General features: G+C 32.9%; 53 protein-coding genes and 2 tRNA genes (1 of these 55 running past the window's edge). 27 read left to right on the top strand and 28 right to left on the bottom strand.

The annotated features are described in order from the left end of the window. Nucleotides 1-105 precede the first annotated feature (105 nt). Nucleotides 106-1,239, bottom strand: coding sequence for a DegT/DnrJ/EryC1/StrS family aminotransferase (locus PMI10_RS09810; RefSeq protein ID WP_007807244.1), 1,134 nt, complete (start codon nt 1,237-1,239; stop codon nt 106-108). A gap of 136 nt (nt 1,240-1,375) precedes the next feature. Here PMI10_RS09810 and PMI10_RS09815 point away from each other — a divergent pair, with 136 nt between their 5' ends. Both PMI10_RS09815 and PMI10_RS09820 read left to right on the top strand, forming a co-directional pair. Continuing rightward, complete coding sequence (locus PMI10_RS09815) at nt 1,376-2,605, top strand: 3-deoxy-D-manno-octulosonic acid transferase (protein ID WP_007807246.1); 1,230 nt, start codon at nt 1,376-1,378, stop codon at nt 2,603-2,605. 350 nt (nt 2,606-2,955) lie between these two features. Beyond that, a complete protein-coding gene (locus PMI10_RS09820) occupies nt 2,956-3,180 on the top strand; it encodes a PG1828 family lipoprotein (RefSeq protein ID WP_007807248.1) in 225 nt (74 codons plus the stop codon). A gap of 124 nt (nt 3,181-3,304) precedes the next feature. Here PMI10_RS09820 and PMI10_RS09825 read toward each other — a convergent pair whose 3' ends face one another. The 4 genes from PMI10_RS09825 to mutS all read right to left on the bottom strand — a co-directional run bounded on the left by PMI10_RS09825 (nt 3,305) and on the right by mutS (nt 6,791). Then, nucleotides 3,305-3,679, bottom strand: coding sequence for a hypothetical protein (locus tag PMI10_RS09825; protein ID WP_007807249.1), 375 nt, complete (start codon nt 3,677-3,679; stop codon nt 3,305-3,307). A gap of 117 nt (nt 3,680-3,796) precedes the next feature. Continuing rightward, nucleotides 3,797-3,882, bottom strand: a tRNA-Leu gene (locus PMI10_RS09830). A 79-nt stretch (nt 3,883-3,961) separates the two neighbouring features. Then, a tRNA-Gly gene (locus PMI10_RS09835) sits at nt 3,962-4,034 on the bottom strand. A 150-nt stretch (nt 4,035-4,184) separates the two neighbouring features. Next, complete coding sequence (gene mutS / locus PMI10_RS09840; RefSeq protein WP_007807251.1) at nt 4,185-6,791, bottom strand: DNA mismatch repair protein MutS; 2,607 nt, start codon at nt 6,789-6,791, stop codon at nt 4,185-4,187. A 158-nt stretch (nt 6,792-6,949) separates the two neighbouring features. Here mutS and PMI10_RS09845 point away from each other — a divergent pair, with 158 nt between their 5' ends. The 3 genes from PMI10_RS09845 to PMI10_RS09860 all read left to right on the top strand — a co-directional run bounded on the left by PMI10_RS09845 (nt 6,950) and on the right by PMI10_RS09860 (nt 11,399). Further along, on the top strand, nt 6,950-7,381 hold the full coding sequence (locus PMI10_RS09845; RefSeq protein ID WP_035631672.1) for a DUF1573 domain-containing protein: 432 nt from the start codon (nt 6,950-6,952) through the stop codon (nt 7,379-7,381). A 76-nt stretch (nt 7,382-7,457) separates the two neighbouring features. Continuing rightward, nucleotides 7,458-7,994: an RNA methyltransferase gene (locus PMI10_RS09850; protein ID WP_007807255.1), complete on the top strand. Its 537-nt coding sequence runs from the start codon at nt 7,458-7,460 to the stop codon at nt 7,992-7,994. A 105-nt stretch (nt 7,995-8,099) separates the two neighbouring features. Continuing rightward, the gene (locus tag PMI10_RS09860; protein ID WP_007807257.1) at nt 8,100-11,399 is read left to right on the top strand and encodes an Ig-like domain-containing protein; all 3,300 of its coding nucleotides are present in this window, start codon (nt 8,100-8,102) and stop codon (nt 11,397-11,399) included. 98 nt (nt 11,400-11,497) lie between these two features. Here the strand turns inward: PMI10_RS09860 and folK are convergent, their stop codons facing one another. After that, nucleotides 11,498-12,631 (bottom strand): 2-amino-4-hydroxy-6-hydroxymethyldihydropteridine diphosphokinase, encoded by a 1,134-nt coding sequence (gene folK, locus PMI10_RS09865; protein WP_007807259.1) that lies wholly within the window; start codon nt 12,629-12,631, stop codon nt 11,498-11,500. A gap of 135 nt (nt 12,632-12,766) precedes the next feature. Between folK and sppA the strand changes: the two genes are divergently transcribed. The 3 genes from sppA to PMI10_RS09880 all read left to right on the top strand — a co-directional run bounded on the left by sppA (nt 12,767) and on the right by PMI10_RS09880 (nt 18,235). Next, a complete protein-coding gene (sppA, locus tag PMI10_RS09870; RefSeq protein WP_007807261.1) occupies nt 12,767-14,524 on the top strand; it encodes a signal peptide peptidase SppA in 1,758 nt (585 codons plus the stop codon). A 12-nt stretch (nt 14,525-14,536) separates the two neighbouring features. Beyond that, nucleotides 14,537-15,484 (top strand): alpha/beta hydrolase family protein, encoded by a 948-nt coding sequence (locus PMI10_RS09875; protein WP_007807262.1) that lies wholly within the window; start codon nt 14,537-14,539, stop codon nt 15,482-15,484. Between the two features lie 159 nt (nt 15,485-15,643). After that, nucleotides 15,644-18,235, top strand: coding sequence for an AsmA-like C-terminal region-containing protein (locus PMI10_RS09880; RefSeq protein ID WP_007807263.1), 2,592 nt, complete (start codon nt 15,644-15,646; stop codon nt 18,233-18,235). A 48-nt stretch (nt 18,236-18,283) separates the two neighbouring features. Here PMI10_RS09880 and PMI10_RS09885 read toward each other — a convergent pair whose 3' ends face one another. Both PMI10_RS09885 and PMI10_RS09890 read right to left on the bottom strand, forming a co-directional pair. Next, entirely contained in the window at nt 18,284-19,363 is a 1,080-nt protein-coding gene (locus PMI10_RS09885) for a glycosyltransferase family 9 protein (protein WP_007807265.1), read from the bottom strand. Nucleotides 19,364-19,599: 236 nt separating this feature from the next. Next, nucleotides 19,600-20,394, bottom strand: coding sequence for a DUF2797 domain-containing protein (locus PMI10_RS09890; RefSeq protein WP_007807267.1), 795 nt, complete (start codon nt 20,392-20,394; stop codon nt 19,600-19,602). Nucleotides 20,395-20,639: 245 nt separating this feature from the next. On the opposite strand from PMI10_RS09890, the gene PMI10_RS09895 reads away from it, so the two are divergent. Then, nucleotides 20,640-22,148 (top strand): GH3 auxin-responsive promoter family protein, encoded by a 1,509-nt coding sequence (locus PMI10_RS09895; RefSeq protein WP_007807269.1) that lies wholly within the window; start codon nt 20,640-20,642, stop codon nt 22,146-22,148. 90 nt (nt 22,149-22,238) lie between these two features. Further along, a complete protein-coding gene (locus PMI10_RS21660; protein WP_007807270.1) occupies nt 22,239-22,868 on the top strand; it encodes a class I SAM-dependent methyltransferase in 630 nt (209 codons plus the stop codon). A 700-nt stretch (nt 22,869-23,568) separates the two neighbouring features. Here the strand turns inward: PMI10_RS21660 and serB are convergent. From serB to PMI10_RS09930, 6 genes are all read right to left on the bottom strand, one after another. Next, nucleotides 23,569-24,798, bottom strand: a complete 1,230-nt coding sequence (gene serB, locus PMI10_RS09905) for a phosphoserine phosphatase SerB (RefSeq protein WP_007807272.1) — start codon at nt 24,796-24,798, stop codon at nt 23,569-23,571. Nucleotides 24,799-24,982: 184 nt separating this feature from the next. After that, nucleotides 24,983-25,426: a VOC family protein gene (locus PMI10_RS09910; RefSeq protein WP_007807274.1), complete on the bottom strand. Its 444-nt coding sequence runs from the start codon at nt 25,424-25,426 to the stop codon at nt 24,983-24,985. Between the two features lie 49 nt (nt 25,427-25,475). Then, the gene (locus PMI10_RS09915; protein ID WP_007807275.1) at nt 25,476-25,919 is read right to left on the bottom strand and encodes an SRPBCC domain-containing protein; all 444 of its coding nucleotides are present in this window, start codon (nt 25,917-25,919) and stop codon (nt 25,476-25,478) included. A gap of 9 nt (nt 25,920-25,928) precedes the next feature. Next, a complete protein-coding gene (locus tag PMI10_RS09920) occupies nt 25,929-26,339 on the bottom strand; it encodes a VOC family protein (RefSeq protein ID WP_007807277.1) in 411 nt (136 codons plus the stop codon). 111 nt (nt 26,340-26,450) lie between these two features. After that, nucleotides 26,451-26,855 (bottom strand): SRPBCC family protein, encoded by a 405-nt coding sequence (locus PMI10_RS09925; RefSeq protein WP_007807278.1) that lies wholly within the window; start codon nt 26,853-26,855, stop codon nt 26,451-26,453. A 21-nt stretch (nt 26,856-26,876) separates the two neighbouring features. Beyond that, nucleotides 26,877-27,287 carry a VOC family protein gene (locus tag PMI10_RS09930; protein ID WP_007807280.1) on the bottom strand — a complete coding sequence of 137 codons (411 nt, stop codon included), beginning with the start codon at nt 27,285-27,287 and terminating at the stop codon, nt 26,877-26,879. A 142-nt stretch (nt 27,288-27,429) separates the two neighbouring features. Here PMI10_RS09930 and PMI10_RS09935 point away from each other — a divergent pair, with 142 nt between their 5' ends. Further along, the gene (locus PMI10_RS09935) at nt 27,430-28,392 is read left to right on the top strand and encodes a GlxA family transcriptional regulator (protein WP_007807281.1); all 963 of its coding nucleotides are present in this window, start codon (nt 27,430-27,432) and stop codon (nt 28,390-28,392) included. A 317-nt stretch (nt 28,393-28,709) separates the two neighbouring features. On the opposite strand, the gene PMI10_RS09940 is transcribed toward PMI10_RS09935, so the two are convergent. The 8 genes from PMI10_RS09940 to PMI10_RS09975 form a co-directional block, all read right to left on the bottom strand. Then, nucleotides 28,710-29,408, bottom strand: a complete 699-nt coding sequence (locus PMI10_RS09940; RefSeq protein WP_007807282.1) for a hypothetical protein — start codon at nt 29,406-29,408, stop codon at nt 28,710-28,712. A 189-nt stretch (nt 29,409-29,597) separates the two neighbouring features. After that, nucleotides 29,598-30,308 carry a hypothetical protein gene (locus PMI10_RS09945; protein WP_007807284.1) on the bottom strand — a complete coding sequence of 237 codons (711 nt, stop codon included), beginning with the start codon at nt 30,306-30,308 and terminating at the stop codon, nt 29,598-29,600. 255 nt (nt 30,309-30,563) lie between these two features. After that, entirely contained in the window at nt 30,564-31,796 is a 1,233-nt protein-coding gene (gene clpX, locus PMI10_RS09950; protein WP_007807285.1) for an ATP-dependent Clp protease ATP-binding subunit ClpX, read from the bottom strand. A 79-nt stretch (nt 31,797-31,875) separates the two neighbouring features. After that, entirely contained in the window at nt 31,876-32,550 is a 675-nt protein-coding gene (gene clpP, locus PMI10_RS09955) for an ATP-dependent Clp endopeptidase proteolytic subunit ClpP (protein WP_007807288.1), read from the bottom strand. Nucleotides 32,551-32,852: 302 nt separating this feature from the next. Continuing rightward, nucleotides 32,853-34,178: a trigger factor gene (locus PMI10_RS09960; protein WP_007807289.1), complete on the bottom strand. Its 1,326-nt coding sequence runs from the start codon at nt 34,176-34,178 to the stop codon at nt 32,853-32,855. A gap of 119 nt (nt 34,179-34,297) precedes the next feature. Further along, entirely contained in the window at nt 34,298-34,642 is a 345-nt protein-coding gene (locus tag PMI10_RS09965) for a phage holin family protein (protein ID WP_007807291.1), read from the bottom strand. Between the two features lie 52 nt (nt 34,643-34,694). Beyond that, nucleotides 34,695-35,459 (bottom strand): alpha/beta fold hydrolase, encoded by a 765-nt coding sequence (locus tag PMI10_RS09970; protein WP_007807293.1) that lies wholly within the window; start codon nt 35,457-35,459, stop codon nt 34,695-34,697. Nucleotide 35,460: 1 nt separating this feature from the next. Beyond that, the gene (locus PMI10_RS09975; RefSeq protein WP_007807296.1) at nt 35,461-36,174 is read right to left on the bottom strand and encodes a pyridoxine 5'-phosphate synthase; all 714 of its coding nucleotides are present in this window, start codon (nt 36,172-36,174) and stop codon (nt 35,461-35,463) included. 115 nt (nt 36,175-36,289) lie between these two features. On the opposite strand from PMI10_RS09975, the gene PMI10_RS09980 reads away from it, so the two are divergent. The 7 genes from PMI10_RS09980 (at nt 36,290) to PMI10_RS10010 (ending at nt 43,772) form a co-directional block, all read left to right on the top strand. Continuing rightward, complete coding sequence (locus PMI10_RS09980; protein ID WP_007807298.1) at nt 36,290-36,949, top strand: CBS domain-containing protein; 660 nt, start codon at nt 36,290-36,292, stop codon at nt 36,947-36,949. An 87-nt stretch (nt 36,950-37,036) separates the two neighbouring features. Next, the gene (locus PMI10_RS09985; RefSeq protein ID WP_007807300.1) at nt 37,037-37,924 is read left to right on the top strand and encodes an NAD kinase; all 888 of its coding nucleotides are present in this window, start codon (nt 37,037-37,039) and stop codon (nt 37,922-37,924) included. 173 nt (nt 37,925-38,097) lie between these two features. Further along, complete coding sequence (locus PMI10_RS09990; protein WP_007807302.1) at nt 38,098-38,784, top strand: type IX secretion system protein PorG; 687 nt, start codon at nt 38,098-38,100, stop codon at nt 38,782-38,784. A gap of 1 nt (nt 38,785) precedes the next feature. After that, on the top strand, nt 38,786-39,526 hold the full coding sequence (locus tag PMI10_RS09995) for an isoprenyl transferase (RefSeq protein ID WP_007807304.1): 741 nt from the start codon (nt 38,786-38,788) through the stop codon (nt 39,524-39,526). Next, entirely contained in the window at nt 39,459-42,194 is a 2,736-nt protein-coding gene (locus tag PMI10_RS10000; protein WP_035631675.1) for a BamA/OMP85 family outer membrane protein, read from the top strand. The genes PMI10_RS09995 and PMI10_RS10000 overlap by 68 nt, the downstream gene beginning before the upstream one ends. A gap of 40 nt (nt 42,195-42,234) precedes the next feature. Next, on the top strand, nt 42,235-43,254 hold the full coding sequence (locus PMI10_RS10005; protein WP_007807309.1) for an OmpH family outer membrane protein: 1,020 nt from the start codon (nt 42,235-42,237) through the stop codon (nt 43,252-43,254). Between the two features lie 14 nt (nt 43,255-43,268). Further along, nucleotides 43,269-43,772, top strand: coding sequence for an OmpH family outer membrane protein (locus tag PMI10_RS10010; protein WP_007807311.1), 504 nt, complete (start codon nt 43,269-43,271; stop codon nt 43,770-43,772). Between the two features lie 63 nt (nt 43,773-43,835). Here PMI10_RS10010 and PMI10_RS10015 read toward each other — a convergent pair whose 3' ends face one another. Both PMI10_RS10015 and PMI10_RS21665 read right to left on the bottom strand, forming a co-directional pair. After that, nucleotides 43,836-46,016, bottom strand: coding sequence for a TonB-dependent receptor (locus tag PMI10_RS10015; RefSeq protein WP_007807313.1), 2,181 nt, complete (start codon nt 46,014-46,016; stop codon nt 43,836-43,838). 71 nt (nt 46,017-46,087) lie between these two features. Continuing rightward, nucleotides 46,088-46,417 carry a DUF6660 family protein gene (locus PMI10_RS21665; RefSeq protein ID WP_050992441.1) on the bottom strand — a complete coding sequence of 110 codons (330 nt, stop codon included), beginning with the start codon at nt 46,415-46,417 and terminating at the stop codon, nt 46,088-46,090. A gap of 137 nt (nt 46,418-46,554) precedes the next feature. Between PMI10_RS21665 and murI the strand changes: the two genes are divergently transcribed. Next, the gene (murI, locus tag PMI10_RS10025) at nt 46,555-47,331 is read left to right on the top strand and encodes a glutamate racemase (RefSeq protein WP_007807315.1); all 777 of its coding nucleotides are present in this window, start codon (nt 46,555-46,557) and stop codon (nt 47,329-47,331) included. Between the two features lie 4 nt (nt 47,332-47,335). On the opposite strand, the gene PMI10_RS10030 is transcribed toward murI, so the two are convergent. Then, nucleotides 47,336-48,571, bottom strand: a complete 1,236-nt coding sequence (locus tag PMI10_RS10030; protein WP_007807317.1) for a hypothetical protein — start codon at nt 48,569-48,571, stop codon at nt 47,336-47,338. Next, nucleotides 48,572-49,891 (bottom strand): DUF4270 family protein, encoded by a 1,320-nt coding sequence (locus PMI10_RS10035; protein WP_157489772.1) that lies wholly within the window; start codon nt 49,889-49,891, stop codon nt 48,572-48,574. A gap of 232 nt (nt 49,892-50,123) precedes the next feature. On the opposite strand from PMI10_RS10035, the gene PMI10_RS10040 reads away from it, so the two are divergent. The 5 genes from PMI10_RS10040 (at nt 50,124) to PMI10_RS10060 (ending at nt 54,259) form a co-directional block, all read left to right on the top strand. Further along, complete coding sequence (locus PMI10_RS10040) at nt 50,124-50,966, top strand: DUF6268 family outer membrane beta-barrel protein (RefSeq protein WP_007807320.1); 843 nt, start codon at nt 50,124-50,126, stop codon at nt 50,964-50,966. Between the two features lie 17 nt (nt 50,967-50,983). Continuing rightward, complete coding sequence (locus PMI10_RS10045; RefSeq protein ID WP_007807321.1) at nt 50,984-51,991, top strand: Kelch repeat-containing protein; 1,008 nt, start codon at nt 50,984-50,986, stop codon at nt 51,989-51,991. After that, entirely contained in the window at nt 51,975-52,316 is a 342-nt protein-coding gene (locus PMI10_RS10050; protein WP_238539463.1) for a DUF4907 domain-containing protein, read from the top strand. The genes PMI10_RS10045 and PMI10_RS10050 overlap by 17 nt, the downstream gene beginning before the upstream one ends. After that, a complete protein-coding gene (locus tag PMI10_RS10055) occupies nt 52,317-53,429 on the top strand; it encodes a sensor histidine kinase (RefSeq protein WP_007807326.1) in 1,113 nt (370 codons plus the stop codon). It abuts the gene before it with no gap. A gap of 116 nt (nt 53,430-53,545) precedes the next feature. Further along, nucleotides 53,546-54,259, top strand: coding sequence for a LytR/AlgR family response regulator transcription factor (locus PMI10_RS10060; protein WP_007807328.1), 714 nt, complete (start codon nt 53,546-53,548; stop codon nt 54,257-54,259). 1 nt (nt 54,260) lies between these two features. Here PMI10_RS10060 and PMI10_RS10065 read toward each other — a convergent pair whose 3' ends face one another. Both PMI10_RS10065 and PMI10_RS10070 read right to left on the bottom strand, forming a co-directional pair. Next, complete coding sequence (locus tag PMI10_RS10065; RefSeq protein ID WP_007807329.1) at nt 54,261-54,779, bottom strand: gamma carbonic anhydrase family protein; 519 nt, start codon at nt 54,777-54,779, stop codon at nt 54,261-54,263. Nucleotides 54,780-54,791: 12 nt separating this feature from the next. Further along, nucleotides 54,792-55,781 carry a PorP/SprF family type IX secretion system membrane protein gene (locus PMI10_RS10070; protein ID WP_007807332.1) on the bottom strand — a complete coding sequence of 330 codons (990 nt, stop codon included), beginning with the start codon at nt 55,779-55,781 and terminating at the stop codon, nt 54,792-54,794. Between the two features lie 143 nt (nt 55,782-55,924). On the opposite strand from PMI10_RS10070, the gene PMI10_RS10075 reads away from it, so the two are divergent. The 3 genes from PMI10_RS10075 to PMI10_RS10085 form a co-directional block, all read left to right on the top strand. Then, a complete protein-coding gene (locus PMI10_RS10075) occupies nt 55,925-56,824 on the top strand; it encodes a NifU family protein (protein ID WP_007807334.1) in 900 nt (299 codons plus the stop codon). 130 nt (nt 56,825-56,954) lie between these two features. Then, entirely contained in the window at nt 56,955-57,335 is a 381-nt protein-coding gene (locus PMI10_RS10080) for a hypothetical protein (RefSeq protein WP_007807336.1), read from the top strand. A 118-nt stretch (nt 57,336-57,453) separates the two neighbouring features. After that, on the top strand, nt 57,454-57,671 hold the start of the coding sequence (locus PMI10_RS10085; protein WP_007807339.1) for a mechanosensitive ion channel family protein. 595 nt of this gene lie beyond the right edge of the window; only the first 218 of its 813 coding nucleotides appear in the window; it begins with the start codon at nt 57,454-57,456; the stop codon falls past the right edge of the window.

The raw sequence follows: 57,671 nt of genomic DNA on the forward strand, positions 1-57,671 counted from the left end.
TTTTTAAAATTATCTTTTGTAAACATTTAAAATCTATGCTTCTATGTGTTAAATTAACTTTTTTGCTAATTACACCCAACGGGTTATTATAGACAATTCTTAAAATTACTTACTTAAAAACTCCAAAACAGAATCAGTAATAAATTTAATCTGCTCATCATCTAATTCTGTATGCATAGGCAAAGCAATTACTTCCTGAACCAATTGATTCGTTACCGGAAATTGTTCTTCTTTATAACGAGAATCTGCGTATGCTTTTTGGGAATGTAACGGAATTGGGTAATAAATTGCGCAAGGTATACCTTTATCAAGCAAATATTGCATTAAACCGTTACGGTCAGCGTCAATAATTCGCAAAACATACTGATGAAAAACATGATCATTTTCGCTGGCATCAAATTTAGGCGTTACAATGTTTTTATGATTTGCAAAAGCCGCATTATATTTAGTTGCCGCTAAACGACGAGCTGTATTGTATTCATCAAGCAAAGGTAATTTCGCATTCAAAACCCCAGCCTGAATACTGTCTAAGCGTGAATTCACACCTACAACATCATGATGGTAACGCTCGTACATTCCGTGATTTACAATCCCACGAATAATATGTGCCAGTTTATCATCATTAGTAAAAATCGCTCCACCATCTCCATAACATCCTAAGTTTTTAGATGGGAAAAATGAAGTTGCGGCAATATGTCCTATAATACCAACTTTGCTTTTTGTCCCCGTTTTAGAAATATAATCAGCACCAATTGCCTGTGCATTATCTTCAATAACATATAAATTATGCTCTGCGGCAATTTCCATAATCGCATCCATATTGGCAGCACGTCCAAACAAATGTACCGGAACAATTGCCTTGGTCTTTGGCGTAATTGCTTTTTTAATGGCATCGATATCTATATTCATATTTACCATATCAACATCAACTAAAACAGGCGTTAATTGCAATAAAGCAATTACCTCTACAGTAGCTGCAAAAGTAAAATCGGCCGTAATAACCTCATCACCCCGTTTCAAACCCAAACCCATCATGGCAACCTGCAAAGCATCTGTACCATTTGCGCACGGGATTACATGTTTTGCCCCTAAATAGTCTTCAAGATTTTTTTGAAATTGATGAACCAACGGCCCGTTTATATAAGTATTTGTATCTAAAACTTCCTGAATCGAAGCATCAACAGTAGTTTTTATTTTTTCGTATTGACTCTTTAAGTCAACCATTTGAATTTTTTTCATTTATCTTTCTTATTTAAAACTAAAGATTTAGATTCAGCACCTAATCTTTAAAACGAAGAACAAAAATAGTTATTTAATACCTTCAAACCAATGAAAATAATCGAAAGAAATGTAATTTAGCAGCAAAATTAAACAGATGCTTTTTTTATACAATTTAGTCATTTCTATTGCCGGTTTTTTTCTAAAAATCATAGCGCTTTTTAGTCCGAAAATTAAACTTTTTACAGAAGGGCGAAAAAATGTTTTTGCTATTCTTGAAGAAAAAATAAAACCTTCAGACAAAACAATTTGGTTTCATTCCGCATCATTGGGCGAATATGAACAAGGCTTACCGGTCATCGAAAAAATCAAAGAAAAATATCCCTCACATAAAATTATTGTTACTTTTTTTTCACCATCAGGCTATGAGGTCCGTAAAAACAATACTGTCGCTGATGTAACTGTATATCTACCTTTAGACACCAAAAAAAATGCAAAACGTTTTCTGAAATTAGTTCATCCGGAGTTGGTTTTCTTCATCAAATATGAATTTTGGCTGAATTATTTAAAAGAACTTAAAACAAATAAAATCCCTGCCTATTTAATTTCAGGGATTTTCAGGGACAGCCAAATGTTTTTTAAATGGTATGGCGGTTTCTACAGAAAAGCACTGGAGACTTTCACCTATTTCTTTGTTCAGAACCAGAGTTCAAAAGAAAAAATTGAAGCAATCGGGTTTCATAATGTAATTGTTTCCGGAGATACACGTTTTGATCGTGTAAACGCCATTTTAGAAAGAGACAATTCATTAGATTTCATTGAAACCTTCAAAAACAATCAAACGACAATTATTATTGGAAGTTCCTGGCCCAAAGATGAAACTTTGCTAATTAATTATATTAATCAGGCATCTGAAAATATAAAATTCATCATTGCTCCTCACAATATAAAAACAGATCAAATCCTGAATCTCAAATCTCAAATTACAAAATCAACATTATTATTCTCCGAAAAAGAAAATAAAAATCCAGCCGATTACAATGTTTTTATCATTGACACTGTTGGTCTGCTGACCAAAATTTACAGCTACGGAACCATTGCTTACGTAGGCGGAGGTTTTGGGAATCCGGGTATCCATAATATTCTGGAACCTGCTGCATTTGGAATTCCAATTGTTATCGGACCTAATTATTCAAATTTTGCAGAAGCAACTGAATTAGTAAATCTTGGCGGCTGTATGGTTATTTCCGGTCAGGAAGAATTAAAACAAACTTTTGACCAACTGATTACTGATCAGATTTTTCTGAAGGAGAAAGGGCAAATTTGTAAATCATATATCCAGAACAACAAAGGTGCTACAAATCGTATTATGAAAGTAATTTCCTAATCGAAAAAACAACAAAAATAATTCTATAGCATTGCTTTATTTAAAAAAAACGAACAACATAAGCTTAATTTCATTTCAAGGTGTTATCGAATAATTAGACAAAAGCAAAATAAATCACAAATCGCAGAACAAAAGTTCCCAATTTATTTAGCGATATTCAACAGAAATTAATTTATACGGAAAATACAACAATATCACCAATTTCTTTCCTTTTGGCATGTTATTTGATAATTAAGCTAACCGAGCGCCAGAGGAAAATATTTTAAAAAAAAAATAAAAAAATATTTTACATATTAAAAAATTTATATCTTTGCCTCGAATTAATAATTAACCTTTTATAATAAAGTAAGATGAAAAAAGTATTTTTAAGTTTAGCTGTTGTTGCTGTTTTAACTGTTGTATCTTGTAAAAAAGCTGATGCTGCTGCTGAGCCAGCTGTAGATTCTACTGCTGTTGCTGTTGATTCTGCTGCTGCTGTAGTTGATTCTGCTGCTGCAACTGTTGACTCTGCTGCAACTAAAGTTGATTCTGCTGCTGCAAAAGTTGAAGAAGCTGCTAAAGAAGTAAAAAAATAATTAGAACCAAGTTCTAAAAATTTTAAAACCATCAATGCGATGGTTTTTTTTTGTGATAAAATCAAACTTTTATCAGTAGTAATAAAAAAGAGCATTTTGAATTGATTCAAAATGCTCTTTTTTATTACTCAACAATCTCTTCATTAACTATTTCATCTTCAAAAATCAAATCACCCGACGAGAAGTCCAAAATCTCCGCTTTTGAAGCATACAATACAATTTCCTTAATTCCTTTCTGTAAAAGCAATTCTGTTGTGTATTTACGGCTTGTTGCAAAATGAACCTCACCCAACATCAATTTAAAAAAATACTTTCCTCCAGAACCTTTAAATTTTAAAAACTTAGCCTGTTCTGTATTAATTTTAAACTTTTCAATATCTTCTTCGCATTCAAATTTTAATTCATAACTCAAACTTGTAAAAATTACTTTCCCCTTCCTGGAAGTAAATACAAATTTATATTCATCATTAAATCTTTTACTAATTACAAAAGCACCCATTTACAATTTTAGATTTTAGATTAACTAAGACTTACTTAAAATTTGCTTTGCAAATATATTCTTTAGACCGAGACTTTACATAATAAAAAAAGCCTCTTCAAAAAGAAGAGGCTTTAGTACTCAGAGCGGGACTTGAACCCGCACGAACATTGCTGTTCACTGGATTTTAAGTCCAGCGTGTCTACCAATTTCACCATCCGAGCATTATATCTTTTAGTATTTTTTAGCTAATTTTTTAAAAAAAATTAATTAAATCAACACCATCCGAGTGTTTTGGTTTTGAGCGAAAAACGGGGCTCGAACCCGCGACCTCGACCTTGGCAAGGTCGCGCTCTACCAACTGAGCTATTTTCGCGTTTCAAATTCTAATAAGAACTGCAACACTTGACTTGTTCTGTATTGCGGATGCAAATTTAGGACATTTATTCAATTAAACAAGCCTTTTTTGAAAAAAAATTATACTTATTTTATAACCTTCTGATAACCTAAACTTTAAAACTGAAAATTATTTCCTATTTAGCATTCTCTTAATCTCATTCAGCTTCATGAGTGCTTCGACAGGCGTTATCGCATTTATATCGAGACTCAAAATCTCTTCTTTTATCTCTTCTAATAAAGGATCATCCAAATTAAAGAAGCTCATCTGCATTTCATCATTTGAAGATTTTACTCCGTTTAATGCATCACTTGAATGATTCTTCTCTAATTTCTTTAATAACTTCTGTGCTTTTAAAATTACGATTTGAGGCATTCCGGCCATTTTTGCTACATGAATTCCAAAACTATGCGCACTTCCCCCTTTTACCAGCTTTCTAATAAAAAGGACCGTATCTTTTAATTCTTTTACCGCAACATTATAATTCTGGATTCTCGGCAGCGATTCTGTCATTTCATTCAATTCATGATAATGCGTCGCAAATAAAGTTTTTGGTTTTGATGGATGTTCGTGCAAAAATTCGGCAATTGCCCAGGCAATCGAAATCCCGTCATAGGTACTGGTCCCTCTTCCAATTTCATCAAGCAATACCAAACTTCGATCTGAAATATTATTCAAAATAGAAGCCGTTTCGTTCATCTCAACCATAAAAGTAGATTCTCCCATCGAAATATTATCCGAAGCTCCTACCCTGGTAAAGATTTTATCGACAATCCCCATTCTGACACTGTCTGCAGGAACAAAACTTCCCATTTGAGCCAATAAAACAATCAAAGCCGTTTGTCTCAAAATAGCCGACTTACCGGACATATTTGGTCCGGTAATCATAATAAGCTGCTGTGTTTCTCTATCTAAAAAAACATCATTGGCAATATAAGGAGTCCCGACAGGCAGTTGTTTTTCGATAACCGGGTGCCTGCCATTTTTGATCTCAAGCTCAAAAGTTTCATCAATTTCAGGACACACATATTGATTTTCGATTGCCAATTGCGTAAACGAGCACAAACAATCCAACTGCGCTACCAAATACGCGTTCATTTGAACCGGTTTGATATAAGTTGCAATCCAGGCAACTAATTGCTCAAAAAGCTCTGTTTCGATTTTATGGATTTTTTCCTCAGCACCTAAAATCTTCGTTTCGTATTCTTTTAACTCTTCGGTAATATAACGTTCCGCATTTACCAAAGTCTGTTTACGAATCCATTCTGCCGGTACTTTATCCTTATGGGTATTTCGAACTTCAATATAATATCCAAAAACATTATTAAATGATATTTTCAAAGAAGAAATCCCCGTATTCTCAGATTCTCTTTTTTCAATTCCTTCCAAGTATTCTTTTCCCGAAGTAGAAATAGCTCTTAAATCATCTAATTCTTCGTTGATCCCTTTTGCAATTGCATTTCCTTTTGCAATCGCAACGGGCGCATCCTGATTTAAAGTTATTTTGATTTTTTCCCTTAATAAATCACAGGCATGCAAACTATCTCCAATAACTTTTACAGCTTCCTGAGGGCTTTCCAGCGCCAGGGTTTTAATCGGAATAATAGCATCAAGGGATTCTTTCAAATAAACAATTTCACGAGGTGAAACTTTTCCGGCAGCAATTTTAGAAATCAAACGTTCTAAGTCTGAAATTTGCTTGATTTGATATTGAATATTATGTAAAACTTCCGAATTTGATTTCAAATACGAAACCACATCATGACGCCCTTTTATTTTATTGCTGTCTTTTAAAGGCAAAGCCAGCCAACGCTTCAATAAACGCCCACCCATTGGCGAAAGCGTTCTGTCAATCACATCCAAAAGCGTAACTGCATTTGGATTATAACTGTGATATAATTCTAAATTTCGAATCGTAAAACGGTCCATCCAGACATAAGCATCTTCGGCAATACGCTGAATGGCTGTGATATGCTGCACACGATTATGCTGAGTTTCTGATAAATAATACAAAATAGCCCCGGAAGCAACAATTCCTTCTTTTAATTCTTCGACACCAAAGCCTTTTAAAGAAACAGTCTGAAAATGCTTGGTCAAGGTTTCTACAGCATAATCTTCTTTGTAAATCCAGTCTTCCAGATAAAAACTATGAAAATCATCCCCGAAAGCAGCTTTAAAATCACTTTTATTATTTTTCGGAACTAAAACTTCACTCGGATTAAAATTCTGCAGCAATTTATCAATATACTCTGCGTTCCCCTGGGCCGTTAAAAATTCACCTGTGGAAACATCTAAAAAAGAAATTCCGATATTTTTATTAGTAAAATAAACTGACGCTAAAAAGTTATTTGATTTAGATTGTAAAACCTCATCATTTAAGGAAACCCCTGGTGTAACCAATTCGGTAACACCACGTTTAACAATAGTTTTAGTCATTTTCGGGTCCTCAAGCTGATCACAGATTGCTACACGAAGTCCGGCTTTGACCAGTTTTGGCAAATAGGTATTGATAGAATGATGCGGAAAACCTGCCAATGCGGTTTCAGTTTCAGAACCTGCCCCTCTTTTGGTTAATGTTATTCCGAGAATTTTAGAAGCTCTGATAGCATCTTCTCCAAAGGTTTCATAAAAATCACCTACTCTGAAAAGCAGACATGCATCAGGATATTTTCTCTTGATTTCGTTGTACTGTTTCATTAAGGGTGTTTCTTTTACCACTTTCTCTTTCGCTGCCAAATTAGTATATTTTTAAATGAAAATTATGACAGCGAATTTATAATATTTTAAAAGAATATAGAAGAGCTTCAAAAATTAAAATATTTTAAGAATATTTTAAGTTCAGATATAAGATTTTTATATAGATTTGTTCATAATTTAAAAAAGACTCTTTAAAGATGAAAAAAATAATTTTATTCGCTATGTTGGCTGTAGTTGGAATTACAGCTTCTAACGCTCAAAGTACTAAAAAAGCTGTTGCAGCAAAGGTTGCTAAAGTTCAGGGAGCCGGAATGGTTTTTGAAAACGAAACAATTGATTACGGAACTATCGCTCATAATGCTGATGGTAACCGTCAGTTTGTTTTTGTAAACAACGGAACAAAACCATTAATCATTACTAACACACAAGGATCTTGTGGTTGTACAGTACCTACTACTCCAAAAGAGCCAATCGCTCCGGGTGCTAAAGGTGTTATTGGTGTAAAATATGCTACTGACAGAGTTGGTGCATTTACAAAAACAGTAACTGTTACTTCTAATGCTGAAGGACAACCTACAAAAACATTAACAATTAAAGGTACAGTTTTACCAGATCCGGTAAAAAGCTAATCTGAAAACAAAATAAAATAATCGAAAAAGCTTCCTTATCTTTGGAAGCTTTTTTTATGACCAGAATTCAATGCAAATGAGAAAACTTGAAAATAACGAGTTAGACAGAAAATCTATTGAGGATTTTAAAAAATCTGAAAAAACACCCCTGATTTTAGTATTAGATGATATCCGCAGTTTACATAATATTGGATCTGTATTTAGAACTGCTGATGCTTTTTTGGTAGAAAAAATAATCTTATGTGGTATTACAGCTACTCCTCCTAACAAAGAAATTCATAAAACTGCTCTTGGCGCAACCGAAACTGTAATTTGGGAACATCATGAGAACGTATTGGAAGTCATTGAAAATCTAAAAAAAGAAAATATACTCACACTAGCTATTGAACAAGTCGAAAGTGCAGTTTTCCTTCAGGATTTTAAAGTCGAAAAAAATCAAAAATATGCTTTAGTTTTTGGTAACGAAGTTTATGGCGTTTCTCAGGAAGCCGTTGCTATTTGTGACGGATGTATTGAAATTCCGCAATTGGGTACTAAACACTCCTTAAATATTTCAGTAAGTGCCGGGATAGTTGTTTGGGATTTGTTTAAAAAAATCAATTGGAATTTATGACATATGTAAAAATTGTCGTTTTTTAAACAAAAAAGTTGATTCATAGCATTTATTTTATAGATCTCTTAACTACTTTTACTAAAAGAGTTACGAAATTAATTTGCCATGAAAAAAACGTTGTTGCTGTTTTTATTTTTATCCACTTTTTTTTGTTCAGCTCAATACACATTGATTCCTGACCCAAATTTTGAAAAAGCTTTGATTGATTTAGGAATTGATAGCGGCACTGTTGACGGCAGGGTTTCTTCAGCTAATATTACCAATGTAACATCTTTATTAATTCCGGGAAAAGACATTTCAGATTTAACAGGAATCGAGGCTTTTGTAAAATTAGAGCAACTAAACATTGGAGCAATCGATAATGATCCAAGCCAAAGAAATAGAATCAGTAATTTAAACCTTTCAAACAATTTATACCTTAACTATTTAATTTGCAGCTTTAATGATTTAATGCAGCTTGATCTTTCAAAGAATATTTATTTAGACATATTGTACATTGACAATAATAAATTCACCAGTATTGACATTTCTAAAAACACAGCTTTAACTACTTTCTCTTGCAAAAACAACAAATTAACAAACATAGATTTAAGTAAAAATATTCTCTTAAACAATTTAAACTGCGACAATAACCTGTTGCCAATTTTAGATATTTCTAATAATTTAACATTAACCAACTTAAGCTGTTCTGGCAATCAATTAACTTTTTTAGATGTTTCTAAAAACAACAAAATCGAGACTTTAAACTGTAGCTCAAATAAACTTTCAACTTTAGACACTTCCAAAAACACTGATTTAAATGCTTTAACTTGTGAAAATAATCAATTTACCAGTTTAGATTTCAGCACAAATCTAAATTTAAAAGCTTTGTTTTGCAGCACGAATAAATTAACAAGTTTAAATATTTCTAAAAACCTGTATTTAAATTACTTATACTGCGATTCTAATCAATTATCAAATATTGACATTGCTCAAAATCTCCTTTTGCAAAGTTTTCATATCGATAAAAATCAATTATCAAGCCTGGATATTTCCAATAATTTAGCTCTAGTAGCTTTTCACTGCAATTCTAATAAGTTGTCCGGTATTGATGTCTCAAAAAACATTGCCTTGACTCATCTGATAGTAAATGACAATCAGTTAGCAGATTTAGATATTTCTAAAAATCAAGATTTAAAGGTTTTTAACTGTAGTAATAATCGATTAACCAGTTTAAATTTAAAAAACGGAAATAATATAAAACTAGTACAACTGGATTTAAAGTCAAATTCAAGTCTTTCTTGCATACAAGTGGACAATAAATTATATTCTGATGCAAATTGGCCTACCTATAAAGATGCTTTTGCTTTGTACGCAAACAAATGTAATACAATAGCAACTGCTCCACCAGTATTAAAAGCTACAGGAGATCAATTATATTGTCCAACTACCAATATCAATATCGTTACTGATTTTTCTATCACCCACGATCCAAACGAAACAGGAACGCAGGCAGCCTATATTCAAATCTCGTCCGGTTATTCTTCCGGTTTTGATACGTTAAAACTTTTAAATCCAACATTACACCCAAATATAAAAGAAAGTTGGGATGCTTTATCGGGCAAACTGACTCTGTCAAGTCCAACCGGTGTTGATTTATTATATTCAGATATTGTGGCTGCAGTAAAAGATCTTGTATTTACAAATTCCTCAGCAACAGCAAGCGGTAACAGAACATTCTCTATTACTATTGGCCAGGCAAATTATTTACCATCAACAAAACATTTTTATTTATTTGTTCCCAGCATTGGCATTACGTGGACTAATGCGAAAACAGCCGCAGAAGCAAGTACTTATTACGGACTAAAAGGATATCTGGCTACTATTTTAGCAGCTGATGAAGCAAAATTAATTGGTGAACAGGCATCAGGAACGGGATGGATTGGTGGAAGTGATGCTGAAACTGAAGGTGTCTGGAAATGGGTTACCGGTCCTGAAACCGGAACTGTTTTTTGGAACGGAACTGCAAATGGCTCAACGCCAAATTTTGCTTTTTGGAATAATAATGAACCGAATCAACGGGGAGATGAAGATTATGCTCATATTACGCAACCCGGAATTGGCATAAAAGGATCATGGAACGATTTAGAAAATACAGGCTCGTTAAATCCTGGTGATGCTTATCAACCTAAAGGTTACGTTGTTGAATATGGGGGAATGCCTGGCGAATTGCCTTTAGAAATTGCCACAAGCACTCAAATTACGATTCCGGAAGCCACAATCACTTCTCCCAGACCAATTTGTGACTCAGGAGCTTTAACTTTATATGCTACTTCAAATGCCGGAACAATTAACTGGTATGATACAGCTGTTGGCGGTAATTTACTAGGCACCGGAAACACATATACAACCCCGACAATAAATACCTCAGCGACTTATTATGCAGACGCTGGCTGCGAAATAAACCGAAAATCAGTTATTGTAACAGTTAATACCACCCCAGATACACCAACAGCATCTTCTCCTGTTTCCAGATGTGGCACAGGAACAGTAACATTGCAGGCAGCATCAAATATTGGCATTATCAATTGGTTTACAACCTCAACAGGCGGAACAAGTGTTTATACCGGAAACAACTTTATTACACCAACTATTTCAACAAATACAACCTATTATGCCGAAGCATCAAATAGTAGCTGCATTAATTCAACCCGTACTCCTGTTAACGTTGTTGTGTATACTCCACCGGTAGTTACAAATGAAGAAGTTGTTTTATGTGAAACCCAAACAGCTGTTTTAGATGCTAAAATAACAGGAGTTACTTATAAATGGTCAACTGGAGAAACAACACAAACCATATCTGTTTCGACTTCGGGGACTTACACTGTAGAAGTAACCAGTCCTGCCCCTGAAAGCTGTACCAGCACAAAAACAATTACAGTAATTGAATATAAGAAACCAATTATAAAAAATATTGATGTAAACCAAAGAACTGTTGTGATCAATCTTACCAATACAGCAGATTATTTTGAATTTTCGGTAGACGGTATCAATTATCAGACATCAAATACCTTTTATGATGTGCCCGGAGGTTTACAAACTGCTTATGTAAGGGTAAAAGACAATCAATGCAACATTAATGAAACAACTCAAAACTTTGTTGTCCTGGTTTTTCCAACATTTTTTACTCCAAACGGTGACACTTTTAATGATTCATGGGAAGTAACCGGAATGGAAAATTTCCCTCAGGCCCAAGTCACTATTTTTGATCGGTTTGGAAAATTTTTAGCGCAGTTAAATTATTCTAAAATGAGCTGGGACGGTACTTTAAATAAAACTCCACTCCCTGCTTCTGATTATTGGTACGCCTTAAAAATTGATGATACAAAGCCAATATTCAGAGGGCATTTTTCTTTGAAAAGGTAATTTTAATTAGAAAATTTATCCATTAGAAAATGAGATAATTATCTATGCAAAAAAAAGATAAACTTTGTAGCTGTTAGAATGTAAAAAAACTTTAAAAATTATCTAATTACTTTCTGAATTTCATCCAGAACAAAAAGATAATCTTCATGTTTTTTTACAAAATCACGATCCGAAACATCAATTATTAAAACATTGAGATCGGTTTCGGATTTAATATATTCCAAATAACCATTATTGATTTTATCTAGATAATCAGCTGAAATATTTTGCTCATAATTCCGTCCTCTTCTTTTGATATTCTGAAGTAACCTCTCCGTATTCTGATACAAATAAATATACAAATCCGGCTTTGGCATTTCTTTGTAAATAATATCGAATAAGTTTCGATACAAACGATATTCATCTTCTGCAAGTGTAATTTTAGCAAAAATCAAAGACTTAAAAATATGATAATCGGCAACGATAAAATCTTTAAACAAATCAAATTGTGCCAAATCATCTGATAATTGCTGATAACGATCTGCAAGAAAAGACATTTCGAGCGGAAAAGCATAGCGGTTTTGATCTTTATAAAATTTAGGTAAAAAAGGGTTATCGGCAAACCGTTCCAATACGGTTTTTGCATTAAAATCTTCGGCAATTTTATGTACCAGTGTCGTTTTTCCGGCTCCAATATTTCCTTCCAGAGCGATATAATTAAACCGTTCCAACGGAATTTCCTGCAATGGTTTTTTTAAATCCTGAACTACTGTACAAATACTGTCATCCGGCGAAATCGCAATCAATTCGGATATTGTTTTTTGAAAAACGGGATGTTTCCAGTCTAATTTCAAATCCTGCATTGGCAGCAATACAAATTTTCTGTTCTGCATTAACGGATGTGGAATCTGAAGTTTTTCAGAATCAATTATTTCATCATCAAAAACAATCAGATCGACATCAATAATCCTCGATTGATATCCTTGCTGATTAGAACGAATACGTCCTAATTGTTTTTCAACTTTTAAAACCTGACTTAGTATTTTTTGCGCCGATAGATTACTGTGCAAAAGTAATGCACAATTATAAAAAGCATCACTTTCGAATCCCCATGCGGGAGTTTCATATAGTTTTGAAACCTGAATAACAGTTCCAACTTCCTGATGTATTAAGTTAATACAGCTTTCGATGTTTTCTAACCGATTTCCCTGGTTACTGCCTATAGATAAAACGACTTGATGTTGTGACTTCATAATTAATGCAAATTAACTAAAAGTATTTTAGAATTAGCAATATATTTGCCCTGAACAGAATGAATTTGGTTAAATTTAAAAAACTAAATTTGTAACAAATTAACCCCTTTTGATACTTATTAAAAAAATATATTTATGAAATTTCTAGGAAATGTTATTGCCACTGTGATTGGTATTTTTGTATTCATTATGCTATTCTTTTTTGGTGTAATCCTTATTGGAGCTATTTTTGGCGGAGACGAAACAGTTTCAGTAAAATCAGATTCTGTTATAGAATTAAATTTAAAAGAAATACAAAATGATTATGCCGGAAAATATAAAGATCCGTGGGTAACTGTTTTTTCTGATAAAAAAGACATTGGCTTGACCGATATCATCAATGCGATTGAAGCTGCTAAAACGGATGATAACATTAAGGGGATTTCTATTTTAAACGACGAATCTTCATTAGGTCTGGCACAATACAAAGATTTAAGAAATGCACTCGAAAGTTTCAAAAAATCAGGCAAATTCGTTTGGGCATACGCCAATACTTATTCTCAAAAAGAATATTATTTAAACTCCGTAGCAAATACTATTTATTTGAATCCTGCAGGTGATTTAGATTTCAAAGGACTTTCGTCTGAAGTAATGTTCTTTAAGGATTTTCAGGATAAATCAGGAATTCACATGGAAGTGATTCGTCATGGAAAATACAAAAGTGCTGTTGAGCCTTTTTTAGAAAACAAAATGAGTGATGCCAACAGAGAACAAATGACCGCGCTTTTAAACTCCATCTGGACAACTGTTTCAACCGATATTGCAAAAAGCAGAAATATTCCTGTAGGCAAACTAAACGAAATTGCAAACGGATTATTGGCGAGAACTCCGGAAATGGCCAAAACAGAACATCTTATTGATATTATCGCCTACGAAGACGTTTATCATAATGCCATAAAAAAAGCACTGAAAGTAACCGGTGATGACGATTATAATAAAATTTCGATTGATGATTATACTCAAAACAATATCACTACAGCCTTAACAAACACAGCAACTGATCAAATTGCAATTATTTACGCTCAGGGCGAAATTGGCAGCGGCGAAGGTGATGTTAATGAAATTGGTGAAGGTTCAATGCGCCGTTCATTACAGGAAGCCAGAAAAAATGAAGATGTAAAAGCAATCGTTTTACGAATCAACAGCCCGGGCGGAAGCGCACTAACCTCTGATTTGATCTGGAGAGAAATTGAAATTACCAAAAAAGTAAAGCCTGTTGTGGTTTCTATGGGAAATTATGCAGCTTCGGGCGGTTATTACATTGCTTGTAATGCTAATAAAATCTATGCCGAAAACAACACTATTACAGGTTCTATTGGTGTATTTGGTATTTTGCCGAATTTTTCTCCTCTGGCAAATAAATTAGGAATAAATACAGAACAGGTTAAAACACACGAAAACGCAGCTAATTATAGTCCTTTTGTACCAATTGATGAGAAATTTAAAGCTTTTACATTAGAAAGCGTTGAACACATTTATAAAACTTTTGTTACACACGTGGCCGAAGGCAGAAAAATGACTTTTGCCCAGGTAGATGCAATTGCTCAGGGAAGAGTCTGGTCAGGCACACAAGCTTTAAAAATTGGTTTAGTAGATAAAATTGGAGGGCTGGATGATGCTATTGCTGAAGCTGCAAAAATTGCAAAAATAAAATCATACAGCACACAAAATTATCCGGAATACGAGAAAAATTTTAATGATCTTTTGTCCGGTCTGCCTTTTGCAAAATCAAAAGAAGCTTTTATCAAAGAAGAAATTGGTGAAGAAAACTACCTTTTGATTGAACAGGTAAAAAGACTTCAAAAACAAAAAGGGGTTCAGGCTATGATTCCTTTTGGAATAAACATTAAATAATTTCGAAAAGAAATGAAAAAAATATTTATTGTTCTGTTTGCAATATTTCTCAATTTTGCAACTGCCCAAAACAAAAGCCTGATAACTTATAAAGAATCTGATTTAACTTTAAAAATTAATTCAGAAGAGATTTTCGGTACATTAACAGCTCCTGATTTATCTCAAAAATATCCGGTTGCCTTATTGATTTCCGGTTCCGGACCAACAGACAGAAACGGGAACAATGTGATAATGAAAAACAATTCGTTGAAAATGCTGGCTGAAAGTTTAGCAAAAAACGGAATTGCTTCTTTAAGATTTGATAAAAGAGGAATTGGTGCAAGTAAAGCATCGGCTAAATCTGAAGAAAATTTACGATTTGAAAATTATATAGACGATGTCAAAAGTTGGGTAGATTTATTAAAAAAAGACAACCGTTTTTCTAAAATAATCATTATCGGTCATAGTGAAGGATCCTTAATCGGAATGATTGCGAGTGGAAAAGCAGACAAATTTATTTCCATTGCCGGAGCCGGAGATTCGGCTGATAAACTTATAAAAACACAAATAGTATCAAAATCAAACAAACAGGTTGAAGATTTGACCTTTCCAATTATTGATAGTTTAAAAAACGGAAATACAGTAAAAAAAGTCGATCCAATTCTTAATTCTCTTTTTAGGGCCAGTATTCAGCCCTATTTAATTTCCTGGTTTAAATACAATCCACAGGCAGAAATTAAGAAATTGAATATTCCTGTTTTAATTGTTCAGGGAAATAATGATTTGCAGGTAACCTTAAAAGATGCCGAAAGTTTAGCGCAATCCAATAAAAAAGCCGAATTATTAATTGTTGACAAAATGAATCATATAATGAAAATAGTTGATAGTGATGTGCAGGCAAACATGGCGAGTTATAACAATGAGACATTACCAATTTCAGAAGTAATGACTAATAAAATAGTCTCCTTTATTCAGAAATAATTGAAGCTCACTGAAAAATCCGTTTGAAAATTAATTCAACCGGATTTTTTTTATTACTTTTTATGAAAAAATTACAAAAAATCTCCAGTATAAAAAGCTATTTTTGCGTAGATAGTATATCAATTTTGTCTATTTAACCCCCAAATAACTAAATTTATTATGTTAAAGAAAATTCTAAAAATCACAGGAATCGTAATCGTAGTTTTCATTGCTGCTTTATTCGCAATCCCTTACTTTTTCAAAGATCAGATTAAAAATAAAATCACAGAAGCTATCAATGAAAATGTTGATGCCAAAGTGAGTTTTGCCGATGCAGACTTGAGTTTGTTTAAAAACTTTCCGAATGCTACTGTTGGAATCGAGAAACTGGTAATCATCAACAAAGCGCCTTTTGAAGGTGATACTTTGATTTCGTTAGGAGAATTAAATCTGAAGATGAGCATAAAAGAGCTTTTTAAAGGAAAAGACGAACCTATGAGTATTGAAGGAATCAGTTCTCAAAATGGTTTAATCAATATTATTTTCAACAAAGACGGAGTTGGAAACTTTGATATTGCCTTAAAAGACAAAAAAGAAACAAAAACTGATGATAAGAGCAAACCACTTTCTTTAAAAATTCAGAACTATAAAATTGAAAATTTCACTTTTAGATATATTGATCAGGGCTCAAAAATAAAAATGGTTATTGATAGTTTAAATCATGAAGGAACCGGGGATTTTACCAATTCAAAACTTGATTTAACAACAAAATCAACCGCTAAAGTTTCCTTAGACATGGACAAAGTCAATTATATGAAAAACATTTCTTTGACTTTGGATGCGGTATTAGGAATTGATTTAGCGCAAAGCAAATATACTTTTAAAGAAAATAAAGCTTTAATTAACCAATTACCTTTAGAATTTGACGGATTTATTCAGATGGTAGAAGCGGGTCAGATTTATGATTTAAAATTCAAAACCCCTACCTCATCTTTCACCAACTTTTTAGGATTAATTCCATCAGCGTATGCTTCAGGTTTAGATGGTGTAAAAACTACCGGAGACTTTACAATAGCCGGATTTGCAAAAGGACAATTAACAGACACAACTGTTCCGAAATTCAATATTGCAATCGCGTCTAATAATGCTTCTTTTCAATATCCGAATTTACCAAAATCCGTTCAGAATATTGTAATCGATACTAAAATCATCAATGAAACAGGTATCCTGAACGATACTTACGTTAATTTAGACAAACTTTCTTTTAGAATTGACCAGGATGTTTTCAGCGCTAAGGCGAATGTGAAAAACATAACTGTAAACCCAATTGTAGATGCTGCATTAAAAGGGACTATCAATTTGGCGAACCTTTCAAAAGCGTATCCAATTAAACTTGACAAACCTTTGGCAGGTATTTTAAAAGCTGATGTTACAACAAATTTTGATATGGCATCTGTAGAAAACAGTCAATATCAAAATATTAAAAATGCCGGAACGATGAGTTTATCAGGATTCAAATATACTGATGAAAACAATAAATCAATGAATATCAGTACGGCTTTGGTTGAGTTTAATCCGAGTAAAATTAACCTGAAACAATTTAACGCGACTACCGGAAAAAGTGACATGAGCATCAATGGGACTTTAGAAAATTTCTATGGTTTTATGTTTAAAAAACAAGAGCTGAAAGGAAACTTCAATATGAGTTCTAACCAATTGGCAGTTGATGATTTTATGACTTCAGGTGAACCTGCAACGGCTAAAACCGAAGCTAAACCAACAGAAGCCATGAAGATTCCTGCTTTTTTAAATTGTACGCTAAATGCTAAAGCCAATACGGTTTTATATGACAATTTAAAATTAACAGCCGTTTCCGGAAAATTGCTGATCAAGGATGAAAAAGCAACTTTGGAAAACTTTAAAACATCTATTTTTGGAGGAACAATTGGTTTGAACGGAGCAGTTTCAACCAAAACAAAAGTACCTACTTTTGATATGGCTTTAGGCTTCAATCAGGTTGATATTGCACAGACTTTTACGCAATTGGATATGATGAAAAAAATTGCCCCTTTGGCAGGAATCATCAATGGAAAATTGAATTCGACTATAAAATTAAACGGAAATTTAGATGCAAACGAATTGACTCCTGACTTAAAATCACTTACAGGAGATTTATTCGGACAATTGCTTTCGACTACAATAAATGCCAAAAACTCTACTTTATTGAGTGCTTTGGGTTCTAAAATAAAATTTATTGATGTGAATAAATTGAATTTGGACAACCTGAAAATGGCGTTGACTTTTGAAAACGGAAAGGTGAATGTGAAACCATTTGATATTAAATACCAGGATATTAAAGCCACAATTGGCGGGACTCATGGTTTTGACCAAGCGATGAATTACAATATAAAATTAGATGTTCCGGCAAAATATTTAGGTACGGAAGCAAATTCATTTCTTTCGAAATTATCTCCGGCTGATGCTGCCAAATTACAAAACATCCCGATTAATGGTATGATTACTGGTAACTTTTCAAAACCTAAAGTGGCTCTTGATACCAAAACAGCAGTGAGTAACTTAACGACTCAGGTGGTAAATCAACAAAAAGAAAAGCTGACTCAAAAAGGAGCTTCTGCTCTTACTGATTTACTAAATAAAAATACGAAATCAAAAGACACTACAAAAACTGCTACTGATAAGGCAAAAAATACTGAAGAAGTAAAAACAAAAGCCAGTGAGCTGTTGAATGGTTTGTTCAAGAAGAAAAAATAGCAATTAAAAAAGGTCAATCTACTACTACGATTGACCTTTTTTTTAACTCTAAATTGCTTTGGAATATATCTCTGATTTACCATTATTCAGAATTGTATTAATGGCTTTTAAATACTCTTTTTTAGAGCATGTATTTACATCCAGTCCAATACTGTTATTGTCATATGGCTCATATTTTTTCTGATCTGAAACCGAAAACAATCCTATTGTTGGGGTTTGTACAGAACTTGCCAAATGCATAATTCCGCTGTCTGCACCAATAAATAAATCGGCGTTGGCAATTACTGCTCCAATCTCACGAATATCCTTACTATAAAATGTAGGTGCTTTAAAACTGATTTGAGAAACATTTTCGATGGGTAAAATCTCAATAATATTGTAATTTTCATATTCAGATTTGAGACTGGCATAAAAATCTTCCCACCAGGATTCAGGTAAACATTTTGTTCCTGTTGCATAAGTAAACACACAAATTGTTTTTTTAGAATTGTTCACTAAACTTTTTAGTGTTTTTTTCCCTTCGGCAATTTCAAAAGAAGTGAGTTTAAGATTTAAAGGAGCAATGTTGCTATCTCTTTTTTCTAAACCTAATTTAGTTATATAATCCCGAAAATGATAAATCGGATATTTAGCAATGTGTGCATAATCACCATAATATAAATTAGCCGAAAAAGGCAAATCACCAAAAAATTTATGTTTCGAATTAGAAAATTTTGTTGCCAGTCGTCCCGAAGATGAACCCTGATCTACATTAATAGCGATATCATATTTTTGTTTTTTTAATGAAATCCAGACGCTAAAATATTTTAGTAAATTACTGAAAGGCTTTTTGGGCAATTCAATAATTTTGGATACCTGATCATAATTTTCATAAATTACAGGGGCTAAAGTTCCCTTAACAAATAAATCGATTTTACAATTTGGAAACGTTTGTTCAATCTCCTGAACAAAAGGCGTAATCAGTAAAAGGTTTCCTAATCTTGCATTAGGTCTGCAAATTAGAACCCTTTTGATTTCGTTTTTATTGACCAGAATAATTCCCCGTTCTGAATTCTGTTTTCCAATATTCTTAGTGAGACCATGCATTAAAGCACGTCTAAAAACATTTATTTTACTTGAAATACCCATTTTATAAATAATTTTAGATTTGGATTATATTATTTTAAAAAGAACTCATTTGTATACATACAAAACTAAATTCTAAATTCTTTTAAAATTAAAATCTTCCAATAAGTAATTATTATAAAATTGTAATCAAACGTTTCAACTTTCACACATTAAGCGTTTCAATATCAAATATTTAAAAAACAAAAAATGCCTTGTAAATCACAAAGCATTATGGTTTATTATTAAAACTGAAAATATTATACTGCTATAGTTACGATATAACCTTCAGAGCCCCGGATATTAAAAACTGTTCCGTTTTCAAAGATTAAATATTGCCCTTTTATCCCAATTAGTTTTCCTTGAAACGAAGGTGTTTTATCTAAATTTAAACTTGCAATTTTAGCCGGATAATGCAATACCGGATAATTTAACTCGTATAAATCATTTTTATGGGCATAAAAATATTCACGAACTTCTTCAGGGATCAAATTCTCTACTTTGACTTTTTCAGCGACCAAATCAAAAACTGCTGTCGTATCCTGAAGCATTTTCCTCCAATTTGTTTTATCTGCATAATGGTTTTTAAGAGCCACCTCTGTTATGCCCGCCAGATATCGATTTGGAACTTCAACAATTGCAATAGCCTGTGTTGCCCCCTGATCTATCCAACGGGTTGGCACTTGTGTTTTACGCGTTACTCCAACTTTTATTTCACTTGACAAGGCCAGATAAACCACATGAGGCTGCAATTGCACTTTTTGCTCAAAATCCAAATCACGATCTGCAATTCCTAAATGTGCCGTACTTAATTCTGGTCTCATAATCCAGTCTCCAACTGCCGGACTCGAATAAAAACAATCATAACAAAATCCCTGACGAAATATTTTTTTCTTTTTATTGCAATTCAAACATTGATAACCAACAAAATTAATCTCAATTTCCTTATTCAATAATTGATTTACATTTAGAAAACTATCCTCAAAAACCAGATAATATTGAATTGGATTTCCGATTTCAGTTTGCATTTTTGTAAGTACGCCTTGATATGTCATTGTATTTTAGATTGCTGATTTTAGATTTTAGATTTGCTCAGGATAATGAACTTTTATTATTAAAACTCAATTTTTAAAATCGAATCTTACTATAAATAGAATTGTTTTTTGTAAAAAAACACTATTTTTGATACGAAGGACAAAGTTAATATTTGTTATCAATATTCAAATTTTAAATTTCCTGATTTTGCACTAGCCACAAAATCTAAAATCTAAAATCAGCAATCTAAAATCTAAAATTCCCCATGCCCCTATCCATAATCAATTCATTCGCTTCATGGGTCCTCAAACAAAGGATTCATCAAATAGAACTTTTCCTTAAATATCCAAATGAAGTTCAGGAAGAATTACTCCATAATTTATTGCAAGCTGCTGAAAATACAATTATTGGAAAACAATATGAATTTGCATCAATAAAATCATATCAGACTTTTACGGAAAGAGTTCCTATCTCGACTTACGAAGAATTACAGCCTTTAATTGAGCGCACGCGTCAGGGAGAGCAAAATGTGATTTGGGAAACTCCCATAAAATGGTTTGCCAAGTCAAGCGGAACTACCAATGCCAAAAGTAAATTCATTCCTGTAAGTACCGAAGCTCTTGAGGATTGCCATTATAAAGGAAGCAAGGATTTACTTTGTTTGTATTTGAATAATAACGAAGATTCGGAATTATTTTTAGGAAAAAGTCTTCGCTTGGGTGGAAGCTCTCAGATTTACGAAAACAACAATACTTTTTTTGGAGATTTGTCTGCTATTTTGATTGAAAACATGCCTATTTGGGCTGAATTCAGCAGTACGCCAAGCAGTAAAACCTCTTTGATGACAGAGTGGGAAAGTAAGATTGCAGCGATTATCAACGAAACAAAAAATGAAAATGTAACGAGTTTTGCAGGAGTTCCTTCCTGGATGCTGGTTTTAATGAATAAAGTTTTAGAAAATACCGGTAAAGAAACGTTACTGGATGTCTGGCCAAATCTTGAAGTTTATTTTCATGGAGGTGTCAGTTTTTCTCCATATAAAGAACAATACAAAAAGATTTTACCAAAAAAGGATTTTAACTATTACGAAATTTACAATGCGTCCGAAGGTTTTTTTGCCATTCAGGATTTAAATAATTCCAGCGATTTGTTATTGATGCTGGATTACGGAATTTTCTACGAATTTATTCCGATGGATACTTTTGGAACTCCAAATCAGAAAGTGATTCGTTTAGCTGATGTTGAACTAAATAAAAACTACGCTATCGTAATTACCACAAATTCAGGGTTATGGCGTTATTTGATTGGCGATACGGTTCGTTTTACTTCATTAAACCCATACAGAATTCGGGTTACAGGAAGAACCAAACATCATATTAATGTTTTTGGTGAAGAATTAATGGTCGAAAACACTGATCAGGCAATTGCCAAAGCATGCGAACTTACCCAAACTGAAGTGATTGATTATACAGTCGCCCCAATTTTTATGCAGGACAAGGAAAAAGGCGCACATGAATGGATTATCGAATTCAAGAAAAAACCGACCGATGTTGAGCTTTTTCAAAAAGTTTTGGATGAAACCCTGCAGACTTTAAACTCTGATTATGAAGCAAAACGCTGTAATAACATGACTTTGAACCCTTTGGTAATTAATATTGCCAGAGAAAATTTATTCTATGACTGGCTGAAAGAAAGAGATAAATTGGGTGGTCAGCATAAGATTCCGAGACTTTCCAATCAGAGGGATTATTTGGAGCAATTGAAGGAAATGTAGTGTAGATTGAAATTAAACATATTCAATAATTGGCAATCATTGTAAAATGACACAGTGCAACATTTTGAATATAATTAAAGACATATAAATATGGAAAATGTTTGGAATAAAATACCGCTTGAAGATTATGAGCTTCATATGCAACACGAATCCGTTGGACAATTACACTTACTCAATAACCTGACTAAAAAATATTTGGATAAACTAAGTCCCAAAACAGTCGTATTTTTGGGAATTGCAGGAGGGAATGGATTGGAACATATTGATAATAGCGTTACTGATCAAGTATTTGGTATCGATATAAATCAAAACTATTTGGACGAAACGAAAAAGCGATTCAAGGATCGAATTCCAAATCTACATCTTATTAACATTGATATATCTTCTGAAAAAACCGAAGAAATAACCAAAGCAAATTTAATTTGGGCCGCATTAATTTTTGAATATGTTGAAATTGACACTTGCTTTAAATTTATCAATAGTATCATCCTGGAAAATGGGCACTTAATTGTAACAATTCAGGAAAATAATGGAGTTAGTTCTGTCAGTCAAACAGGAATAGAAACAATTAAATCAGCAGGACAAATATTTAAGCTAATTTCTGAAAGTGATTTGGTGTCAAGTGCTAACAAATTCGGATTTTGTAAAATTGACTTTGAGGAGAATATATTGCCGAACGGAAAGTCGTTAAAAACATATACTTTCATAAAAAACAACTAAATCACTGCTGGCGCAAGCGTCTCTCACATGCTAACGCGAGCGTCCCGCTCGTGAACACAATCAAACTTCAAATTAGCTTCTTTACGGGTACGAGCGGGGCGCTCGCACTAGCAAAAGAAATTTAATACTATGACTTGCCACTAGCTTTAGCTAGTTGGGCTAAATCAGCAAAATTATAGGCTTTAGCCAAATTTAAGTTTGTCAATAATTTTGGCTGAAGCCTTGATCTATTTTAATCCATATTCCTCCAGCTAAAGCAGGAGGCAATTCAAAATAGAAACTTCTTATAAAACTTAAATCCCCATGCTGTCGCGAGCGTCCCGCTCGTGAACACAATCAACTTCAAATTATTCATTTAGGAATTAACGCCAAGTTTGTCATTTCGCCCTTTTGGGAGAAATCACACAAGTTAAGAAAGTACTGCTGTCGAATATTGGATGTGATTTCTCGTTCCTCGAAATGACAAAATGCGATAATTTTATGAAGATCCATAATTCCACTACACTGCATGAGGGATAGTAGTGGAAATCCTTTTGTGCCGGGGTTCGGCACAAAAGATTGCAACGGATAGCCCGACCCGCTTTTTTCGGCGGGGCATGCCCATAAAAAAACCTTAATCTAATAAATGAATTAAGGTTTGTTTTTTATTTGATTGCGAAGACGCACTGCTGTGCGCCTCTACGAAATGACAATCTGTTTATTACATCATATCAATATATCGGTCGTGATATCCTAATAAGTACAAAACACCATCAAGACCTAAACTTGAAATCGATGTTGAGGCACTTTCTTTTACTTTTGGTTTTGCGTGAAAAGCAATTCCTAAACCGGCTAAATTCAGCATTGGCAAATCGTTTGCTCCGTCACCAACTGCAATGGTTTGATTGATGTGAATACCTTCTTTTTCGGCAATTGCCTGAAGATGTTCGGCTTTCTTAAGTCCGTCAACAATATCACCTAAATATTTACCGGTTAATTTACCGTCTTTAATTTCTAACTGATTGGCATGAACGTAATCAATACCCAATTCTTTTTGCAGGTATTCACCAAAATAGGTAAATCCTCCTGATAAAATAGCGGTTTTATATCCGTAATATTTTAAGGCTTTCATTAAACGATGAGCTCCTTTTGTAATTGGTAAATTTTCAGCCACTTTTTGCAAAACATCTTCACTTAAGCCTTCCAGCAAAGCCATGCGTTGTTTGAAACTTTCGTTAAAATCAATTTCTCCATTCATTGCAGATTCTGTAATGGCTCTTACCTGATCACCCACACCATTCAGTTCCGCCAATTCATCAATTACCTCAGTCTGAATTAGAGTAGAATCCATGTCGAAACAAACCAAACGTCTGTTTCTTCTGTAAATATTATCTTCCTGAAAAGAAATATCAACATCCAATGTTCTGGAAATTTCCATAAAATTAGCTGTCATGGCAATCTTATTCACTATTTCTCCGGTTACGGATAATTGTATACAGGAACGGGGATATTCTTCTTTTTCGACAACAGAAGTCCTGCCTGTCAATCTTATAATTGAATCAATATTCAGATTTTGGTCTGACATTATTTTAGTCACTGCAGCCAATTGGGAAGCCGCCAGTTTTTCTCCTAAAATATTAATGATATAACGTTGCTTTGATTGTGATTTTACCCACTTTTCATAATCTTCAATAGAAATCGGAATGAACTTAACCTTAATTTCCAATTCATACGCCTTAAATAATAAGTCTTTTAAAACAGGGCCTGAAGAAGAACCCGCTTCAATTTCGAACAAAATCCCTAAAGAAAGTGTGTCGTGAATATCAGCCTGTCCAATATCTAAAATATTGGCATCGTAAGCGGCCAATACGGCAGTTAAACCTGCTGTCACTCCTATTTTATCGTGTCCTGAAACTTTTAATAAAATTATCTCTTTATCTTCTAGTGCCATTTTATCCTTATTGATTTAGAAGCGACAAAAATCGACAATCTATTGTTGATAAAAAAGAATATCCTTTGTTTTTTTAAACACAAAAAGCACAATTTAATGTGCTTTTTTGAATTAATTTAACAATAATCTTCGTGTATTAAAATTATATAACTTTAAATCACTCGAAATTAAAATTGTCTGTTATTTATGCTGGTACATTTTCATCAAAATTCACCATCCAGCTAATGCCAAATTTATCTTTGAACATTCCAAAATAAGCACCCCAAAAGGTTTTATTCATTGCCATAAAAACATTTCCCCCTGCTGATAATCCGTTGAAAATCCTGTCTGCTTCTTCCCTGCTTTCGACATTGACTGATACAGAAAAATTTCCTCCAAAAGTCACATCTCCGGATTGTTCGCTACTGTCGCTTCCCATTAAAATAGTGTTTCCAATTGGCAGTGAAACGTGCATTATTCTATTTGCATCTTTCTCTGATACTTCAGCACAACCTCCATCTTCGCCTGCAGGCATATCTTTAAATTTTCCGATATAAGGAAACTCTCCTCCAAAAACTGATTTGTAAAACAGAAATGCTTCTTCGCAATTTCCATTAAATATTAAATAAGGATTTACTGATGTTGCCATGATATTTTATTTTTATTGTTTGTTATTATTTTTATTCTCAATCTTTAGTCTATTTTCTTTCTTCAGATAATTCTTTTACCGTTTCCAATCCCTTCGGAAAAGCTTCTTTAAAATAATCGATATATTTTTCGACTACATCAACCTGAGCTACTAAATCCGTAAACTCATCGTCCGGAGTTAATCGGTAAGTTTCCATTGCACCACTCCATTTTTTGGTTTCTTCATCAATTGGTAACTCTTTAAAATCTTTTATTTCACCAATATGTTTAAACGCCATATATTCATTTGGAATCTTTGTTTCGATAATACTGTTCATTCCTTCTCCGCTTGGAGACATGAAATGTATTTTGTCGCCCTCATTCCAGTCACTTACCGCGTAGGAACCTTCACAAAAAGCACCTGTCCATTTTTTATACGTTTCGTCATTCCATAAGACTGACCAAACTTTTTCTGCCGGAGCCTTGATTCTAATTTTAAATTCCAGTGTTTCCATTTCTAATTTTTATTGAGGTAATTTGCTAAAATCCATAAACAGGACATTCCAACGATGTCCATCCAAATCAGCAAAAGCACATCCATACATCCAGCCCTGATTTTCTGCAGGTGGTGCGAAAACATTTCCACCGGCTTCTTTTACTTTTTCAGCTAATTCATCTACTTCTGCAGCGCTTTCAGCATCAATCGAAATCAGAATTTCTGAACTTGATTGTGTATCTGTAAGTTTGTTTTGAGAAAAACCGGCAAATAATGATTCTTCAAAAAGCATTACTACAAAATTCCCTTCTCCTACTACCATACATGTAGAGCTTGGCGTATCGTGTTGTTCATTAAAAGAAAAACCTATTTTTCCAAAAAAGTCTTTCGCTTTTGCCACGTCTTTTACAGGCAGATTCAACCATATTTGTTTTGTCATTTTTTGATTTTTTTCGTTATACAATTTTTTTAAACCATATAAGTGATATAAGTAATTTAAGTCTGTGTCAGGTTAAAAACTTTGAGCCTTTGTAACTTTGAACCTAAATAATTAATTATTCTCCACATAACTTTTAAAATTATCCAGAATTGCCTGCCAGCCTCCACGTTGCATTTCTTCCGGATTTACTGTTTCCGGGTCAAAACTCTCTATTATTTCTACTCCGTCTGGAGTTTCATTAAAGCTAATTTCAACCTTACGTCCGTCAGCCATTACATATTCAATAGCTTCATTAGTTTTAACCAAAGTATATTCTCCTTCAAAATCAAAACTCATACTGCCATCTTTTGCAGCCATAGTCGATTTAAATTTTCCTCCTTCTCTCAAATCGTTTTCTGCATAAGGTGTGTGCCAGTCCGGCGATGCAAAACTCCATTTTGTAATATGCTCCGGCAAAGTCCAAAACTCCCAAACTTTATTTATTGATGCATTAATCGTTGTTTTTATTGTTATCATATTTATTATTTCAAATTTAATTTATACTTGATCTGGTATTTGACTTTCATCCATAAAGAAAATCTCCCAATGATGTCCGTCTATATCCAGAAAAGTGCGATGATACATCCAGCCGTAATCTTGTGTTTTCATATATTCTGATCCTCCGGCTTTAACAACTTTTTCGATCATTTCATCTACTTCTTCACGAGTTTCAACTGATATCGAAATAAGAACTTCACTTGTTGTAGCAGTATTACAAATTTGCTTATTGGTAAATGTTTTATAAAACTCTTCAACTAACAACATTGCATTTATATTTTCTCCAATAATCAAACAGGTTGCTTTATCATCAGTAAATTTTGGATTGAATGAAAAACCCAGTTGGGTAAAAAATGCAATTGACCGATTTAAATCTTTGACAGGAAGATTTAGGAAAATTTTTGTTTTCATGTTGTATAAAATTACAAATTATTTAAAAAACAAATGTAAAATATTACAAAAGGCTTTAGGCTACAATAAAAGTCAACTTTAGGGGCATTTGAGACAAAATAGTTATTTTTGTAAAGATGTTGATTTTCTAAAATAAAAAACCATGAGTAAGAAAGTAGCCTTAATTGTACCATACGACTATAAATTATTAAGCATAGCCGCTATTTTAGAAGTTTTTGAAACTGCTAATAAACTGAAACAAACTGAAAAGCCTTTCGAGATTATGATATTTCAATCGGAAGAACAAATCAATCAGGAAACATTGTTTGGGTACGAAATCAATTCTATTGAAGCTTCACATGAAATCATGGGTTTGATTTTGATTCCCGCTTTTACCACAGACAATATGAGTGAAATGATTGCGAAGAACAAAAATTTTATTCCGTGGTTACAAAAACAGCATCAGTCGGGAGCTGAATTGGCTAGTTTTTGTACCGGTGCTTTTTTGTTTGCCGCTTCAGGTTTACTCAACGAAAAACTGGCCACTACACATGTCGATGCCTGCAGTGCCTTTACAAAAGCGTTTCCATTGGTAAAATTGAAGTCAGAAGAAACCTTAACCGCTGACGGAAGTTTGTATACCAGCGGAGGATCAACCTCAACTTTTCATTTACTGATTCTCCTGGTGCAGAAATATTGTGGAAATGAAACTGCTGTTCAGATTGCTAAAATTTTCTCGATCGATTTAAACCGGTACAAACAGAGTTATTTCAGTACTTTCAGACCGAACCATTTACACAATGATACTTTGGTTGCCAGGCTCCAGCAAAAAATTGAAAACGAATACAGTACAATTGAAACCTTAGAAGAGATCACAAAAGATATTCCGACGAGTGCCCGAAACATGACACGCCGTTTTAAACAAGTTACAGGGATTCCTCCCATAGAATATTTACAAAACATCAGGGTTGAGAGTTCTAAAAAGTATCTGGAACAAACGCAGCTTTCGATTTCGGAAATTATTGAGAAAACGGGTTACAATGATCCAAAAGCATTTAGAAAAGTATTCTATAAAATGGTTGGCATGAAACCTATTGAATATCGGGAGAAATTTAGGGTGCAGTAATTTTTTCTGGAGCAGAGGTTTCGTTTTCAGATTGCCTCTAGTCCTTCTTTACACTATATCTATTATTGTGAACCCCACAACAATAGGATACCGTTTCAATCAGGGCTAAAAATAGACTTTTCATTTTCATAACAGGAGACAGTTATGACTTTTAATAATCCACATCAAAACTTTTTTATTCGTTTTCAAAAGTTCATCAATTTCTTTCATCTTTCATTAGAAACTGCTGGACAACCCCAGCAGCTTTGGAGAAATCATCAGGAAAGGAAAAAGGATTATTAAAACATTCAAATTTTGTAATCATGCAATCCACTCAATCAGTTTTTAAAATGAATTTCAAAATCTATTTCCTTAAAGTCCATTCCCGCCACTTCATTCCGTTCTAAATCTTCTTTAACGTTTTCATCAATAATTACATAAGCACCCCAAAAAAACCAACGTAGAGAAAAAATATTAAAAGAATGATTGAGAACAAGCCTACTAAATTTTATTTTAAGGTTTTTGGATTCTAATTGGGAAAATATCAAGTCATAATTGCCTTGCGTTGGCAATTCTCCATCATACTTCTCAACAACATTATTAGTGATCGGATCATATATTACATATTCGGTGTTTGCCTGATCCATATTTGAAATATCGTCATGCTGTTGAAAAATGGAATAATTATACTTTTGGTCTTGGAATAATAATTTCGCGGGGTAGAATTTAAATTCTGACTCTGGATATCTATACTTTGACAATATCGACTTGCATTTTTCTGAAACAAGCAACCTATTTGTGCCAGTCATGAAATGGTATACATCAAACCTTTGAAATTCCCATGACTTAACATTTTCCGAATCATCTTCATCCCCAAATCCTGAACACCTTAGATCAAATTCTCCATTTACATCAATCAATTCTTTAGTGATTTGAGCAAGGATTTTACGTTTATCAAGAGGTTGCTTGTCTCCTGCTACATTGGGTATATAGTAAGGACCATTAAATAATGTCTTCTCTAATGTGAAGTATTTCATAATCATTTAACCGTTATCTCATTTAGCTTTTGTGAGCCGTTAATATCCTCATTTTTGATTTGCTTCTTTACTCGCATAACAAGGTCTTTCAAAGCATCAAATTTCTCAGCATTGCTTACATTCTCTACTATTGTTAAAATCTTTTCCTCATCTGGGTTGATAACTTAGGATGAGGTACTGAGTAATCTGCTATTGAACATTTTTAAACTGTATCTCAAAATCTATTTCCTCAAAGTCCACTCCCGTCACTTCATTCCGTTCTAAATCTTCTTTAACGTTTTCATCAATAATTATAAAAGCACCCCAAAAAAACCAACGTAGAGAAAAAATATTAAAAGAGTTATTGAGAACAAGCCTGCTAAATTTCATTTTAAGATTTTTGGATTCTAATTGGGAAAATATTAAGTCATAATTGCCTTGCGTTGGCAATTCTCCATCATAATTCTCAACAACATTATTAGTGATTGGATCATATATCACATATTCGGTGTTTGCCTGATCCATATTTGAAATATCGTCATGCTGTTGAAAAATGAAATAGTTATACTTTTGTCCTTGAAACAATAATTTCGCAGGGTAGAACTTAAATTCTGACTCCGGATATCTATACTTTGACAATATCGACATGCATTTTTCCGATACAAACAATCTATTTACGTCTGTCATTGTAAACCTATATATATCAAATCGTTGACTTTCCCATACTCTAAAATCATCCGGGTTATCTTCGTCCCCAAAGCCATAACATCTCAGGTAATCAAATTCACCATTTACATCTGTTAGTTCTTTCGCGATTACACCCAGACTTTTACGTTTATCAATGGGCAATTTATCACCAGCTACATTAGGTATATAATCAGTGGTATCTAAAATCTTTTTATGTAAAGTAAAGTACTTCATAATCATTTTGTGTAAACACTTCTTGTATCTATATAGTTCACTTCATTAATTAAACTTTAAAATAGTTTCTAGTTCAGTTCCACTAGTGTTAAAACCATCTTGAATAATGTTATTTACATTAAATCATACAGCAGTCGCTATAAAACGCATGCGCCAGCCTTAACCATCTACTTAAAAATGAAAACAAAATACTCTTAAAAACAAAAAAGCCTGCTCAATAAATGAACAGGTTTTTAAATAAATATATTTTAAAATTTAAGAAGCAATTTCCATTCTTTTCAATAAATTTTTACTCAAAGTATGTTTGGCATAATCTCTGTCAATTGTCAGCACTTTATCGTCTGAACTTGGCAATTCGTACATCGCATCTGTCAAAATAGCTTCGCATAACGAACGCAATCCACGAGCTCCTAATTTGTATTCTAAAGCTTTATCAACAATAAAATCCAAAGCTTCATCAGTAATACTGAATTCCACTTCATCCATCAAAAATAACTTTTGATATTGTTTGATTAAGGCATTTTTTGGCTGTGTTAAAATCGCACGCAATGTTTCTCTGTCCAGAGGATCCATATGTGTCAAAACAGGTAAACGACCAATGATTTCCGGAATCAAACCGAAATCTTTGATATCTTTTGGAATAATATATTGCAATAGATTGTCTTTGTCAATATTATCCACATTTTTAGAAGTTGAATAACCAACTGCCTGACGGTTCAAACGTTTAGAAATAATGCGTTCTACTCCATCAAAAGCTCCACCGGCTATAAACAAGATATTTTGTGTATTTACCTCAACAAATTTCTGGTCCGGATGTTTACGTCCTCCTTTTGGAGGTACATTGACAACTGTTCCTTCTAATAATTTCAGCAGAGCCTGTTGCACACCTTCACCGGAAACGTCACGAGTTATTGATGGATTATCACTCTTACGGGCAATTTTATCTATTTCATCAATAAAAACGATTCCTCTTTCAGCTTTGGTTACATCATAATCTGCAGCCTGCAGTAAACGCGTCAAAATACTTTCGACATCCTCACCCACATAACCTGCCTCTGTAAGTACGGTTGCATCAACAATAGCCAAAGGAACGTCTAACATTTTTGCGATGGTTTTAGCCACCAATGTTTTTCCTGTTCCGGTTTGACCAACCATAATGATATTGCTTTTTTCGATCTCAACTTCATCGTCTAATTGCTGTTGCATTAAACGTTTGTAGTGATTATAAACCGCAACCGACATTACTTTTTTTGTCTGGTCCTGACCAATAACATATTGATCTAAGAAAGCTCTGATTTCTTTTGGTTTCTTTAAAATTAAGTCCCCGACAAGCTTTGCACTTCCGCTTGATTTTAATTCTTCTAATACAATTCCGTGTGCCTGTTCAATACACTTATCACAAATATGTGCGTTGATACCTGCAATCAATAAATTGGTTTCTGGCTTTTTTCTTCCACAAAACGAACATTCTAATACTACTTTTGCCATTTTTTATGTTTCAAGTTTAAAACGTTTCAAGTTTCAAGTTAGCAATTGCAACCTGAAACCTGAAACTTTAAACTAATTTTTAACCTCTTTTCAACACTTCATCAATCATTCCGTATTCTTTGGCTTCGTCAGCTTTCATCCAGTAATCACGCTCACTGTCTTTGTGTACTTTATCAAAAGTTTGTCCTGAATGTTGAGATATAATATTGTATAATTCATCTTTCAGTTTCAACATTTCACGTAAGTTGATTTCCATATCTGTAGCAACTCCCTGTGCTCCTCCTGATGGCTGGTGAATCATTACTCTTGAATGTGGTAAAGCCGAACGTTTTCCTGCTGCTCCTGCACATAATAAAACCGCTCCCATAGAAGCTGCCATTCCTGTACAAATTGTCGCCACGTCTGGTTTGATGTATTGCATAGTGTCATAAATTCCTAATCCGGCATAAACACTTCCTCCGGGAGAATTTAGATAAATTTGAATATCTTTTGAAGCATCAGCACTTTCTAAAAATAATAACTGAGCCTGAACGATATTGGCGATCTGATCGTCAATACCTGTTCCTAAAAAGATAATCCTGTCCATCATTAATCTTGAAAACACATCTAATTGAGAAATATTCAACTGACGTTCTTCAATAATATATGGTGTCATATTAGTTGGGTTCATTGCAGCTATGATTTTGTCATAGTACATTGCGTTTACTCCCTGGTGCTTTGTAGCAAATTTTTTGAATTCTTTACCGTAGTTCATATTTTTAGTTTAAAAGTTTGAAAGTCTAAAGTCTGAAAGTGACTTTAAACGGATTAAACAAAGTTCATACCTTTTTATAAATGATGTCAATTTGTCTTCTTTTTATATTTGATAAGTTTCAAGTTTTGAGATTTATGAAATAAAAACTTAAAAAAAGAGCGTCAAAAATTATCTTTTTGACGCTCAAATATAACTATTTTTTATCTTTCAGTATCTGTAATAAAATCTTAAAATTTGAAATAAAACTAATAAATCTCTACTCCACAACTTTCGACTTTACAACTTTTAACTTTCTACTGAATTTATTCTCCGTAAGACGCAGCAATAAATTCTTCGTAAGTTACTTCTTTAGTTGTTGGATTTGCTTTTTCTTTAAACACTTCCAATAATTTTTCTGCAACAACCTGCTCAGAAAGTCTTTTCACCTCTTCCTGGTTAGATAAAACTCTTGCTACAATTCCCTGAACCTCTTCGTCAGTTGGATTTGTCTGGCCAAATTGAGCCATTTGTTGTTTAATTGCTCTTGTTGTAAAAGCTTTTAAATCTTCAAACGTGATTTGGATATTACTTTGAGCCATTGCTTTTCCTTCAATTAATTGAAAACGCAATCCTTTTTCAGATCTTGCATATTCAACTTCAGCTTCTTCTGCAGAAAGTTGTTTTTCTCCAACAGTCTGTAACCATTTTTTAAGGAATTCAGCCGGTAAATCAAATTTTGTATTTTCGATTAAGAAATCCTGAACATCCAGTAATAATTTTTGATCTGCCTGTTGTGCGAATTGTGCTTCAGCATCTTCCTTAATTTTAGCTTTCAAATCTTCTAATGAAGCTACTTTTCCTTCACCAAAAAGTTTATCAAATAAATCCTGGTTTAATTCTGCTGGTTCAGAAACATTGATTGCTTCAACTGTAAAAGCTACATCAACTGCTAAATCATGAACATTATCGTGACCCACTTTTAAGTAATCCATTAATTGGTGATCGTCTTCAAACAAACCTTTTGTGTTTACTGTAACTACATCACCAACTTCTTTACCTACAAATAAATCAGCTGTTTTTTTATCTTTGAAAACTGACAATGAAAAAGTTGTTTTGTTTTCGATTCCGTTTTCTGCGTTTACGAAAGTTCCTGTAATATCAGAGTCTGCAGTAATTTTTTCAACAGGATTTGCTTTTCCGAATTGTTTTTGGATACGCTCTACCTGACCGTCGATTAATTTATCATCAGCAGTAACGATGTATTTTACGATATTGTTTTTTGCTTCCAAATCAATTTCGAAGTTAGGAACCAAACCAATTTCATATTCAAAAGTTAATTCTTCAGCATCCCAATCAAAGTTTTCATTTACTTTAGGAAGAGGAGTTCCTAAAAGATTTAGTCTTTCAGATTGCACAAAACGCTCTAAAGCCAAATCAACTACTTTTTTAACTTCTTCCTGTTTAATTGCTTTTCCGTATTGTTTTTCAACAAGGTCTTTTGGCACTTGTCCTTTTCTAAAACCTTTAACAGTCGCCAAAGGCATTTTTTCGTTTATTCTTTTTGCTACCTGACCTTTATAATCCATGTGAACAACTGTCATTACAATTGTTTCATTCACAGCGTCTTTTGCTACTCTTTTAATATCCATCTTCTTCTTTAATTTACATAATAAAATTGGGTTGCAAAATTATAAAATTTTTGCAACCCAACCAAGTTTTTAATCTATTGTATTTGAAGACGTTTAAAACGCACTTTGATATTTTTAAATCATTTGTCTTCTCCAATAATTTTATTGGCAATTGATTGAAGAACTGACAAGATAATACTGAACAATAAAGCCGTCAAAAATGAATCAACATGAAATCCTCCGACAATTTTAGTGCAAAGCAAAATTATTACTGCATTAATAACCAACAAAAACAATCCGAGGGTAACAATAGTTACCGGAAAAGTCAGGACTACTAATATAGGCTTTATAAAAACATTCAACAATCCTAAAACTACTGCAACAATTATGGCTGTTGTAAAGCTAACAACATGTATGCCCGGCATAAAATGACCGATTAATAAAACAAGGACGGCAGTAACAAGCAGTCTGATTAATAGTTTCATATTTTCTTTTTTAAAGTTTTTAATAAATGTAATAAAATTTTTCCGAAACCAATTATTCTTTTAAAAATGCAGTCGTCAATTCGAAGAACATTTTTGGGTTTTCGGCATGAAGCCAATGTCCCGCATTTGGAATCGTTTCGAATTTAACGTTTGGAAAATGCTCACGGATAGCATCAAAATCCGAATCTAAAATATATCCCGATTCTCCTCCTCTAATAAATAAGGTTGACTTTTCGAAAACCAAACCATCAGCCAAAGCTTTTCCGATGGCATCTAAATTATTATTGAAAACTGCCAGATTAAATCGAAAAGCCAATTGTCCGGGTTCCTTCCAATATAAATTTTTTAATAAAAACTGACGTGTCCCAAAATCCGGAACATATTGTGTTACAATTGCTTCAACATCATTTCGACTTGGCTTTACAGAGAAATCTACTGCATTTAATCCTGCCAAAATATCCTGATGATGCTGTTTGTAAAACTTTGGACCAATATCGGCTACAATTAATTTATCTACAATTTCGGGGTGTGTCGTTGCAAAAAGCATTGCTACTTTCCCCCCCATCGAATGTCCTAAAATATCTATTTTATTCAGTTGATTTCCCTGACAATATTCGAATACGTCCTGCACCATTGCTTCATAACTCCATTCATCTGAATGAAAACTGCGACCGTGATTTCGTAAGTCCAAAATATGAACCTGAAAACCTGCATCAACATATTGTCCGGCAAGTGTTTTCCAGTTGTCTGACATTCCAAGAAAACCATGCATGATAACGAAAGGTTTTCCTTCGCCTTCTATTTTTGAGTAAAGCATATTATTTTAATTTTTGCAAATACATATTAACGACATTATCCAAACCAAGATAAAGAGCTTCTGCAATTAAAGCATGACCAATTGAAACCTCAAGTAATCCTGGGATGTTTTGTTTGAAAAACTGAATATTATCCAAACTCAGATCATGACCGGCATTAATCCCTAAACCTAACTCATTTGCTAATTCTGCAGACTTAACATAAGGATCAATTCCGTTTTTATTTCCTAAACCATATTGATGTGCAAAAGCTTCCGTATATAATTCAATTCTGTCTGTTCCTGTTTTTTTGGCACCTTCAATCATTTCCAAAACCGGATCTACGAAAATTGAAGTTCTGATCCCGTTACGTTGAAACTCCTGAATAACTTCACTTAAATAGGATTGATTTTTTATGGTATCCCAACCGGCAGAAGACGTAATAGCTCCAATTGCATCCGGAACCAACGTTACCTGCGTAGGTTTACATTCTAAGACCAAATCGATAAAATTATGTTGCGGATTTCCTTCAATGTTATATTCTGTATGTACGATTGCCTTTAAATCACGGGCATCCTGATAACGAATATGTCGCTCGTCCGGACGCGGGTGAATCGTGATTCCCTGTCCTCCAAAATTCTGAATATCTGCAGCAACTTTTAACAAATCAGGAACATTTCCGCCTCGCGCATTTCGCAGAGTAGCAATTTTATTGATATTTACACTTAACTTTGTCATATAAATAGATTATTAATTCTAGTAACATTATATTTGTAACGACAAAAATACAAAGTAAAACGTAGCGTTTTTTGCTATTTTTTGATTATTTTGCATCAAAATCTTCAAACGACTTATGACAGAAATTACCAACTATATCACCAACGATTTTAGAGCAATCGATAGTCAGGAAACGATAGCATCGGCTCAGGATTTTTTTGCAGATATGAATTTTTCGCATTTTCCGGTTTTGGAGAACGGAATTTTCATAGGAAGTATAGCAGCTGATGATGTTGAAACTTTTGACATCGACAAAAAAATAATTGACTACAAATACACCTTAGAGCGTTTCTTTGCCAGAAAATCGATGATTTGGCTTGATGTTCTGGAAGTTTTTGCAAAAAATCATACAAATGTGGTTCCAATACTTGATGAAAATAATATTTATATTGGATATTATGAGATGGAAGACATTATGAAATTTTTTCAGGAAACTCCGTTTTTAAAAGAACCGGGAGGAATTATCATTGTTCAGAAAGGTCTTTTGGATTATTCAATGAGTGAAGTGGCTCAAATTGTAGAAAGCAACAATGGAAAAGTATTAGGTAGTTTTGTTTCTGAAGCAAATTTGGAAAATGTTCAGATTACTATAAAAATTGGACTGGGTGCCATCAATGAAATTATCCAGACTTTCAGAAGATACAATTATGATATAATTTCAGAACATCAGGAAGATACCTATATCAATAGCTTAAAAGAGCGCTCTGATTATTTAGACAAATACCTTAATATATAATTTAAATGTGACAATCAGAAAATGAGTCAATTAAATAATTTTCACATTGGCACATTATCAAATTTTCTCATTATCTAATTTAAAAAAATGAAAGTAGCCATTTACGGACAATATTATCAAAATAGTACAGAACCTATTATTAAAGACATTTTTGTGTTTTTTAATACCAATAATGTCGAAATGGTCATTGAAGAAAACTTTCTGAAAATGCTTTATGAGAAACAATTAATTACAAAAGAATACAAAACTTTCTCAGCAAAAACAGAACTCGACGATAGTTTTGAAATGTTGATAAGTATCGGGGGTGACGGAACTATTTTAAGAGCAGCCACCTTAGTTCGTAATTCCGGTGTACCAATTTTAGGAATTAATGCCGGGAGATTAGGTTTTCTGGCAACTGTTCCAAAAGAAAGTATTGATGGGTTTTTACAGTTTGTTATTGATAAAAATTACACCATCTCCGAAAGAACTTTGTTAAGCCTTACCTGCGATCCGAAAAATGATGCCATCGAAGATGATTTAAATTTTGCAATGAACGAAGTTACCGTTAGCCGAAAAGACACAACTTCGATGATTACCGTTGAAACTTATTTAAATAATGAATATTTGAACTCGTATTGGGCAGACGGACTTATACTCTCAACACCAACAGGCTCAACAGGGTATTCTATGAGTTGTGGCGGACCAATATTAACTCCAGATGTAAAAAGCCTTGTAATTACCCCTATTGCACCTCATAATCTAAATGCAAGACCACTGGTTATACCTGATGATACTGAAATTAAACTTCGTGTTTCCGGAAGAGAAGATCAATATTTAGTATCATTAGATTCGAGAATTGCATCAATTAAAAACGAATCGGTTTTAACCATCAAAAAAACAAATTTTAAAATTAAAATGGTTGAAATTCCAGGCGAAACTTTCTTAAAAACCCTCAGGAAAAAATTGCTTTGGGGAGAGGATAAAAGAAATTAAACCTTTTTCCGAATTCCGGCTATACGATATTAGTACTTTTTCCCGTTCTACACATATCGAATCTTCATTAAATGTCTCAAAATCATACAGTAAATTTAAAAAAAGACACATTTAGCTAAAGGAACGTTGATTCGTATTGATAATTATTATATTTGCACGCAATTTTGAATTAAATGAAGAAAATTTTTAATTTATTGTTATGTTTTTTCCCCTTTATTACACTGAATGCTCAAATAAATGAGATTGGTGTCTTTCTTGGCGGAAGCAACTTTGTTGGGGATGTAGGAAGTACTACTTATATCTCTCCTGAAAAACCTGCTTTTGGAATTTTGTATAAATGGAATAAAAGCCCGCGTCATGCATATCGCTTTTCATATACCCAATCTACAATTGCAGGAAATGATTTAGATTCAAAAGAAGGAGGAAGAAACAAAAGAGGCTTTAACTTTAAGAACAACATAAAAGAACTTTCCGCCGGATTAGAATTTAATTTCTTCGACTTTAATTTACATGACTTAGATCCAAAACTCACGCCTTACGTATTTTCAGGCCTAAGTTATTTTAGATATGATGAATTATATATAGTAAACGGACAAACTGAAAAAAATAAAGGATCAAGTTCTTCATTTGCCATACCTATAATATTAGGACTAAAATCAAACATAAGCCGTCATTTTGTTTTGGCAGCGGAAATTGGGGCCCGTTATACTTTTACAGATAACATCGACGGAAGCTTTCCTAAAGACGATTCGTTAGCAAATAATCGTTTCGGAAATTTAAACAATAAAGACTGGTATGTTTTTACAGGAGCTACATTAACATATACCTTTGGACAAAAACCTTGCTATTGTGCAGAATAAAATGAATTTATTAGAATCTATAAATACAGATAATTTACCCAAACATCTGGCCATTATCATGGATGGAAATGGGCGTTGGGCAAAACAACAAGGTTTTCTTCGTGCTTTTGGCCATGAAAATGGTACAAAATCAGTTAAGGAAACCATCAAAACCTGTGCTAAAATCGGCATTGAGTTTCTAACATTATATGCTTTTTCTACAGAAAACTGGAATCGTCCAAAATTAGAAGTAGATGCATTAATGAAAATACTTATCAATTCCCTAAGAAAAGAGCTTACAACTCTCCAGGAAAACAATATCAAACTTAATGCTATTGGAAACCTTGAAAAATTACCAAAATCTGCACAAAAAGAATTGATGGATGTTATTGAAAAGACAAAAAACAATACCCGTCTAACCCTAACACTGGCCTTAAGTTACGGATCAAGGGAAGAATTGGTAAATGCCATTAAAATCATCAGTAATAAAGTTAAAAATAATATAATTTCAATAGACAGTCTTGACGATTCAATTATAAATGAGCATCTTTACACGCAAAATTTACCCGACGTAGATTTATTAATACGAACGAGTGGAGAACATCGAATAAGTAATTTTTTGTTGTGGCAGATTGCTTATGCAGAATTATATTTTACTGATGTCCTCTGGCCAGACTTTAAAGAACAAGATTTATATGAGGCTATCATTAGTTATCAAAAAAGAGAACGTAGATTTGGAAAAACCAGTGAACAAATTAAATAATTTTTTAGTGTTACAAAAAAGAATACAAATAGCCCTTACCCTGGTTCTTTTGGGTAGTTTTTCACAAATAAAAGCGCAGGAAAGAATTCCTTTTGATCAGGGAAAAAAATACATTCTTGCGAAAGTCTCTGTTGTTGGTAAAATAAGCTTCAATGAACAAACAGTTGTAACGTTTTCGGGCCTTCAGAAAGGTCAGGAAATTACTGTTCCTGGCGAAGAAATTAGTGGTGCAATTAAAAAATTAGGTAAACTTGGTCTTTTTGACGAAATTACTTTTTATGTAAATAAAGTCGAAAATGACAGCATCTATTTAGACTTAAATATAATAGAGCTTCCAAAACTTAAGGAAGTAAAATTTGTTGGTGTCAAAAAGAGTAAAGTTGAAGGATTAATAAAAGATAACAATTTAACGAAAAGTAAAATTGTAAACGAAAACTTAATCACGACCACAAAAAATTACATTGAAAACAAGTATAAAAAGGAAGGTTTTTACAATACAAAAGTAACTATTACTACTACTCCTGCTGATTCTACAGCCGGACATAATGTAAACATGCTTGTTCGTGTTGATAAGGGCGATAAGGTAAAAATCAGCAGTATTGATTTTGAAGGAAATAAACAATTTACAGACAGTAAGTTGAGAAGTGCCATGAAAGACACTAAACAAAAGAATGTATTTCGCATACTAAAATCTTCAAAATTTATTCCTGAAAAATACAAAAGCGACTTAGAAAAAGTTATTGCAAAATACAAAGAAAAAGGATATCGTGATGCCCGTATTATATATGACTCTGTCGTTTATAATAAAGAAAAAAACATGCTTGCCATTAAAATTAATTTAGAGGAAGGAAACAAATACTACTTCGGAAACATTAAATTTTTAGGAAATACTGTTTATTCTGACCAGGTTTTAAACCGTTATTTAGGTATTAAAAAAGGAGAAACTTATAATGGTGTTTTACTTGAAAAGAGAATTGCAGACAAGACAAAACCTGACGCCGAAGATATTACAAACCTGTATCAAAATAACGGATATTTATTTTCAAATATTAATGCCGTAGAGGTTAAAACAGTAAATGACACTATTGATTTTGAAATTAGAGTAACTGAAGGCCCAATTGCTTATTTCAACAAAATATCAGTAGTTGGAAATGACAAAACAAATGACCGTGTGATTTACCGTGAATTAAGAACTAAACCTGGAGAAAAATACAGTAAAGAACTTTTGGTAAGAACTATTCGTGAAATTGGGCAATTAGGATTTTTTGATCCGGAAGCAATTGATCCTAAATTTAAAAACGTAGATGCCGGTGCCGGAACTGTTGATATTGAGTATAATTTAGTTGAAAAAGGTTCAAGCCAGATTGAACTTCAAGGAGGTTATGGCGGTGGCGGATTCATAGGAACTTTAGGATTGTCATTTAATAACTTCTCAGCCCGAAAATTATTCGACAAAGAAGCATACAAACCTTTACCGATGGGAGACGGACAAAAAGTATCGCTAAGATTACAAGGAAGCACATATTTTCAAACCTATAGTGTATCATTTTCAGAACCATGGTTTGGAGGGAAAAAGCCTGTACAATTTAGCTCTTCTATTTCCTACAGCAAACAATTCCTAAACAATTATGTAACACGAAATGTTGACAAAAGTAAAAGTTTTAATATTCTTACATTACAAGTCGGTTTAGCTAAAAGGTTAACTGTTCCGGATGATTTCTTCGTATTGTCACAATCTATTAGTTATCAGCATTATGATTTAAATAATTATAGCACTGGTTTATTTACCTTTGCAAATGGAGCATCAAGAAACATTGCTTACACTATTGGACTTTCGAGAAGCAACAAGGGAGTTAATCCAATATTCCCAACTTATGGATCGGAATTCAGCATTTCAGCAAAATTAACACCCCCTTATTCATTATGGAATGGTGTAAATTATGCGACATTAGGAGATAAACAAGAGTACAAATTAAGAGCTACAGCAGATGCAACTGCACCCGATGCAAATGGGGAAATGGTTAAAGCTGGTGATTACCTAGACTCAAGCGGAAACAGAGTGAGTACTTATCAGGAAGCCGGAGCAGACCCTGCAAAAGTAGATCAGAAAAAATACAATTGGCTGGAATACTATAAAGTTAAATTTAAAGCGGATTGGTATACTAAAGTATATGGTAAATTAGTTTTAAGAACATTAACAGAGTTTGGTTTCTTAGGAGCTTACAATCATGACAGAGGTGTTGTCCCTTTTGAACGTTTTTATTTAGGAGGAGACGGTATGGCAAATTATTCAATGGATGGAAGGGAAACGATTCAGTTGAGAGGATATCCAAACAACTCATTGACACCGGTAAATAATGCGGGAGAACAAATTGGAGCGACAATCTACAATAAATTCTCTATGGAATTACGCTACCCAATTACATTAAAATCTTCAGCATCTATTTATGCTTTAACGTTTTTAGAAGCTGGATCATCTTATAAAGATTTCAAAGGTTATAATCCTTTTGATTTAAATCGTTCAGCTGGTGCCGGTTTACGTGTATTCATGCCTGCATTTGGATTATTAGGTATTGATTTCGGTTATGGTTTTGATGCTTTACCAGGAGCAACTTCCAATAAGGCAAATGGTTGGGAAACTCACTTTATTATTGGACAACAGTTTTAGGAAAATGATATTGGTTAAAAATCTTAAAATAAATTAGTTTATGAAAAAACAATTTTTATTTATATTTTTAGCCTTGATTGTAGCAAATACAAATCAGGGTCAGACGCGATCAACCAGAATTGGCTACATTGACATGGAGTATATTTTGGAAAACGTTTCTGATTATAAAGAAGCTAAAGCCCAATTAGAATTAAAAGCTACTAAATGGAAGCAGGAAATTGAAACGAAAAAAATAGAAATTAGCAAACTCAAAGAAAGCCTTAAAGCTGAAAAAGCTTTACTGACAAAGGAGCTTATTGAGGAAAAGGAAACCGAAATCAGATTTCTTGAAGATGAAATGCTATTGTATCAGCAAAAGCAATTTGGAGCTGACGGAAATTTAATGCTTCAAAAAGCTGCTTTGGCAAAACCAATACAAGATCAGGTTTTTACTGCTGTTCAGGATATTGCAGAAGCTAAAAACTATGACTTTATTTTTGATAAATCATCTGATCTTACTATGCTTTTTTCAGCAAAAAGATTTGACATCAGTGATCAGGTTATACGTGTTTTAAACCGAACAGATAAGAGACAACAGCTAACTAAAAAGCAGTTGAAAATACAGGAAGCTAAAGAGAATCTTGAAAACGCCATTGATGAAAATCCGGCAATGGCAGACAGACAAAAAGCGTTAGACGAGAGAAGGGCCGCAAGGGAAAAACTAATGGCAGACAGAAAGTTGGAGCAGGAAGCCAAGAAAAAAGAGTATGAAGACAAAAGAAATGCCATAGCGGCTGAAAAAGCAGCTAAAAAAAATGGCACGGTTTCTGGAACTGCTAAAACTGACGCAACAGCTAAAACAGAAACAACTGCAAAACCTGCTACAACGGTCACAACAGAAACGCCGGAACAAACAACAACGACTGAACCGACGGTTAATAAAGCAGAGGAAAGACAAAAACTTTACGAACAACGTAAGAAAGAATTAGAAGAAAGAAAAAAGAAAATCAAAGAAGAAAGAGAAGCGGCTAAAAAAGCAAAAGAAGCTGAAACACAGAAATCAAATACGACCAATAATTAATTAATATTTTTAAAATGATGAAACAAATCAAAACTTTACTAATTGCTGCAGTGCTTATTTTAACTGCTAACAATACAATGAATGCGCAGGCTAAAACAGCTCATGTTGATGTTAGCGAGATTATGTCGAAGATGCCAGCTATGCTTGATGCACAAAATCAACTACAAAAATTAAGTGGAACATACGATGCAGAATACAAAAAAATGGTTGATGAATATCAGGTAAAAATCAAAAAGTATGAAGCTGAATCTACTACTGTAACAGAAGCCGTAAATACTGAGCGTTCTAAAGAAGTTCAGGATATGCAAAAAAGAATTGTTGATTACAGAGACAATGCTCAAAAAGAACTTCAACAAAAAGAAACTGATATCGTAAAACCTTTAATGGAAAAAGTAAGAGCTTCTATCCAAAAAGTTGGAAAAGCTAAAGGTTTCCAATATGTATTAGATGGTTCTACTCTTTTATTAGCTGATGGTCCAAACATTACTGCTGACGTTAAAAAAGATTTAGGATTCTAAGAAAACCATATTTCTTATTATAAAAAATGGCTCAAACTTGTAAGTTGAGCCATTTTTTTGTTTTTACAATTTTATTTTTACACCTCCATTAATAGTGAAACCTTCCGTGTGCGTCCAGATATCATCAAAAGTTGGTGCATTATGTGGTCCATTTACAACACTTTTATATTTACTTTGTCTGGTATCTGTAAAGTTTTCGAAATTGATAAAAAAGGCAAAATTATTCCATAAAGTTTTTTCAGCCATGAAACCAAATTCCCAATAAGCTGGCGTTTTGGTTCCGTCATACAAAAATTGCTGATCAGTAAAATAGCCTTCTAAACCCATCTTAAAATTATTCTCCTTTTCATAAATCAGTGCAAGGTTAACTTTATTCTTTGGCAATAAGGGTAAAAATTGATTCCCCGTCAAATATTTGGCCTCTGCATCTGTAAAAGTATATCCAACAAAAAGTTTAAAATCTTCCTTATAGATAAACTTCAAATTAGTTTCGAATCCTTTACTTAATACCGGATCAGAAGCATTTACAAAAAACAGGTTGCCCGAATTATTCTGTAAAACCAATGGTTTATTAATTTTTGTTATAAAAAACATTTGATTTACAGCAAATTTTAAATCTGAAAAAATTTCTCCTTTATAATTGACATCTGCCGTTCCTCCAATACTTTTTTCGGCACTAACATTCTGCAAAGCTTGTACATTCTGATATTGCACTGTTTCTGTTTGTTCTGTAAATACAGTAGGGATTTTATATCCCAGACCAGCTCCTACTCTACTACTCCATTGCGAATTTATTTTGAATAATGCTGAAATTTTTGGCAAAAAGAAATTTTGATTTTTTGAGAAATTTATATTGGAATAGGCAACATTATCAAATCGCAAACCATTTTCTAATTTAACAGCTTCAGAAACATCCCAAGTATGCTGAATATAGACTCCTGTAGTGAATGATTTAGCATCTAAAGTATTAATATTTCTTTCCTCAAAATTATCATACACTAAATTCGCACCACTTATTACACTGTATTTTTCCCTGTTTATGACATACGACACATCTGTAAAAGCATTTGTATTTATTCCTGAAAACTCATAATTCGGAATATTGATTTTGCGATCAAAGATGCTTAAACTTTGTTTTAATTTAAAGCTATTTTGATTTTCAAATTTTTTGTCGATTTCAAAAGTTGTAGTATTCCTTATTGTTTTATTTTTTTCAAAATAAACATGATTGGCATCCGCATTTCCTGCAATAGCATACATATCTCCGCCTTCCATATCTGTTTTGGTAAAACTATTTCCAATCATAAAACTCAAGCTTTCCGAAGGATAATAAAATAATCTTGGGTTTACAGTAAAATTATGAGATTTTGGAACTTCTGAAAAATCATCATCATCTACGTCATAAGCCTTCTGAAAATTAAGCAATCCGAGTATTGAATATCCAAATTTACCTTTTCGTTGCGATGCATAAGCCCCAATATTTGTCTGACCAATATTAGATTGATTTAATATAAAATTATATTCTCCTTTTTCTTTAGGTTTTTTTGATATAAAATTAATCACACCGGCGATTGCCCCTCCTCCGTATAATGTTGAAGATGGACCTTTTATCACCTCAACTTGTTGTAAGTCCAAAGGTGGAATTTCAAGAATACTCAGACCGCTTGCAAAATTGCCAAAGTTTGCATAACCGTCTTTTAATAATTGTGTATATCGGCCATCAAGTCCCTGGACACGGATGCTTGCATTCCCGCTTGTTGCTGATGTTTGCTGTACCTGTAATCCTGTACTTTCATGCAAAACCATACTGACATTAGAGGGTTTCATATTCGCTTTCTCAGCCAGTTCTTCGGCATCAATAGATTCGATTCTGGTTGGTGTGTTTTTTATAGTCCTGCTGGTACGGGTTGACTGGACAATAACCTCATCTAATTCTTCTTCTTGTTTTGAAGTCAGTTCAACCGTTAAAATTTCATTATTTTGTTGAGGAAAATTTACAGCAATTAGCGATTCTTCATAACCTGAAAAACTAAAACTGATTTTTTGCTCTCCATTATTAATAGAAGACAATTCTAAAAAACCATTGTTATCAGTTATTCCGGAAATAGCAGTGTCTTTTATATAGACTGAAACTCCAATTAAATTTTCATGAGATTTGCTATCTTTTACGATAACTTTCAGAGTGTTTTGGCTATACGCAAACGTACATGTAAGCATTGCCAAAATAAAAATATATTTTGTCATTTGATATTAAATTAAATAAATACTAAATAGTCCCAGAAGCAAAAGCCATGGGTAAAAAAGTCAATACTGATTTAACTTAACTTTGGTGGCTGCCAAATTCCTAAATAAATAGTTTTGTAATTGTTAAAAATATAAAAATCATTTTGTTTTCCGGAATCGGTACAATTAATGATTTTTTCTTTTTTAAAAATGTGGTTTTGAAATTGAAAACCATGCACCCCGCAACAGGTGCAGGAACAAAAAGGGGCACACAGATCATCTTGGGAATCTGTATTTTTATCTTGAGAATGATTTTTATGAAGTTCTGTTTTTGCAAATGAGCCACAATCATCTATATCATTACAAGGCAGTAATGATAGTGAAACTACGTAAATTGAAAACAAAAACCAGGCTAATTTCATACTGCAAATATAAAGAAATATTTCAGGATAAGGTTTGTAAAAAAGTGACCAAAAATTAGGTTAAAATTCAGATTATTTAGTTTAAAATCCAATAAAAAGTACGAATTTAGATTCTGAAAAAAATGTAACTTTGTTTTATGACGAACAATAATCCTATAGGTGTTTTTGATTCCGGAATTGGCGGAACTTCAATATGGAGTGCTATTCATGAACTGCTGCCAAATGAAAACACCATCTATTTAGCAGATAGTAAAAATGCTCCTTATGGTCAAAAAACCAAAGAGGAGATTGTTGCTTTAAGTAAAAAAAATGTTGATTTTTTGATTGAAAATAAATGTAAGCTAATTGTTATTGCCTGCAATACTGCCACAACAAACGCCATTCAGGAACTTCGTGCTGATTATGACATTCCATTTATTGGAATTGAACCTGCAATAAAACCAGCTGCCAATAATTCGAAAACACAGGTTATCGGTATTTTAGCTACTAAAGGCACTTTAAACAGTGAGCTGTTTAATAAAACTGCCGAAATGTTTCATGAGACCAAAATAATAGAACAGGTGGGTTATGGATTAGTCCAGCTTATAGAAGATGGTAATCTAAATTCTCCCGAAATGACTCAGCTGCTGGAATCATATTTAAGGCCTATGATTGATGCAAATATTGATTATCTTGTTCTAGGATGCAGTCATTATCCGTATTTGATTCCGCAGATTAAAAAAATTCTTCCTGAGCATATTCAGATTATAGATTCGGGAGAAGCAGTTGCAAGGCAAACTCAAAATATATTGCGGGAAAAAGTAGGTTTTTCGAATGCTGAAAAAAGTGAGTCTGTATTTTTCTCCAATTCCGATCCTTCAGTTTTAAAGTCAATTTTAAAAAACAAATACAATGTGATCCATAAGGATTTTTAAGCTGTTATTCTATTTTTCGCTTAGCAAACCAAATTCCGTCCAATGATAAATTAAGAGATAATTTATGATAGTTTTCTTTTATTAAACCATCTCCGATTCTGCCTTTTTGTCCGTATGAATAGGAGATATTAATAGCCGAAAAAGTGTAGTCTATAGGCAGGGTAACTCCAAAAGAAATTGCTGCATTATTAACCCTTTTTCCATCAACTTCCAGATAACCTGTATCAAAATTTAGTCCTGTTGCATATTGGATTCTGTCCGAATAACTTCTAATGTTTTTATTCTTTCTATAAGTAAATCCTAAAGCAAAACGGTCCTGATTTACAAAATCTCCATACAATTCTGATTGATTGGTATCATTCCACAAGCTTTTTTCATAATCAAGAATCATATTCAGGTTATTTTTAAAACGCTTACTTATACCAAATCCAATTTCTAAGGGCATATAATAATCATCCGTATCTGAAGCAACATCTGTTTCTATTACACTGCTATTTGAATTACTTATACTCTCTATCGATTGTACCTTTGAAGCCTTAATTCGAGAAGGCATCTTAAAAGTTGAAGCTATAGTAAAAGTCGAATCAATTTTATATTGGGTCCCCAAAGTTGCCCGCAAACCATTATAATCTGTTTTTTTATTAATGGTCGTTAATGAACTTGCAATAATATAACTTCTGTCATCGGTCGTATTTCCAAATAACACAGTTGCAGAAGCTCCAACCGATAATTTTTTACTTACCCTATACCCATATGAAAAATCAAAACTATTTAATCCCCCAGATCCTTCAGCACTTAAAGTATAATATTCTGAACTGTTAGAAATAGGCAATTTTAAATCCGAAATTTTAAATGCAGCACTTGAATAAGGACGTAAAGCAATGCTAAAACTGGAATTTTTAGTAACAGGAAACGCAAAAGCGATATGTGAAAACTGAAAATTATTACGCTTTTCGGTTTTAGAACTGGTCTGAAAAGTTGTTGCGATAGCTTTTCCTCCAACTTCAAACATAAAATGATTCTGAGGTAAATATGCCAAAGAAGCCGGATTCAGGTTATTGATAAAGGTATCGGATGGCAATGCTATCCCGGAAGAACCAATCGAAGGAATTAAACCAAAATCTGCATCATACAAACTTCCTACCCCATATAATGAATAAGGAGAACTTGAAATACTTTGCGAAAAAGAGGTTACATAGATTAAAATGAAGCAACTTAAAAAGGTGATTTTATTTTTCATTTAATAAGAGATGTAGTAAATTTTCAATTGAATTTTATTATTCAGATGTTTTTGATCTCCGAGAACCAATCTGTTAACTGCTTTAGAAATAGTTGGCAATGTAAAAACCAAAGAAGATCTCGAATCGGATTGTTTAAGCATTTCTTTTTGCAGAAAGTTACCAACTGATAATGAGTAGAGAACATTTTCATTAAATTCATCACTCTTTTTATTTAGTGTCGCATATAAAGGTTTACCCGCACTGGTATTCAAAGTACCGCTAATTCTATTTAATTTATCAGCAACATATACCTGTAAAGAATCAGATAATGGATAATTGTCGGAATATGAATTATTAACAGGCTTCAAAATCAATTCTGCGTCAACAATAGCTCCATTGTCCGATATATATTTAAGCTGTTTTATATTTGGAAAGTCAATCCTGCACGCAACACCGGTTCCGGACTGTATATACCCTTGGTTATTAGTCAGTAAACTTGATAAGTTACTATTTGAAGCAGGCAAATTTTGAATCAGGGTTCCTGATTTATCGAGTGAAATTGCATTAAATTGCTTAGTAGCATCCGTAATGGTAAAATCTTTTATAAAAGAATCTTCAGCATCACCCTGATATTTGGAATAATACAATCGTACTTTGCTTGATAAATTAAACCCTATAACACTTGAGGAATTAGTTGTTGTTGGAATAAGGACAAGACCATTTAAATATTCTTTGAAACTATCAAAATCTGTAATCTCCCTTTTCTTTAGTTTTTGAAAAAGAGCTTCTCCAAATGCAGCGTCCATCTTAATATTAATAGAGTCTTTTTCTAATGGTCTTGGTTTATAAGAGATGGTTCCTAAACTTTCTGAACTATAACTTAAAGCTGAATTATTATAAAAAGAATCATCATCTGTATTTGGCTTTACTTTTTGAGTTAATCGATGAATATCAAAAGTCTGGACTTTAGTAGTATCTCCATAATAATAATTATCATATTTTAAAATCATCGAAATAGAGTCAAAAACATAGTTAGCCGCTTCTGTATCTGTGCTACTAATTAAAGAGTATGAATCTGATGCTAATTGAAAATAACTATTAGACTTTACTTTCCCAAAAAGAGGATCATCGTAGTTTCCTACCAAAACCCTGCTCTTGTTTGACGTAACAAGTGAATCGAAATTTATAGTAGACATTTCAACCGTAAGAGTATCAATTAAAATCACTTTGTTGTTTACAGCCAAATAATCCGATCCGACAACAAATTCACCAGTATCTGTATCTGTGCCACATGAAACTATTGTGAGTCCAAAAAACAACATCAATATAAATTTATGCATAATCATATTTTTTCAACAAATATAAAAGGCAAGTTTCTGGACAACACTATAACATATACAGTCTCACACTTTTCAACTATAAATAGCCAAAAATCATCTACAATCAGGTTTTAACAGGCAAATAACCTATTGAACGAACATAATTGCCAGTTAGTCTATCAAAAATAGCAATACATATATCTTCTTTTTTTTAAAACCTTTAGCCTACTACTTTTGAACCAATAAATAAGTAATGAAAATAAAGTATTTAATCTGGTCTCTTTTTTTGGTTTCTTTTTTTACAGCAAAAGCACAAGAAAAATTTTCTGCAGATGTTAATTTAAATACAGAGTCAACAGAAAAAATAAATTTTAATGAGAGTAACATTGGCATATTCATTTCTAAAAAAATAGATGCTAAAAATGAAATTACAAATACAACTGAATACACAAATCTTAAAATAAAGTATGAATTAGGAAGTTATGACAGCTTTGAAAATTTGAATCAGTTTAATAGATTTCAAAATAAACTTGAAATTTTACATAAAGTATCGAATGCTGCCAAATGGAATCTTTCTATTATACCAACAATCAATTTTCAACAAAATTTAGGAATTTCAGATGTCACCATTTTAGGAAGTTTTCAGCTTTCTCAGCAACTGAATTCAAAAACAGGTGTAAACATTGGTGTGGCAAGAGCAACAATTTTTGGTTCAGCTAAATTCATACCTACTTTATCAGTTTTCAGTAAAATTAATAATGAAAGTGACATTTTAATTGGTTTTCCGGATTCAAAAATATCTTATTCTAATAACGAACGGAATATGTTCAGTTTGAGTAACAGCTTTAATGGTAGTTTTTACAATTTGGACAATTCTGTTGATTTATCAGATATCGCCACAAAAATTAGCACATCACAAATAACAACCGCAATTGAATATGAAAGGAATGTGACTAAAAATTGGTTTATGAATTTTAAGGCAGGTTATGATTTCGATAAAAAATATAATCTCTTGGATGAAAACAATCATAAAGTATATGATTTTAATACCGGAAACGGATACATTTTAAGCATTGGCATCAAATACAAACAATAAATAAATTTAATACACTTATGAATAATTTAAAAAAAGGAATATTATTCGCTGCACTATTTTCTAGTCTTTTTTTTATAGGCTGTAGTCACGATGACGATGATGAGGATTTAATTGGTAACTGGATTAAAAAATCATCATTTGATGGGCCTGCCAGATCTAGTGCTGCCAGTTTTGTTATTGGAGATTATGCCTATGTCACCACTGGTTATACAGGGGATGAATATTTAAAAGATTTATGGGCTTATAATTCAAATGGAGATTATTGGGAGCAAAAAGCAGATTTTACAGGAATAGCAAGAAGCTCTGCATCAGGTTTTACATTAAATGAAAAAGGATACATAGGTCTTGGATATGACGGGACTAATAAACTGAAAGATTTTTATCAATATGACCCAACGAATAATACCTGGACACAAAAAACTGATTTTGCAGGAACTGCCCGTTATGGTGCATTAGGTTTTCAGGTAGGTGGTAAAGCTTATTTTGGAACTGGTTATGATGGAAATTATTTGAAAGATTTTTATCAATATGATGACACAGCCAATACCTGGACACTTGTTAGTGGCTTTAGCGGAAACAAAAGACGTAATGCTACCGTATTTATTATAGATGATAAAGCCTATTTAGGAACAGGAATTAACAACGGTACCTATCAGGAAGATTTTTGGGAATTTGATCCATCAACCGATGTCTGGACTAGAAAACGTGATATTGATAAAGACACTGATGATGATGACAGCTACAACGATGATTATGCAATAACCCGCTCGAATGCTTCTAGTTTTACTATGAACGGATTAGGATATGTTGTAGGTGGTGAAGGAATAAAAACTGTTTGGGAATACAATCCAACAACAGACCTTTGGGTTGAAAGAACTGCGCTTGAAGGAGCTACAAGAACTGATGCTGTAGGTTTTGCAATTAACAACAGAGGTTTTTTAATGTTAGGAAGAATAGGTTCAACCTATTTTGATGATGCATGGGAATTTAAACCGCTTGAAGAGCAAAATGATGATGACAATTAATATCAAAAGCACTAAATTCTTCTGGAATAATTTTCAGAAGAATTTACTCTTTATTCTATTTTTCCTGCTATTGACGGCTTGTTCAAAAAAAGAAGCTTTTCAGATAGAAGCCATAAAAACAACTTCCGGCTGGGGATATACCATTGCAAACAAAGATAAAATCCTGATAAAACAAACTATTATTCCTGTTATCAGCGAAACTAAAAGTTTTAATTCGGAAGAAGATGCACTAAAAGTTGCTAATTTAGTAGTAGAAAAACTCCATCAGAACATATCGCCATCGGTAACTAAAAATGATTTAATTTTATTAAAAATAAAAATCTAAATGAATATAGGAACCATTAAAAATACAAATTCAAATAAAATTCTATTTCATGTTACCATCTGGACTTTCTTTATATTGACTTCATTGATTCAATTTTACGAAAGCCCGTTTAGGTTCAATAATGATTTCTACGTACAATGGATTACAGGAATTACGTTGTTTTATTTGAATTATTTTTATTTGGTGCCTGTTTTACTTTTAGAAAAAAAATATTGGCTGTATTTCGTTTTTGTATTGGCACTGATTTTATTTTTCATGATAATCAGAATCACCTATTTTATTCCTGAATTCAATCATTTACGCCCGCAAAATATGCTGCCGCCTAAAATGATTCCACCAGACACTGAAATGTTTTTTCATGATGGAAAAGCAAAAGTTGTCATACACAGACAACCTCTTTTTTTTAAAATTGGCCCATCTTTCTTCTATCTTCTGATTACGGCAATTAGTGCCATTATCAGAACCTTAACGGAGTTTTATCAAAATCAGCAAAACAAATTAATAGCAGAAACACATAGAACCAATACTGAATTAAACTATTTACGAAAACAAACTAACCCTCATTTTCTGTTTAATTCCCTTAATAGTATCTATTCACTGGCTCATAAAAAATCTGATTTGGTCCCTGATGCCATCGTAACATTGTCCGAATTAATGCGCTACATGCTGTATGAAACTGATAATAAAACAGTGGCTTTAGAAAAAGAAATTAATTATATTCATAATTACATCGAATTACAAAAATTAAGACTCAATAATATCGAAGACATTTTTATAAATGTTCATGGTAATACAAAAAACAAGTTTATTGAACCTTTATTATTGATTTCATTTGTAGAAAATGCCTTTAAATACGGAACAGATTATAAAGGCGCAACGTATGTAAAAATTAAGATTTTCATTTTAGAAAACAACTTTGATTTCTGGATTGAAAATACCATCGAAAATTATGTAAAAGACCCTGAAAATTCAGGAATCGGATTAGTAAACATTCAAAATCGACTGGATTTGCTATATCCAAATGCACATGAGCTCACAATAACGCAAGACAGTCAATATTATCGTGTACATCTAAATTTAAAATTAGATAAAATTCAAACAGATATTCATTAAAATAAGTGACAAATAAAAACAGGCTTGCTAAGTTTTAACTAAATTTTAAAGGCAGGCATTTAGTTTAAAACTACTTTTGATTTGAAACAATTTATTAAAATTTAATCTAAAAACAGATGAAATGTGTAATTATAGACGATGAACCTTTAGCGGTAGATTTGCTAAAAGATTTTGTCAGCAAAGTGGATTCACTCGAATTGGTCAGCACTTTTAATAATGCTATTGATGCTGTTTCGTTTATCAATCAAACCAATATTGACCTGATTTTCCTGGACATTGAAATGCCACATTTTTCCGGAATCGAATTTTTGAATACAATCGAAAAGAAACCATTGATTATTTTTACTACTGCCTATTCTGATTATGCTGTTGAAGGTTTTAATCTTGGTGCTGTTGATTATTTAGTAAAACCAATTCCGTTTCATCGCTTTTTAAAGTCAGTTGTGCGGGCACAGCAAATTTTTAATCCGGCAACAGCTGCTCAGTCTATTTCTGAGAATATAACTCCCGAATCAGAGCAGGATTTTATGTTCGTAAGGGCAGAATATGAAAACGTAAAAATGAATTTTTCGGATATTTTATTTATAGAAGGGCTGAAAGATTATGTCAAAATTTACACTACAGACAATAAATTTACTTTAACATTAATTAGTTTGATAAAATTAGAAAATCTGCTTTCCAGCAAAGGGTTTTCCAGAATTCACAGATCATACATCATCAACATTAAACATGTAAAATCAATCCAAAAAAATAAAGTTTTGATTAGCGATAAACGAATTCCAATTAGTGAAAGTTATAAAAATGCTTTTTTCGAAAAAATTAATTTATAATTTACTCTTCGTTTTGAAACCACCCGGAATACATTACATAATTATTTGAAATACGCTCGATTTCACCCGCAAAATCAGATTGATCAATATCTTTTACCTTTTTTGCAGGAACACCTGCATAAATACTTCCCGAAGCTACAACTGTATTTTGAGTTAAAACCGCTCCGGCTGCAATAATTGAATTGCTTTCTATAACACAATTATCCATTACAATAGCTCCCATTCCGATCAAAACATTATCATTAACAGTACAGCCATGAACAATCGCATTATGTCCAATAGAGACATTATTACCAATAATAGTGGGATGCTTTTGATAGGTACAATGAATAATTGCACCATCCTGAATGTTTACTTTATTTCCAATTTTAATAAAATTTACATCTCCACGAATTACAGCATTAAACCAAACGCTGCATGAATCTCCAAAAGTCACATCGCCAACAATAGTTGCATTTTCGGCTACGTAACAATCTTCAGGGATTACCGGCGATATACCATTTACAGCTTTTATTACCATCATGATTAAAGTTTAATTAATAGCAGGACAATTACAATCGTAACGTTCTTTAGTACAAAATAAATTAATTCCCAGAGTAATTTGATGATAGCCTCCTGTATCAAATTTTACATTACCGGTAACATTTGAATACGTATAGGCAAACATGAAGTTCTTATAATTCAATCCAACTAAGGGTGTAATATATTGCAATTTTTGATCTGCAACTCCACTGCCGGAACTGTATTGAGCTCCATCAAAACTTCTTCTGTAAGACAATCCGGCCCAGATACTTCCAAAATCCATGTTTTTATAAGCTTTCAAATTCAGGTCAATTGATTTTTCTTTGGTTTGATCAAACAATTGAAATAAAATAGAGGGTTCCCAGGTAATATTTTCTCTTTTTCCAAAAACATATCCTGCGCTTAATAAAAATTTCCTGAGGTTGTCACTTTCATAATCAGTATATAATTCCCTTCTGGTTTCCAATAATCCCTGAACAGTAGCATGAGCATAAAAATCCAGGTAATTGTAAGATGCCCCGACATCCATATTGAAATAAGAATCTTTTTGAATTGAGCCAAAAACAATAGGGTCAAAAGTTCCTCCAAATGCGGTTTCATCTAACTGATTTTGAATAAGCCCGGCACTGATACCAAAGGAAAGCTGATTTAAATCCAGCTCATCTCTTGAAAACATAATATGATGGGCATAAGTTACTTTTACTCCTTTTTCGGAATGATATCCGTTTTTATCATTAAAAATAATAATTCCTGCTCCGGATCTTTCACCAATTTTTCCATTAAAACTTAAAGTTTGCAAACTTGGGGCATCATCCTGTCCGAACCATTGTTTTCTGGCAGTCAGTCTTATTTTGGCACAATTTGCAGCACCTGCCATAGAAGGATGGATCAAGTAATAATTATCCGACAAATAATCAGAATATACCGGAATACCTTCTTGCGAATAAGAATAAAATGTAACGGTTATAAAAAGAAGTAAAATTTTAATTTTCAATTTCATGAAGGTAATATATTTTGAGTTTTTTTTGGATTATGCAAATTCAACAAGACCTGTCATAAAAGAATCTTAATTATTTTATTAAAAAACCAAATATAGCCATTAGTAGAAAATAACTTTACTAAATTTACAAAAAATATACCATCATGGCAAAAATCACGATAAAAGAAACTCAAAACCCGACAATTATAAAATTTGAATTTGAAGATTTCATTACTCAAAATGAAAACTTTGAATTTAAAAATATTGACGAAGCGCAAGCATCACCTTTAGCACAACAATTATTTTATCTTCCATTTGTAAAAACAGTTTATATTTCAGGGAATTTTATTGCCATCGAAAGATACAGCATTGTAGAATGGGAAGATGTACAAGATGCTGTTGCTGAACAGATTTCAGCATTTGTAGACAAAGGAGGCATCATTATAAAAACAGATGATAACAAGGCGAAAAAACAGCCTATAACAGTTTACGGTGAAACAACTCCAAATCCTTCTGCATTAAAATTTGTTGTAAGCAGAATGTTAACTAAAAATGCTGTTGAATATAAAAATATAGACCAGACAGCTTCTTCTCCGCTTGCGAAAGAGTTGTTCAAATTTCCGTATGTAAAAGAAGTATTTATTGATGAAAATTATATTTCGGTAACAAAATATGATATTAATGACTGGCAGGAAATTACGCTTGAAGTCAGAACTTTTATCAAACAATTTATAGAAAACGGAGGAACTGTTCTTGATGAAAGTTTAATCGAAGTGACTACAAAAAACGATGTTACTAAAGACGAAGCTTTTGATAAGCTGGATGTTACCTCACAGCAAATCATTAACATCCTGGAAGAATATGTAAAACCCGCAGTTGCAGCAGATGGTGGCAATATTGCTTTTGACTCGTACAATGAGACTGATAAAGTAGTAAAAGTAATTTTGCAAGGAGCTTGCAGTGGCTGTCCATCATCAACATTTACCTTAAAAAGCGGTATCGAAAACATGTTGAAAAGCATGCTAAACGATGAAAAAATTACTGTTGAAGCCTTGAATGCTTAAAAACAACAAAAACACAATAACAAAAGCGTCTAATTTAGGCGCTTTTTCATTTATAATAAACTATTAAAAAAACTTATATAGTCCTGAAAAAAACTTAATATTACACAATAAACTAATCAATATTTAAACTATGGGATTATCATCATTTTTTAAGAATTTATTTGGCTCAACCAAAGATTCTTCTGCCAATGAAATAACTGACCAGGCCGAAACTACTTTTGAACAAGCTAAAGAAGCTGCTGCTCCATATATTGAGAAAGCAGAAACTTTTGTAGAAGAGACTTTCGCAAAAGCCAGAGAGGCTTCAGAACCTGCACTTGAGAGTGCTGTAGAATATGCACATCACGCAAAAGATATTGTAAGTGAATATGTTGAAAAAGCTTCGGACTCTATTAGCGATGTAATTGATTCTATAAAAGAAAAAACTGCAGAGCTTACCAGCGATACTGAAACATTTGCAGCAGAAACTGTAGTTGATGCCAGTGAAAAACCAATAACTGATGAAGACTAAATTATTGATAAAATAACAGGTCAGAAATAAAAACTGTTTTTTAGGATCAAATAAATATCTTTATATTTGCACCTTTAATACCACCTTCTCTTTGGGAAGGTTTTTTTATTCAACAAAAATGAACATCAATCCAGACCAGTTTAGCAATTATGCTACGAAATTTATTGACGTATTAATAGATTATTCGCCAAAATTAATCTCGGCCTTTCTAATTTTATTTGTTGGTTTATATGCCATAAGATTAATAAACAGGGTTATTAGAAAAATAATGGTAAAGAGAAACCTGGATCCTACCCTAACCAAATTTCTTGCTGATATCTTATTATGGGCTTTACG

This window comes from Flavobacterium sp. CF136 (genome assembly GCF_000282055.1).
Classification (GTDB): domain Bacteria; phylum Bacteroidota; class Bacteroidia; order Flavobacteriales; family Flavobacteriaceae; genus Flavobacterium.

What these genes read in the sequence shown, in the direction of transcription:
- serB (WP_007807272.1), bottom strand. Translation starts at nt 24,798, where the DNA reads ATGGCACTAGAAGATAAAGAGATAATTTTATTAAAAGTTTCAGGACAC.
- PMI10_RS09820 (WP_007807248.1), top strand. Translation starts at nt 2,956, where the DNA reads ATGAAAAAAGTATTTTTAAGTTTAGCTGTTGTTGCTGTTTTAACTGTT.
- PMI10_RS09825 (WP_007807249.1), bottom strand. Translation starts at nt 3,679, where the DNA reads ATGGGTGCTTTTGTAATTAGTAAAAGATTTAATGATGAATATAAATTT.
- PMI10_RS09945 (WP_007807284.1), bottom strand. Translation starts at nt 30,308, where the DNA reads ATGAAGTACTTTACTTTACATAAAAAGATTTTAGATACCACTGATTAT.
- PMI10_RS09925 (WP_007807278.1), bottom strand. Translation starts at nt 26,855, where the DNA reads ATGATAACAATAAAAACAACGATTAATGCATCAATAAATAAAGTTTGG.
- PMI10_RS09880 (WP_007807263.1), top strand. Translation starts at nt 15,644, where the DNA reads ATGTTAAAGAAAATTCTAAAAATCACAGGAATCGTAATCGTAGTTTTC.
- murI (WP_007807315.1), top strand. Translation starts at nt 46,555, where the DNA reads ATGACGAACAATAATCCTATAGGTGTTTTTGATTCCGGAATTGGCGGA.
- PMI10_RS09920 (WP_007807277.1), bottom strand. Translation starts at nt 26,339, where the DNA reads ATGACAAAACAAATATGGTTGAATCTGCCTGTAAAAGACGTGGCAAAA.
- PMI10_RS21660 (WP_007807270.1), top strand. Translation starts at nt 22,239, where the DNA reads ATGGAAAATGTTTGGAATAAAATACCGCTTGAAGATTATGAGCTTCAT.
- PMI10_RS09885 (WP_007807265.1), bottom strand. Translation starts at nt 19,363, where the DNA reads ATGGGTATTTCAAGTAAAATAAATGTTTTTAGACGTGCTTTAATGCAT.
- PMI10_RS09980 (WP_007807298.1), top strand. Translation starts at nt 36,290, where the DNA reads ATGACAGAAATTACCAACTATATCACCAACGATTTTAGAGCAATCGAT.
- PMI10_RS10065 (WP_007807329.1), bottom strand. Translation starts at nt 54,779, where the DNA reads ATGGTAATAAAAGCTGTAAATGGTATATCGCCGGTAATCCCTGAAGAT.
- clpP (WP_007807288.1), bottom strand. Translation starts at nt 32,550, where the DNA reads ATGAACTACGGTAAAGAATTCAAAAAATTTGCTACAAAGCACCAGGGA.
- PMI10_RS10050 (WP_238539463.1), top strand. Translation starts at nt 51,975, where the DNA reads ATGATGATGACAATTAATATCAAAAGCACTAAATTCTTCTGGAATAAT.
- PMI10_RS10000 (WP_035631675.1), top strand. Translation starts at nt 39,459, where the DNA reads ATGAGGCTATCATTAGTTATCAAAAAAGAGAACGTAGATTTGGAAAAA.
- PMI10_RS09960 (WP_007807289.1), bottom strand. Translation starts at nt 34,178, where the DNA reads ATGGATATTAAAAGAGTAGCAAAAGACGCTGTGAATGAAACAATTGTA.
- PMI10_RS09895 (WP_007807269.1), top strand. Translation starts at nt 20,640, where the DNA reads ATGCCCCTATCCATAATCAATTCATTCGCTTCATGGGTCCTCAAACAA.
- PMI10_RS10005 (WP_007807309.1), top strand. Translation starts at nt 42,235, where the DNA reads ATGAAAAAACAATTTTTATTTATATTTTTAGCCTTGATTGTAGCAAAT.
- sppA (WP_007807261.1), top strand. Translation starts at nt 12,767, where the DNA reads ATGAAATTTCTAGGAAATGTTATTGCCACTGTGATTGGTATTTTTGTA.
- PMI10_RS09815 (WP_007807246.1), top strand. Translation starts at nt 1,376, where the DNA reads ATGCTTTTTTTATACAATTTAGTCATTTCTATTGCCGGTTTTTTTCTA.
- PMI10_RS10010 (WP_007807311.1), top strand. Translation starts at nt 43,269, where the DNA reads ATGATGAAACAAATCAAAACTTTACTAATTGCTGCAGTGCTTATTTTA.
- PMI10_RS09995 (WP_007807304.1), top strand. Translation starts at nt 38,786, where the DNA reads ATGAATTTATTAGAATCTATAAATACAGATAATTTACCCAAACATCTG.
- PMI10_RS10075 (WP_007807334.1), top strand. Translation starts at nt 55,925, where the DNA reads ATGGCAAAAATCACGATAAAAGAAACTCAAAACCCGACAATTATAAAA.
- PMI10_RS10030 (WP_007807317.1), bottom strand. Translation starts at nt 48,571, where the DNA reads ATGAAAAATAAAATCACCTTTTTAAGTTGCTTCATTTTAATCTATGTA.
- PMI10_RS09970 (WP_007807293.1), bottom strand. Translation starts at nt 35,459, where the DNA reads ATGCTTTACTCAAAAATAGAAGGCGAAGGAAAACCTTTCGTTATCATG.
- PMI10_RS09845 (WP_035631672.1), top strand. Translation starts at nt 6,950, where the DNA reads ATGAAAAAAATAATTTTATTCGCTATGTTGGCTGTAGTTGGAATTACA.
- PMI10_RS10055 (WP_007807326.1), top strand. Translation starts at nt 52,317, where the DNA reads ATGAATATAGGAACCATTAAAAATACAAATTCAAATAAAATTCTATTT.
- PMI10_RS10045 (WP_007807321.1), top strand. Translation starts at nt 50,984, where the DNA reads ATGAATAATTTAAAAAAAGGAATATTATTCGCTGCACTATTTTCTAGT.
- PMI10_RS10070 (WP_007807332.1), bottom strand. Translation starts at nt 55,781, where the DNA reads ATGAAATTGAAAATTAAAATTTTACTTCTTTTTATAACCGTTACATTT.
- PMI10_RS09860 (WP_007807257.1), top strand. Translation starts at nt 8,100, where the DNA reads ATGAAAAAAACGTTGTTGCTGTTTTTATTTTTATCCACTTTTTTTTGT.
- PMI10_RS09910 (WP_007807274.1), bottom strand. Translation starts at nt 25,426, where the DNA reads ATGGCAACATCAGTAAATCCTTATTTAATATTTAATGGAAATTGCGAA.
- PMI10_RS10040 (WP_007807320.1), top strand. Translation starts at nt 50,124, where the DNA reads ATGAAAATAAAGTATTTAATCTGGTCTCTTTTTTTGGTTTCTTTTTTT.
- PMI10_RS09875 (WP_007807262.1), top strand. Translation starts at nt 14,537, where the DNA reads ATGAAAAAAATATTTATTGTTCTGTTTGCAATATTTCTCAATTTTGCA.
- folK (WP_007807259.1), bottom strand. Translation starts at nt 12,631, where the DNA reads ATGAAGTCACAACATCAAGTCGTTTTATCTATAGGCAGTAACCAGGGA.
- PMI10_RS10080 (WP_007807336.1), top strand. Translation starts at nt 56,955, where the DNA reads ATGGGATTATCATCATTTTTTAAGAATTTATTTGGCTCAACCAAAGAT.
- PMI10_RS09975 (WP_007807296.1), bottom strand. Translation starts at nt 36,174, where the DNA reads ATGACAAAGTTAAGTGTAAATATCAATAAAATTGCTACTCTGCGAAAT.
- PMI10_RS10015 (WP_007807313.1), bottom strand. Translation starts at nt 46,016, where the DNA reads ATGACAAAATATATTTTTATTTTGGCAATGCTTACATGTACGTTTGCG.
- PMI10_RS10035 (WP_157489772.1), bottom strand. Translation starts at nt 49,891, where the DNA reads ATGCATAAATTTATATTGATGTTGTTTTTTGGACTCACAATAGTTTCA.
- PMI10_RS09915 (WP_007807275.1), bottom strand. Translation starts at nt 25,919, where the DNA reads ATGGAAACACTGGAATTTAAAATTAGAATCAAGGCTCCGGCAGAAAAA.
- PMI10_RS10060 (WP_007807328.1), top strand. Translation starts at nt 53,546, where the DNA reads ATGAAATGTGTAATTATAGACGATGAACCTTTAGCGGTAGATTTGCTA.
- PMI10_RS09985 (WP_007807300.1), top strand. Translation starts at nt 37,037, where the DNA reads ATGAAAGTAGCCATTTACGGACAATATTATCAAAATAGTACAGAACCT.
- PMI10_RS09890 (WP_007807267.1), bottom strand. Translation starts at nt 20,394, where the DNA reads ATGACATATCAAGGCGTACTTACAAAAATGCAAACTGAAATCGGAAAT.
- PMI10_RS09940 (WP_007807282.1), bottom strand. Translation starts at nt 29,408, where the DNA reads ATGAAATACTTCACATTAGAGAAGACATTATTTAATGGTCCTTACTAT.
- PMI10_RS21665 (WP_050992441.1), bottom strand. Translation starts at nt 46,417, where the DNA reads ATGAAATTAGCCTGGTTTTTGTTTTCAATTTACGTAGTTTCACTATCA.
- clpX (WP_007807285.1), bottom strand. Translation starts at nt 31,796, where the DNA reads ATGGCAAAAGTAGTATTAGAATGTTCGTTTTGTGGAAGAAAAAAGCCA.
- PMI10_RS09810 (WP_007807244.1), bottom strand. Translation starts at nt 1,239, where the DNA reads ATGAAAAAAATTCAAATGGTTGACTTAAAGAGTCAATACGAAAAAATA.
- PMI10_RS09990 (WP_007807302.1), top strand. Translation starts at nt 38,098, where the DNA reads ATGAAGAAAATTTTTAATTTATTGTTATGTTTTTTCCCCTTTATTACA.
- PMI10_RS09930 (WP_007807280.1), bottom strand. Translation starts at nt 27,287, where the DNA reads ATGAAAACAAAAATTTTCCTAAATCTTCCTGTCAAAGATTTAAATCGG.
- PMI10_RS09850 (WP_007807255.1), top strand. Translation starts at nt 7,458, where the DNA reads ATGAGAAAACTTGAAAATAACGAGTTAGACAGAAAATCTATTGAGGAT.
- PMI10_RS09935 (WP_007807281.1), top strand. Translation starts at nt 27,430, where the DNA reads ATGAGTAAGAAAGTAGCCTTAATTGTACCATACGACTATAAATTATTA.
- PMI10_RS09965 (WP_007807291.1), bottom strand. Translation starts at nt 34,642, where the DNA reads ATGAAACTATTAATCAGACTGCTTGTTACTGCCGTCCTTGTTTTATTA.